Source organism: Microcoleus sp. FACHB-831 (assembly GCF_014695585.1).
In the GTDB taxonomy this organism is placed as follows: domain Bacteria; phylum Cyanobacteriota; class Cyanobacteriia; order Cyanobacteriales; family FACHB-T130; genus FACHB-831.
The window spans coordinates 1-44,256 of record NZ_JACJON010000045.1; the positions used below are offsets into that span (position 1 = coordinate 1).

Sequence of the window (44,256 nt, forward strand, 5' to 3'; positions counted from 1 at the left end):
TCTCGCTCAAAGTTCCCGTCTAAAAAGCCATTTCATAGGGGAACTGGAACTCAATGTGAACATCTTAACTTCTCCATTCTCAACACTGCTTAGAGCTTAACCGAGAAGTATTGTAAAGAATCCCTCAATTGCCCAACGGCGTTTTCCCCACCAAGTGATGGTACTGCCCTTGAGGGGACGAGTAGAGAGGACAAATCGTTTCTCCAATTTGCCATCTCGTTTGAGGTACAACCAGGAAAGCGTAACCGGGAACAACAAACCATCTAGCTGTATCTGTTGTCCCCGCTTGCATAGTTGGCGAACTTGGCGACCATCGGTTAGTTTGCGGTCACAGCGCACCCCAACAATGGCGGCATAACGACGCTTGCGTACCCCCTTGAGGAAGTCCACGCTACCGAACCCAGTATCGGCGAGGATGATCACCCGGAATGCCTTAGTTAGCTGATTGGGCAGAGTATCAATCAAGCGCAATGCGAGTTGGGCTGGGCTTGGGGTGTCTTTACCACGCCAAACTCGAAACCCCCAAGGCGTGCGAAACTCGCCGACCACTAAGTAAAGCACCACCAAATGCAATCCCCGTTTACCATTGAGTACATGAATCAAGTGTTGGAAATTTTTGAACTTCCCGCATTTGTCTAGTGTTGTCAGGTCAATAATCACCTGTAGCCAAGGTCTTCGTCCTTTTGTCGTATAGCTCAGAAGTCGCTGTAGCATCTGATGGCGTACCGTGCGAATTACCCGTCTAGTTGACCAACGATTCTCATTCAAAAAACGGCTGAGGGCACTAGGGGACTTGGCTTGGCTGTACTCAGGTAAAGGCTTACCCTCCGCTTGCAGGAATAACCCCAACATCGCTTGCAGGTTATCTCGTTGGTATGCCGTCGGCATTAAGCTCAGGAGACTGTAGACTAGCGTTTGGGCGTGTACAAGAATGGTGTTCACTGTTCTTGCTGATATCTGTATTACTTCACGCCCTTTTTTCTCATCAACTGGTACCCACCACAAGCCGAGCATTTGTACTGGTGCAAGATGTCAGTATACCAGTCGCGCGATCGCCCGTCCTATTAGAGCTGTAACTCATGTAGCTCAACGCGCAACTCAAGAATCTAACTTCGACCTGCAAGCACCTGTCAGCAGCGAAGATGAAGTTGGCGCTTTAACCGCTTCCCTCAACCTGCTTATACTCAAAGTAAGCCAGCTTTTAGAAGAACAAAAAGCCGAAGCACAAGCAACTTTAATGCAGAGCGAGAAAATGTCTAGCCTCGGACGCATGATGGCTGGAGTTGCTCATGAAATCAACAATCCCGTCAACTTCATCTATGGCAATACAATTCATGCTAGCGAGTATATTAAGGAACTTTTAGAACTGCTGGAAACTTACCAATGCCAGGTCCCTAATCCTCCCCAAGCAGTTACAGATATAGCAGAAGAGATTGATATTGAATTTCTTAAAGAAGATTTGCCTAAACTATTAGATTCGATGAAGTTTGGAGCAGAACGTGCTAAGGCAATTGTTTTAAGCTTAAAAGATTTTTCTCGCCTGGATGAGGTAACTCCTAACTTGGTGGATCTGCACGGTTGTATCGACAGTAGCCTGCTAATTCTCAACAGCCGTATTAAGAAGGGTATTAATGTCGTTCGTAGCTACGGTGACATCCCAGCCATTGAAGGATACGCAGGTTTGCTGTATCAGGTATTTATGAATTTGATGAGCAATGCAATTGATGCCATAGAGGAAACAAAAAACCCTATAAGCTCCGGATTGCTCGCTATCACGACACAACGCCTAGATCAGGATTGGGTTGTGGTGAGAATTGCCGATAGCGGTTCTGGTATTACATCGGAAAATCAGGCAAAGATATTTGATGCCTTTTTCACGACAAAGCCAAGAGGCGTTGGGACAGGCTTGGGTTTATCAATTAGCCATCAGATTATCGTAGAGAAACATGGCGGAAAGTTGAGCTGCCAATCTGAGGTTGGGGTAGGTACCAGCTTTGCGATCGCTCTTCCCATTAAACATACGCCCGTTGCACCAGTCGCCGCTTCCCAGCTAATTAGGCACTTAGCGTAAAAAATATAACTTTATGTAGTAGTCCGGGAAACCTGTGGCAGATTATGACTGAATATTCAGCATAGTTACTACGGAGTGCCAAGATTATGGGACTTTTTGACCAAATTATCAATGCCCTAGACAATCCGGCTCAGCAAGCCAATCCAGGACAGCTAGGCGGTATTCTGGACACGGTAGATCAAATGAGCGGTCGCTTTGGTGCAGATCCTACCACGATGCAATCAGCCTTGTCGGTTGTGGGTAGCGGCGTGCGCTCCGCTTTACAGCAAAAGCAAGCTACCGAGGGTAATGAGTACGCACAGGGGCTTGTCAATCAATTTGGTGGAACCAATCCAAATTCCCAAATTGTTGATATCCTCTTCTCTGGAGCTATGCAGAACCAACTTATTCAGCAAATTGTACAAAGAACGGGGATGGACCCAAGCATGATTCAAAATATGCTGCCATTCTTAGTTCCTATAGTGCTTAAGTTTCTGCAAGGTGGCGCTAATACTCAGAACCCCCAAAGTGGCAATCCTCTACTTAATAACTTTTTGGATGCTGATAACGATGGCGATGTCGATATGGGTGATGCAATGGGATTAGCCAGTCGCTTTCTAAATCGGTAGGCTAATTTACTTCTGAAGGGGTGGCTGAGAAATTAAACGTAGGGTGGGCAATGCCCACCAAAATTACTTCAACTATCACGTGTTTATTTACGCCCACCTGTTTAGACTTATCTTAATTAGTACGATGCCCTAGCAAAGCAGTAGGCGCAACAGGTTTAATAGTTGGATCAAATCCACCCAATTGATTAGTGCGAATTATCCATAAACTAGCGCCATTTCTCAGGAAAATACTGGTAATTTCATCTTGCGCCCTTCGAGGTAGCATCGTCCGCCAAGTTGTTGCAGATTTCAACAAAGTAGCCATTAATCCGTCAGGCGTGCGCGTTCCTGCCAAATTCCCAGTATTTTTCTTCCAGTCAGATCGGATAATCCCTAGCGGTGCTAGTTGTTTTTCGAGCGATCGCCCCAATTGTACCAACTTCTGAAAACGTAATTTTTGCGGATTGTTTGGATTGCGCCGAAACCACTCTTGAATACGAGGATTAGTCTGCACCGTTTCCTCTATTTTCTTGATTGTCACGTATAGCGCTTGGTTTGAGTCTTGTACGCAACTTGTAGATGGGGTAACTAATGCCGCGCCAGTACCATCACCAATCCTATACCGCGCCGTCATAATGTCCAATTGCTTTGTAAATTCGGCTATTGGCGACAACTTGATGCCATCAAAATCGTAATCTTCGCTAATAGCATCGAGTTTGACAATTACATCAGCAACAGGCCGATTTCCCAGCCAACCCCGTTGTAAATCTCCCATGTAGCTAGACCATTTAATTGCACCAGCAACAATTCCATCTGGATTGTGCGCGTAGACTTGCCGATACTCGATATCAAAGCGCAATTCATCGGTGAATTTATCGCGGACAACAGTGGCAATTCCATAGGAAAAATGCCCGGTAACTACTCCCAAGGGCGATGGTTCGGGTTTGTCTCCACCAATTCCACCGTAGCTGTGAATTACAAGGGCTTTATCTCCTTCGCGCCATTGGGATAAAGCATCGTTTCTCTGGTTGGCGTTTTGAGATAACAGAACAGTTTTAGCTGTTCCTTTTTGTTTTTCAGTATCTTTCCAAACTTCTTTATTGATGTAGTCAAGCGATTGTTTTAAACCAAAACGCACGTCATCCGGTTCGATCCTCATGATGGCGCGTGGTTCTATTGCTTGTGCAACAAAAACACCTTCAGTATCTTTTGCACCATAGATGTACCAACCATATGGATTGAGGGGAGATTTTTCTATAGCGCGATTTGTAGCACGATGAATGCCAACTCTGTCAGCCGTTACTTGGGGAATGCGAATAATTTCTTCGAGTCCATCGAAGTTTTTGGAGTTTTTATTATAGTGGCGAATTAGGAAGCGATCGCTATTACTATCTTTACTTTCTACAACCGTCACTAAGGCATAAAATCTTCCGGTTATTTGTACTGGTGTTTTGCTAATAACCAGCGAAGTACGATTTGCTTCGCCGCCTGAAACCACTACTGGTTCTGGCAGCATAACTATAACATCGTCTTCCGTTCTTGCCCCAGCCAGCGATTTTAAGGGGCCAACACTTTTAATGTTGTTCAACCTGTCGGGATGCAGATTATTTTGTTTTTTACTATCTTCCGTCTCTTTTGTAAAGCTAATATCTCGCGTTACAGCCTGGACATATTGCTGCGCTTCTGGGGTGGGACTCCACTGTAAATTTACAATTTTTCCCACTAAATTTTGATGGGCGCTATCAGCATTATGAACTTCAAATAAAACTAAATCGTCCGTTCCTAGTTGTTCTATAGGCGGTAATATCAGGCGTCCCGTCCACTGACTAACGGGTTGATAAAGACTGGATGATACAGTTTGCTTGGCTGGGTAATAACTCGGTTGATTTAATATATTTTTGATATAAAGATTATAGTTAGAATCGTTGATTATGGTATAGTTTGTACGAGTCTGAAAATAAAGCGTAATACCTATAACTAAAAGAAAAGTCAGCAGGCTAAGACTCAGAATAAAAAAAAACTTGCGTAACCATTTAAGTTTTGACAAATGCATAGAAGGTAATACTAAGTTTTACAGTTAAACTTAGAAGCAACAGGCAAAACGAATTATGAATTACGAATTTATTCGTAATTCATAATTCATAATCTTGTTACCAGCGAGCTTGCGGCCCAGCCCAGACGTTGTTTACCCGTTGACCAAAGACTGCTGGTTTATCCTCGGTTGCGGCTATTGTTTGGCCATTTATATCAACAGCCCAGAGGGGCCAATTTTCCTCACCCAGTTCGCCAGCCCGAAAGAGAACGCGACCAGGATTGGTGCGACTCCAGCCTAGCAAAACGGCGGTACTGTATTGAGAGCGGTCAGGCGCAACAGTGCTAGTGCGGTTTAGCTTGCGATCCCAAATAACCGCATAGTCAGAAGCATCTGACGTGCTAAACAAACCTTCAAATTGACGTGCGAGGATGCGATCGCCATCAGGCGACCAAGAGATAGGAATCAATATAGCAATCGTTCCTGGCATATCGGCTTCTTCGTTAGCAGCAAGAGGATTGTCAGCCAGGGGAGAAGATGCCGTAATCGTCCGCAAATCGCCAGTCTTCAGATTTTCCAGAAACATCACGCTGGTAACGCGGCTGCGGTACAGTTCTGGCTGCACATCCATCTGAATCCGGGTGTAAGCAGCATACTGACCATCTGGAGAAACTAACGACTGACTGCGATAGTAGCGCAACCCGGAAGCACCCTTGGCGGTAACTTCAGCGTGGGTTGTCATCACCCAATTCCAAGGGATGGGATGGGGGCTATCGAGGGGGTCAATCTGTACCAGTTGTTGAGTCATGTCGGGGGCAGCGGATTGCACTTCCTTTGAGGACTGGGCAAATGGCACGGTCGCTGGGCGTGCGACCCTAGACACTTTATTAGTGTCAGCTATGGCAGATAATTTGGGAGCCATCAGCAGCGGTGCCGCTAATAGGGGGAGGTATGCTCGGAGGCAAGACCATCTACTGCGGGGTTTGGGTTTGGACATTGATTCGGGGTTAGCTCGTGAAAACGGCGTTTTTTGTGTGAGGAGCAACGCCCCAAGAACAGTGCTATGTTCTTTATTCTATGTACAACAATTAACAATCCATAAATTGCATAATTTACTAAAGTTTTCATAGAGTTTACACCAAGGCTGAGCAATCCTTTGCTAAATTTTCAAGGATGTTAATGGCTCGTACCCGTCCACAGGGGATGAGCAAGTGGTAGTTTGTCTTTAAGAATTTTTTTAGGGTGGGGATGAACTTGGGGAACACAGTAATAAAATCTGCGCCAACCGTCACGAGGACGTACCGCAGGGAATCTATCAACCGCCGTCCTTGGTTGGTGATTTTGCTCTATCAATTGCTACTGCTGGGCATTGGCGGTAGTTTTGCATGGCTTTTGGGCATGATCTTGGTGAACTTCTATCCCAATCGCAACCCAGAGGTGCCTCTAGTGGTGAAAGTTTTGGAAGGGTTAAAAACTCGAACGCCAACTGATGCTTCGCCCAGTCCCAGTTCTTCGCCTGCTAGCTCAACTGCTGCTGATGTTGCTAAGGGAGGGGTACAAGGGGGGTTAGGACAGACGCAGCGGCAGCAATTACAAACCCAATTGCAACAATTGCAGGCGCAAATGAAGTTGGTGCGCGATCGCACGAGTTCCATAGAAATGGCTCTGGGCAAAAGTCGCGATAAGGAACCTGTAGAAACAAGATTGCAAGCCATTTCGGAACAACTCCAAGCCCCCCCTGCTACGCCTCAAAGTCAGGTCAACGCCAATGCCAATCAAGTATCTGCCTCATCCCCGCCGCTGTTTCAAGGTGAATCCTTAAAGGTCACTCTGCCCAGCGACGTGTTGTTTAAAGACAACTACAGTGTTATGCGTCCCCAAGCGGGCTTAATTTTAGACAAAGTAATCGCCGACTTGGACAAGTACCAGAAAGCGACAATCCGTATTGCTGTCCATACCGATGACGCTGGTGATGTCCAGGACAATCGAGAATTGTCATTTCAACGCGCCAGAGCAATCGATCAGTATATATCTCGTACTTTGAGCAAACAGCATCACTCGATACTTGTTGGCTACGGAGAAAGCCGTCCATTGGTTGAGAATATCTCCATTGTCAACCGTCAACGCAACCGCCGAGTTGAAATTGCAATTTATTCCAATTAGGCTGGTTTACATGGTTTAACGGTTCGCGGTTCATCGCCTATTTGCAAGGAACAATAAACCGTTAAACCATCTGGCAGTGAAGGCGGAGAGTCAGTGGGACTTTTTATTAGGACTTTTCAGCCCGTGCTAGTATTTTTTCCATGTCGGCTAGGCCGATAGCGCCTGTGAAAGCCTCGCCGTTCATTACAAAGAAAGGCGTACCTTCAATACCCAAAGCAGTTGCCAGTTGTACATCCTGTCCGATTGCAGCATTGGCAGCATCGCTGGCGCGATCGCTGTTAAACTGCTCCAGATCCAGAGTTAGGTTTTGGGCGATCGCAACATACAACTCTTCACCTAACTTATCTTGCTGGGTAAATAGCTCGTCGTGAAACTCCCAGAATTTGCCCTGTTTGCCCGCCGCCCAAGCAGCTTTAGCAGCAGGTAAGGCTTGAGCATGAATTGCAGCCAAGGGGTAATGTTTAAATACCAACTTGACTTCATCCTGGTGATTGGCAACGAACTGTTTTAGAGTTTTATGAGCTTGGGCACAATAGGGGCATTGAAAGTCTGAAAACTCTACCAGCACAACCTTTGACTCTGGTGCGCCAGTAGTAGCAGACTCCCCAATAACTGTTTGGGGATTGGTTTTCAACTGCTGCAAAAATGCCTGCTGTGCTTGGCTTAACTGCTGTTGTTGTTGCTGTTGGTATGCCTGGACAGACTCTAGAATCGCTTCCGGGTGTTCGCGAAGAATCTGCAAAACTTGTTCTTCCAAGCGCGGACTGATGCGGCTTGCGGCGAAGGCGGGAAGCGACCAGCCGGACAATACTAGACACAATAGCAACGCTGTTGCTATTCGCAATGGTTTCTGGGCAGCGCTTAGGAAGCGGGTAGAAGCGATCGCCCAAAATGAAAATCGACGCATAAACGATCTCACAACTTACTGACACGATCCAGTATGCTCGACATATCGAATAACTGAACACAGCTATAGGGGCGATCGCTCTTTATAAGCAGTTGCGTTTTCAAGGCTAAATTTCTTAATTTGAAAATTAGCCTTGAGGGTAATATTCTTCCTAAAGCGCACCTTATATTTACTTAAATCGTTGTGCGATCGCGAACTTTTGTTGCAGGATGGACGCTGGCACTAAATCCCGCAGAATTGAGCGCTTCTACAGCACGTTTGTGGTTTTGCACCCAAAAAGCTTTGCCTAATTTCACAAAGGCAGTTTGATTTTTACCTACCACAACTGCTATTACCGGAACTTTTGCCTTATTGCGATCGCCTGAGTATTCTTTCAAGATACTCCGCAAATTATCGAGTCCGCGTTCTTCATTTACTCGCTGCGGTGTCAGTTGTATTCTCACCTCATAATCGGCATCAATTGGTACGTTATCTTCATCATTGTTGTCCGAGTATGTTGGAAAATTAGTTTCCTGTTCTTCTACTGGGGGCGATGTTGTTTCTGCCACCAACTGTTCTACTGGAATTGGCTGAATGTCTTCAACAATTATCTGAGTTCGCTCGTCTTGCTTGTCTACTTTCCCTTTAATAATTAAAGGCGTGTCTGTCACTAGGGATGAATTTAGAGCTTCATAAGTTCTGGGAAAGACTACACCTTCGGCTTTACCACTTAAGTCTTCCATCTGCAAAATCGCCATGCGATCGCCTTTTTTAGTCGTCACTTGCTTAACTTCTATTATCAGAGCGATCGCTGTTACTTTTGACTTATCACGCTGTTCGTTTAGCTGGCTGATAGTAATAGGAGCAGGCTCCATTCCAGCAGCTACTTTTTCTATCGATTTGAGAGGGTGTTCGGAAACATAGAAGCCTAGCAATTCTTTTTCCATTTGCAGCTTTTCTGCTGTTGAAAAATCTGCTACTAAGGGCAGTTTGGGAGCCGGACTTCTTACCTCTGCCAGGTCAAAAAGCGTGGGCTGATCCGAAGCTTTTTTGCTTTTCTGCGCCCAACTTGTAACTAAAGGTAGGTGCTCAACTAATTGCTTGCGGTTTTTCTCGATACTATCGAAAGCTCCGCATTTTATAAGCGCTTCTAAGGCGCGGCTGTTGACGCTGTGGAGGTTAATGCGATCGCACAAATCCGCCAGGGATGTAAATTTGCCTTCTTTATCCCTAGACTCCAAAATACAAGCGATCGCTCCCTCTCCCACATTTCGTACCGCCGACAACCCGAACACAATCTTGCCTTCCATCGGCGTAAAATCAACAAGCGAACGATTAATATCCGGCCCTTCCACCACAATTCCTATATTTTGAGCATTGGTGATGTACTTCTGCACCTTATCCGTATCGCCACTGTTAGCCGTCAGCAGCGCCGCCATGTATTCAACTTTATAATTTGCCTTTAAAAAAGCAGTTTGATAAGTGACATAAGCATAAGCCGTTGAATGGGATTTATTAAAACAATATTCAGCAAATTGCACCATCTGCTCAAACAATGCTTCAGCTATTTTTCTTGACACTCCATTTCTCGCCGCACCATCGATAAAAGTGTCGCGCTGCTTCTGCATTTCTTCGGCTTTCTTCTTGCCCATCGCTCTACGAAGTAGATCCGCTTGACCCAAAGAATATCCAGCCAAATCTTGAGCCATCTTCATAATTTGCTCTTGGTAGCAAAGTATTCCGTATGTTTCGTTAAGAATTGGCTCTAACAGTTCATGAGGATAATCTATGTTTTCTCGTCCGTGCTTGCGATCGATAAACTTAGGAATGAGTCCTGCATCTAATGGCCCCGGTCGATATAGTGCGAGAATTGAGGAAATGTCTTCTATATTTGAAGGCTTCAAGTCGCGTACTATTTGACGCATTCCCGAAGATTCTAGCTGGAAAATTCCTTCTAAGTCGCCATTTTCTAATACTTTATAAGTTTTTGCAACTTCATTGGGTTTATTCTTTATTTCGCCCTTGGCTAATATTTTATTAGCTCTTCTTTCCTGATCGGTCACATCATCGGGATTAATAGAAACATTCTGGTGTTCTTTAATTAAATCTATGGTCTTTTGGATAATCGTTAGATTCCTCAAACCCAAAAAGTCCATTTTCAACAAACCCAGTGATTCCAAATCTTCCATGAAATACTGAGTAATTACAGCACCTTCGTTATTCACTTGCAGCGGCACAATTTCATCCAGCGGTTCTGCCGAAATTACTACACCTGCGGCGTGAACCCCATAGGTTTTGTTAGTCCCCTCAATTCGCATTGCCATCTCAATCCAGCGGCGGACTGGAATACTACTTTCTTCACCGCTAGTAGGGTCTTTAATTTTAATTTCGCTGTTTTCGTAAGCGCTTTTAAATTCCGGTGACGGCGTATCATCGGAAATCATCACCTTGAGTTTTGTTGGCTTACCTCTGACAACGGGAATCAACTTCGCCATTTTGTCGGATTCCCCGTAGGGAATGTTCAACACGCGGGCGACATCTTTTAAGACAGCTTTAGAAGTCAGCTTGTTAAACGTAATAATTTGGGCTACGCGATCGCTACCATATTTATTGGTGACGTATTCAATTACTTTGTCTCGATTGTCAATACAGAAATCCGTGTCAATATCAGGCATTGACTTCCGTTCTGGGTTCAAAAATCGCTCGAATAGCAATCCGTGATGCACCGGGTCAATGTTAGTAATTTTTAGGGCGTAAGCAACAAGAGAACCCGCCGCAGAACCACGACCTGGCCCGACTGGAATATCGTTATCTCTGGCATATTTGATATAGTCCCAAACTACTAAAAAGTAGGTGGAAAATCCCATGCGCTGGATCATTTTTAGTTCGTAGTCCAGGCGCTCCCGATATACTGGCTCAAGTTCTGAGTAAGATCTGCATTTGAAGCGTTCTCGCAGTCCTTCCCTAGCAATTTCCTCTACATAGGTGTCGGCGGTATGATCTGGAGGAACGGGATAATTGGGGAGGCGTGGCTCGCCCATAATGTCGTATGATTTTACTTTATTAGCAACTTCTAGAGTGTTAGCGATCGCCTCCTCAATTACCTCATCTGGCAAGTGATCGCGAAATAGTTGCGCCATCTCTTTTTCTGACTTAAGATACTCCGTCCCGCTGTAGCGCAGGCGCTTATCTTCTGTAATTAATTTGTTTGTATTTATACACAGCAGCGCATCGTGGGCTTCTACGTCGTAGCAAGAAATGTAGTGGGAGTCATTTGTTGCAACAATTTTAATGTCAAGTTCCCTGGCAATCTTAACAATTTCTACGTTAACAACTCTGTCTTCCCACTGACCGTGATCTTGAATTTCTAGATAGTAATCTTCGCCCAATAAATCTTTGTACCACAGCGCTACCTTCCGCGCTTCGTCTAACTTTCCTTGTAAAATATTTTGTGGTATTTCTCCAGCCATACAGCCGCTGGTGACAATTAACCCTTCATGGTATTGTTCTAATAGTTCTTTATTAATACAAGGACGGGAAAATATACCTTTCCCCTGTCTACCTTTTAAGTGGGAAATAGTAGTTAATTTGACTAAATTTTTGTAGCCTTTGGTATTTTTAGCTAGAACGATTTGGTGATATTTGCGGCGACGCTCTTGTTTATCAATTTCGCCGTTGATGATATACATTTCATTGCCGATAATCGGCTTAATATTTTTAGTACGACAGACTTTTATTAACTCGATTGCGCCGTACATAACGCCGTGATCTGTAAGAGCGATCGCGGGCATTCCTAATTCTACAGCTCGCGCCACCAACTGCGGTAGTTGACTGGCACCATCGAGCAAACTGTAATCGCTATGAATGTGCAAACCAACAAAAGACATGGCTGTTTCACTAAACTGGTAGGATTGACATTATACTAGCGTATTACACGCCTGAGCTTATTTCCTTTTTATTTTAATTAACACGCTTGCCAAACCGCAAAAGTTGCCCTAATAATAAATAAATCCACTTAAACGTAGGGTTGGTATTACCGGACTGCAACTAGAATTAATGAGTTTTATCTTACTTTGTAAGTATATTCAGTTAAATCTGTAAAGAAAAGAGAGAAATCTGACTCTAAACGCTCATAGTTAGCCCTTAAATCTTCTGTCGCATCGCCTAAACTATTTTCTCTTTTTAATCTCAACGATATTCTTTTAAGCGCGTTGCCGATTCCTTGAATATCAGCATAAGACATCAATACATTATTGCCAATTATCCTGGGAAGGATTTCTATAAGCGACGGTGGAAGTAGGTGGTGATTATCCTGTAATATAGCATACACATTTGCTGCAAATTCATTGAGCGGTATAGATGAATATGTTGACCAGTTCTTCGCTAAAAAATGATCGTAAAAAACGTCGATAATAATTCCAGCATAACGTTTATTAATATTACTAATTAATTTTTTGCTTTCACGCACAACAGCATGAGAGTCAGTATAAGCATCAACTTGTCTATGTAGTTGTATGCCTTTTTTTATTGCCATTGGATAGATGTTAAAAGCTGCTTGGCCTTTTACAAAATCCCCTAACAAATTACCAAGAATTGATTCGGGTGAATTGTCGGCTAGATATAAATGCGCCAGGTAATTCATATGTATATATAAAATCAAGTTTGATAATTGTTCATTGCTCATTGAGTAGGGCAAACATTAATGAGCAATGAACAATAAATCGCTAGTTAACCCAGTTGCGGTGCGCGTAGATGCCAGCTAGTAGATTGCTCGTAAGCATAAGCCACCTGCAAAAGCTGATCTTCTCGCAAGACATTGCCAATCAACTGCATACCAATCGGTAATCCCTTTTCATCAAACCCACAAGGCAAACTTAATGCAGGCAAACCAGCCAAATTAACTGGAATTGTCATTAAGTCGGAGAGATACATACTTAAGGGGTCATCTGTTTTTTCCCCAGCTTTGAATGCAGTTGTCGGCGCAGTAGGACACACTAAAACATCAACTTTTTCAAAAGCGTCCTCAAAGTCTTTCTTAATCAAAGTGCGGACTTTTTGCGCTTTTAGATAGTAAGCGTCATAGTAGCCAGCAGATAGCGCATAAGTCCCCAGCATGATCCGGCGCTTGACTTCTTGACCAAACCCAGTGGAGCGAGTTTGGGTGTACATGGATAGAAGATTGTCGGGATCGGGAGCGCGGAAGCCATACTTAACGCCATCGTAACGGGCGAGATTGGCCGACGCCTCAGAGGGGGCGATAATGTAGTATGTGGGCAAGCCGTAGCGGAAGCGGGGACAGGAAATGACGTGGATTTCGGCTCCCAACTGTTGCAGCAAGTCGATCGCTTTGGTGACAGCTTTTTCAACTACAGCGTCTAAGCCTGCGCCAAAGGTTTCTTTAATAACGCCTATTCTGAGGATACCTCTGGCGCGAAAGTTGGGTTTGAGTAATTTGGAGTAGTCGGGGATTTGGACGTTTAGGCTGGTGGAGTCTTTGGGGTCATAACCAGCGATCGCGCCGAGCAAAATTGCCGCATCATCTACAGTGCGACCAAATGGCCCAATTTGATCCAACGAAGAAGCATAAGCCACTAGGCCATAACGCGAAACCAGCCCGTAGGTTGGTTTCAACCCCACGATGCCGCACAAAGACGCTGGTTGGCGAATAGAGCCTCCCGTGTCGGAACCGATAGCTACAACACACTCCCTCGCCGCCACAGCCGCCGCTGAGCCGCCAGAGGAACCACCAGGGACTCGCTCCAAATCCCAAGGATTTGCCGTAACTTGATAGGCAGAAGTTTCCGTAGAACTGCCCATCGCGAACTCATCCATGTTGGTTTTGCCCACCATCACCGCACCAGACTGGGCGAGTTTTTGCGTAACGGTTGATTCGTAGGGTGGGATGAAATTTTCCAAAATCCGGGAGCCGCAAGTCGTGCGAATCCCCTCAGTACACATATTGTCCTTGATGGCGATGGGAATGCCAGCCAGCAGCCCAATTTCTTCACCAGCGGCGATTTTGGCATCCACCGCTTTTGCCTGTTCTAAGGCTTTATCGGCTGTTACGCACAAAAAGCTGTGCAATTTAGGCTCTAGGTTTTGGATGCGCTCTAAAGCTTCTTTGGTGATTTCTACAGCCGAGCGATCTTTGCGGATGAGTTGTCTGTGCAACTCGCGGATGGATGCCATACAGCGCTACCTTTTCGTCTCACATTCCAGCCTTACATTATATGTTATGGGTTAAATACGGTGTCTTTAAAAGACTATTGGGCTATGCAACAATACGATTTTGGATTTTAAATTTTAGATTTTAGATTTTGCAAGCCGCGCCAGTAGCTCGTTTCAGAACTTAAAGCCTAGAATTTTAACCTAAATGGTGTAAAGCATTCTAGCTCTTGTCAGTAAGCGCCCGTTACCTATGCAGCGCCCATGCCCTTACCCAGAACATAAATCGCAATTTTGTCAAGCTTAATATTGTCGATGCTTGAGAGATGGCGATCGCTTGTCCCTATTTTGTAAACAACGCCAAAACTTTCATATTTCCGCAAACTGTTATGAACAATTAAGCAGAATAAAGTTAATATTCGCCTAAATCATAACAAAGTTATGATTTAGGCGGTGGATTAAACTGAGATTTCAATTCTTCCAATTCCAGCTCAATTTGGCTTTTGGCTTTTGAATTACTAGCAGAAGAACCTTGTGGCGAACTCGATTTCTGATTTCCACTTTTGGGTGGGGGGGGACTAAGAAACTGAGACGAAACCTCCGCTAACTCCGCATCAATTTCGGTTTTAGATTTAGCACCAGGTACTTTGATGTCTGGTGGATTTGGCGCTAATATAACAGTAGGTTTTGTTGGTGTTACTGGTGTTTGGCCGATGAATGTTGCTGTTTCATTCTGCACCCCATTCAATTCTTTTATAACTTCATCTGCGGATTGATAGCGTCTAATCGGGGCGCTTTGCAGCATTTTGTCTAGAATTCTGCCAAGCAAATCGCTAATGGGATTTTTCAAGAATTGCCGCCACACCCAGGCATCTTCGTTAAGATCGTAGAGATCTAAGGGTGACATCTGTGTTAATAAATGAATGCAGGTTACGCCTAAACTATAGATATCGCTGGCAAAAAGAGCTTTGCCTCTAACTTGCTCTGGTGCAACATATTCCGGGCTACCAATGCTCGTTCCCGTCTGGTTCATGGCGTTTCCGCTAGCAAATTTAGCAGCCCCAAAATCCACTAAAACAAGCTTGCGATCGCTCTCTCTCCTAATAATATTCTCAGGTTTAATATCCCGGTGAATCACCTGATGGCTGTGGACAAATTGCAGCACCAACAACATATCATTCAGCAGCGATTTTATCCGATCTTCGCTAAACGCACCATACTGCGACAATTCTTGTGCTAAATTTTGCCCATCGATAAATTCTTGCACCAAATATTGTCGATCGTCTTGCGTAAAATACGCTAGCAATTCCGGTATCTGGGGATGTGCGCCCAACTCATCCAGCCGCACAGCTTCTTGGTTAAATAGCTCAATTGCTTTCTGTACCGTGCTAGTCCCCTGCGCTTGCGGATAAAACTGTTTAATTACGCAGCGCGGTTTTGAGGGTTTATCTTCATCCACAGCCAGAAAAGTTCTGCCAAAACCACCCTGTCCGATGGGTTTGATAGCTTTGTAGCGCTCTCTAAGCACCAATTTTGTACCGCAAGTTAGGCAAAACTTCGTCCCATCAGGATTAACAGGATTTGGGCAATTAGGATTTAGGCAATAGCTCATAGGAAGTAATCAAGTATTAAGTACGAACTATGAAATATGAAATGTAATTTTTGAAATTTTTGCTGACACTCTTGCGGATAGTACCTTTTATCCAACTCGCACCAAATATTCTTTATTCTTTATAGTTGATCTCAAATCCGGATGATTAGCGATCGCCACACCCACGCCATCACGTTTTTGAGCTAACCCACTTCATTTCGCCGCCTGCTTGCTCTGAATTACACCCTGTCTGAAACCCAGCACTATCAAAATATTAGAAAGCGTCAAAAAAAATTCCGCTCCCCCGTGTAGCCAGTCTATATTTGCTAAAGACTCACCATAACTAACTTTGGCGTAAATTCCTGCTGGAATAGTGACGCCAACAAATACCAACGTCATATAAAATCCAATCAGCGCTAAACGCGGCATCTGTCCAGAGCGACTGATAAACCACAAAAAACCCAAGTAGGGAAATAGGGATAGGGCGAAGAGGGCTTCTTTAGATATCATTGTTGTGGTTCTGAATAAGTAGAGATACTCGGCTTGCTATCAGTAGTAGTGGTTTTTGTTCGCCAAATCCACCAAGCAGCTGCCCAAAGTGTAAAGTTACCAACTAAAGTCATCCCAGCTTGCAAGTTGACAAGCCATTCTAAAGATTCGGGGTTATCAAAATAGTGCCAAGTACAGGCACACATAGCACTGACTAAGGCTGGTAGCATCGCCAAAGATAAAGCTCGCCAAGCCCGGTTGCGGCTAACTTCACCGTAAGTCCAGATCAACCAAATGGCAACAATCCACTCGATGACGCTGGAGATGTGAATAATCCAAGTGGGAATAGATAAAGCGTGCATTAATCAATTTTAGATTTTAGATTTCGCCCCGTTGGAGTTTCTCAACCCCTAGTGCAAGATACCAGGATGATGGTCTTACCTGCTACAGCGGTTCTCATTCCTATAGAGTAATTTTGATCGAGGCTGGTGTGTATTAGTCCGTCTGAGGAATTTAAATAGACTGAGAGCTGGCTGATTTTGGTATCCTACCAAAATCCCAATCTAAAATCTAAAATCCCAAATGACGAGGGCGGTATTGTGCGGTTATTACGGTCAAGGCAATGCAGGCGATGAGGCATTGCTGGCATCGCTGTTACAAATGTTACCAAATCATATAAAGCCGCTGGTACTTTCTGGCAATCCAGATTGGACGCACAAGCGCTATGGTGTCGAAAGCTGCGATCGCAAGTCTTTCTTCCAAGTCCTAAGCGCACTCCGCAAGTCAGATTCATTTATCTGGGGTGGCGGTAGTCTCATACAAGACGCCACCAGTGCTGCCAGTCCCATATACTATGCCGGATTGATGGGCTTGGCACAGCAGCAAGGCTTAAAAACTATTGCCTGGGCGCAGGGTATTGGCCCGCTGAAACGCCCGTTGACTCGCTCTTTAGCAAAAAGAACCTTCACGGGTTGCGAGGCCATCAGCGTCCGCGATCGCGCTTCTGCGGCGTTGCTCCAAGAGTGGCACCTTTCTTGTACCTTAGCCCCCGACCCCGTTTGGGCATTGGACGCATCACCAGTTAAAGGATTGTGGGATTTACCCGCCCCTAGAGTAGCCGTTACCTTACGCGAACATCCGCAACTAACCCCAGAACGGCTAGAAACCCTGACCCAGGCTCTAGTTGACTTTCAAAAAGCTACCAATACTTGCATATTACTCGTCCCCTTCCAAGCATCCAAAGATTTGGCGATCGCTCAGTCAATTCAACCCCGCCTACCCGGTTCCAGTCATATTTTCTCTCTAGAAGATCCTAGAGAATTAAAAGGCTTGTTTCAGGGCGTCGAAATGGCTATCGGGATGCGCTTCCACAGCCTGATTATGGCAGCTTCACAAGAATGCCGATGCTTTGCCCTAAGTTACGACCCCAAGGTTAACGCCCTCATGCAGGAATTGAATATGCCTGGATGGGATTTAAGCCAATTGCCAGACGATTGCAATACTATCAGCCAGACTTGGTTGGAACACTACGCCAATGGCGACCCACTTAATCCTCACCAAATTCAGTCATTAGCAGACAGGGCGCTGATGCATCGAGATGTACTGGTGCAAGTATTATCTTAATAGTCAGCGGCATTTTATATTTTAGTCAGCGATCGCTACCCTTCCCGCCATGCGGCGAACCTGACCGTCAATGCATTCTACGACCTAACCAAAATTACATCCTGTTGATGGTTTAATTCTGGTACATTCTGTATAACTCAAAATTTGTTGTAAGCTGTTAAACATTTAATTTGCCCCCGCACTGCCCAAAAGTCTTGAAATGCATAGCTTTTATTTCTTTTGTATGAGTGCCTGTCTTGCCCCAAGATCCGGGGAAGCAAAGCTACACCCGGATTTGGGGCGCTTTTAACTTTTGACTTGCTTATGACGAGTTTTGTAGATGATTTTAAATTAGGTGATGTTGGGCAAGGTGGGTGGTCAAAACTGCTGTAAAAACTTGAGATTTAGCACAAATCCTAGAACCACACCGACCATTAACCCGCGCAAAGTTAAGAATAAACCGAGGATTCCTAAATCTCTGAGATTGAGCAATGAGTGAAGCTGATAGCACCCAAGAAAATAACCAGTCCCAGCCTCTACCTGACGCATCTGATTTGATTGAGTCCATACTCGCTGCGGCTATGGATGCGACAGAACAGGATTTGATTGATGCGGCGATCGCATCAGAAAACTTACAAGTGTCAGATCCCACAGAACCGAAAACTATTGAAACCATTGTCGTTGATTTCACAAAGGCAACGGAAAACAACACCAGCGATGCGATCGCCGCAGACAACTTAAAAGTTTCAGATGAAACAGTTGCAGATCCTAATACCGAAGAAATTAGATCTGAAGCTAGGCAGATAGTCAACGATGTTGGGCCACCTGACTTAGAGGATACAGGCCAAAATTGGGAGCCAGATCGGACAAGAGAATTTGCAGGAGCTATTTCTGCGGATGTCGCAGATAGCGCCAGTTCAGCCGCAGACAGTAACAACTTAGTTGCAACAAATGAAGCGACAGTTCATCTTCCAGCATCAGAGGCGGATTGGTTAGCACTGATACAAAAGTTGCGATCGCGCAATCGCGGCTTGCTTAACCGAGTGAATCAACTGGAGAAAGGATTAGAAGAGTGCCAAGAAGTAATAGAGTCGCACAGACAGAGAGCGCGATCGCAAGAAACAATAATCCTTGAACAAACTTCGGAACTCGATACCGCTCAAGAGCAATTGTCTAGGACGTTCCGCGAGTTGGAACTGTCCCATCAAGTCGCCCAGCGCCAGCAAATTTTGATCGAAACTTTAACAGAGCAGCTCGAAAGCAGCCAAGAACGCATAGCTCAAATGGAACGGGAATGCGCTTACACGGCTCAGCGCTGCAACGACCAAACCCACGCTTTGCTGCAAAGCGAAACGACAGTACGCGAGTTGCGCGATCGCTTGCAACGCCAACAACGCCACACCCTGCAATTTAAAACAGCGCTAGAAAAATGTCTGGAAATGCCTGCGATAAACTCTGACGGCAATCCTGAGATAGCTGGTTCTCCTGGTCAAAGCTTATCGCAGCGCCGCTATATACAAAATATGCTGGCAGCCAAGGCTCTAATACCTAAAGCGCAGCCAATTCGACCTTGGTCAGCACAACCGTCAGCTTCTTCGGAAGATAACGATCTTGAAGATTCCACCTGGACTAACTCACAGGAACCAGAACCTGATTATGGGGATAGCTCTGGCGAATTGGATTGGATAGACGCAGTATTAGATGCTGAAGATCGGCCAACAGACCAAAAAGCAGAAGAAGTAGATAGTGAGTTGCTTGCCGAACAGCCAGAGCTAGCGACTATATTTCAAATGATTGACGACTTGAACGAGGATTTGCCTCTCACACCAGCCACAGAGAGGAGCAATGCCTTCTCAATAAGTAGCGATAGTGAAACTATACCAAGCAGCGATCGCACTTTTGAGTCGTATGTGAATCAGGCTGAAGATGTTCCCCTGACAGTTAGCACCCAGCCGGAGGGCGTAGGTTCAGCGCAAGATTTAGACGCAGATTCAGAAAGCGATCGCGAACCTAGCTCTTATACTCAAGAAATCCTCTCCCAACCCAACTGGCCTTCACCAGTACTTTATCCGCAGCGCCCCTCTAAAGGTCTGAAGTCGCTAGCTGCTGTAGAATTACCCACCTTTCCTAAAAAGAACGGCGGGTAATAAGTACAACAACTGAATTAAATCGTGTCATTTTGTAGGGTGGATTGACTAAGAAACCTACATGGACAAGGGTTTGATGGGGTCGGCTCGCGCTCTACCCATCCTCCAAATCATTAGGTCTTTACCCTTTTACCGACAAGTAGGGGTGGAATGTTAACCTCGCCCCCTGCCCCTATCCTGCAAGGATAGGGGTTGGGGCTGAGGTTCCATCGCAGGGATGGGGGGTGGGGTGTTTAGGTCGGTTTTATCCAAACCGTATTGGCCTAACTCCTGACGATTAAATGCTTTAGATCGATTTTTACTCTTGCCCGCTGTGAGAGCATAACTTACAGTCAGCAGCCAAAGCCATAGGGCTGGATACTTCTGCAACCCAGCCTCCAATCGGCCAATTACTCCAGGCAGCCAACCCCCCAGCACCCAGCGAGCCAAAGAAAAGCGCGTGAAGTTGAAGTAGCTGCCCAGCCAGCGCAGAATATCCTTCGCACCTGCCATCTCCCAGATCCAGAGTATTAAGGCAGGGTTTAGCCAAGCTGCCTTGAGCGCCAGTCTGTTGAATGTCAGCCATTCGATTCTGTCCTTGATAAAGGCGTCTGCCACTGGCAGGGGTTCCATCGCCAAGATACCAAAGAAGGTATTGAGCATGGCGTTAATCCGCTGAGGCGGTAAGTGGCGCCAAGTGGTAACCATCATGCCTTTGGAAAACAACCACGTAACTGAAACGTTGCTTTGATAGGCGCGAATTTGGTTTAAGTGGCGGGCAGCGAGGAGATTATGCTTGAGGGCGGTATCGAGGAGGTTAGTCAAGCGCGAGAGATTGCGAACTAGAGAACCAAATCCGGTGAAGACTAGGGGAGATTGGAGCGAGGCGGCATCGCCAATGGAGATAAGTCGGTCGAAAGCAACGGCGCGATCGCTATTTCCCACACTAAAATGACCTGGAATATATCCAAATGTTGGCTTTTTCCAAACCAGCTTTTCCATATCGCATCGGCGATACTCCGGCAGAATTGTGAAAAAGTCTTCGTACATCTCTAATAAAGAGCCGGGATTGTCTGGGTGTACCTGATGATAGTGGAACAAATAAATGGTGACTTCCTCGCCAGCGGCGGGGAATAACTCCCAAATCAGCTGGCGTCCCCGCGAAATATCCCCGTGACTGTTGAGAACGTCGCCGTAACGAGAATCCCACACCCCAGGCTCAAATCCGCTGGCAATTACAGCGCCCACTGTTGGGCAGACGCTATCGAAGGTGCGACCTCCATTCATCTGCCACGCAATGGGTGAAGCTGTTCCCATCGCATCCACTAACAAGCGCCCGCTTGCTTGTTTCTCAGATTTCGTTGGCAGGTGCTGCGTCTGAACGACTACTTGCTCTGGTTGAATATCAGCCCGGATAAACTCTGTCTCGTCCCAAATTTCTCCCCCAGCTGCCCGCAGTTTTTCCCCACACACTTGCAGGAGTTTTTCGGCATCTAACCCCACGTTGAGTACTGTTGGCGTGTGTAAAACTTTAGCTCTCAGGTTCGGTGGGTTGTTACCATCGAAGAATTTATGGAATCCGTCGATATATTCAGCGGCAATCAGGCTTTCAAATTCAGCGGGGGTAAATAAGCCCAAGTCAATTAAACTTTGAAACTCATCGCGGGAAATGTTCCACTCGCGATTCATTCGGCCAAAGGGCAACCGCTCTAATAGCAATACTCGATAGCCCATTTGCGCCATTACTGCGGCGTGGATGACGCCTAATGCTCCACCCACATAAATTAGGTCATACTCGGATTCTGGATTTGGCTCGTTCCCAGGGCTGCTGCTTTGATAATGGGATTTTGGATTACAAAATATTACCTGTTTGGGTTGCTGCGGATTGCGGACGCTTTCGCGCCAACGCTGCTCCCACCAATAGACTCGGTTAAGGTCGTATTCCCCGTTGGGCATTTTCTGGAAGAACCGCACTGTTTCCGGGTAATGGGGAGCTAGAGCCTCAAATATAGACTGCTCGGACAAATTAACTGCTGGTGGTGCTGGATATTGCAAAGGGAAGCGGTTTCTCAGGAGGTCGCTAAGCTGTTGCAGTATTTGTTTTTCATCAGGAACTGGCTTGTGGCTATAGCGGAAAACCTTGAGATATGTTGTTCGTTGCACCGACCAGACAAAGGCAGAAATTTCCGCATCCTCGTTATTGGCGATTTCCGGAATTGTCGCGGTAGGCGATGTAGCGGTGTGATTACTGTTGCTAGTGCCGCTAAATTGCAATTTGATGCCGTCTGGTGTTACAGTCTTCTCCCCTTGCTTTGGCAAAAATTCCTGTTGTAACCAGGTACGCACGGCTTCTATGTCGGGGGTTGGAACTTCTAAGTAAAGGATTTCTCTCATATTAATGATCTCGCTGCGGAATCTATTACCAAGGAAGACAGAGTAATTAAGGGTCAAAGTACGCTAAACTGCCGGATACTGATTGATTAAAATTCATTACACAACTTTACAAAAATCTCATTTTCTTTAAGGTAGGGGGTGCGGGGTTAACTAGCCATGAATTATCCCATTCCAGCAAGTTCTCAAGAAATTGTGGCGCTGCGCCAAAGACAAATCGATGAAGAGTTGGTCGCCGCAGCGATCGCAGGTGTAGTTCAGATTACTCGCTCCGAAGGTCGTTCTTTAGACGAGTTAACCGCTGAAGTGTTAGCAGATGATAGCCTGCTAGATCAGTCGCAAAGACGCTGGCTCAGCGACATCGTGGCTGAAGCTTGGAAAAGCCTGTCTTAGACACGGACGATAAGATAATGCCTTACAGCCGCCAGCGAATTATCTCAACTTTGCTGGAGTCTATGCGAGTAGCTTTCCGACACGCCCTCTCCAAGCGGTTGTTGGCGGTGCTGTTGACAATTCGCGCGGGCGGATTGTTGGTAGCGGGGCTAGCGTTATGGGGATTTGCTCAAATTGCCGACGAAGTATTAGAAAAAGAAAGTCAAGCATTTGACAGGGCAATTTTACTCGATCTTAGGCGGCTTCATACGCCTGTTCTAGATCGAGTAATGCCCTCAGTCACAGTGTTAGGGGAGCCAGTCATATTGCTAGGGGTAGGATTGAGCTTGGGAATTTGGCTGTTAATGCAGCGGCGGCGCGAACAAGCACTTACGCTGGCGATCGCAGCCGCAGGCGCAGGCGGCTTAAACTATTTACTCAAAGAACTATTCCGTAGATCGCGACCAGCCTTGTGGGAACGTATCGTTGATGTCAACCATTACAGCTTCCCCAGCGGTCATGCAATGGTTTCCCTAGTCGTCTACGGCGCGATTGGCTATCTGTTGGCAATTCACTTTCGTCGTTGGCGGCTATTAATTATTGCCAGCACTATTTTATTAGTTACAGCTATCGGCCTGAGTCGGCTTTATCTGGGCGTCCACTGGCCAACAGATGTCATAGCTGGCTATGCTGCTGGAATAGTGTGGCTGATGGCCTGTATTCTCAGCCTGGAAATTTGGCAGGAACATCGCCGTGCCCATCACACCAGAACGTATGCATCTGAAGAAGCGCGTCAAGAAACAAACCTACATAATTAGGTATGAGGCTCAAATTTTTTAACCACGCGCAGAACAAACAAACATAACAAAGCCCCGCTTAATCCAAGCTGCCACAACCCACAGCCAGCAGCAATCCCCAAAGCAGCAGAAACCCAAATAGCGGCAGCAGACGTGAGTCCGTGAATTTCTTCGGTACTGCGGTTCTGGGGGGGCGATCGCATAATTTCCCCAGCACCCAAAAACCCAACGCCAGCGGCAATCCCCTGCACCACTCGGCTGATAGTATCAGCAGTCTCAGCACTTTGATGGGTTGCCCCTAATTCGATAGGCACGAGAACAAATAGCGCAGCACCAAAGCTGACCAGCATATGAGTTCTTAAGCCAGCGGGTTTGTGCTTAAGTTGTCGTTCAAGCCCGACAATTGCCCCAAACAGCAACGCTAGGCAGAGTCTGAATATTAGGGATAACCAATCGTAAGCAGGCGGGGAATAAGGGAAGGGCAAGGAAGTTAATAAGAATGAAGGCTAAATTTAGTCTAGATTTGTAAGGATGGCGTAAGGTGGGCAGTGCCCACCCTACTGAATAACTAGGAGTTATTCGATGGGAGAAAACAGCTTTCTCTTTGCCGAGTATTTCCAGGCGATTCCCTCTGGATCTCGGCTGCGGCTCCATTCGGCGAAGTATGGCTCAAATCTGCGTTTGTGAATGGTGCTGGAATGAACTTCAAGCCGTCTGGCAAGTTCCGATTGAATGAGGAATTTTTTATCTGGCTTTTGGGTTGTTGCTAGTTTTGTTTGCTGGGACTGCTCGTTTTGTTGCTCATCCGAAGCGATCTCATCTTCTCCTTCTTCTGTCTCATCATCGGTAGAGTATTCCATCTCATCTACTCTGGCTGGTTCGCTCTCGTAAAATAAGCGACCTAGAGTGCTAGATGGTTCTTTTTGTTCTGTGCTTGGTGGTGTACTTTGTTCAAGCGTGCGAGCTGGCGTGCTATATGTTTTGCTCTCTTGTACGCTCGGCGATGTATTTTGTTCAAGCGTGCGAACTTGATTGCTAGATGCTTCGCTCTCCTCTAAACTGGGCGGCGTGCTTTCGTCAAATATGCTACCCAGAGTGCTAGAGGTTATAAAGTAATACGCTGAGGCTTGGTCTTCATAGTCTCGACGTTGAGCGCCAAATTCTTCAGCTTTAGTAGCCAAATAGCGCTGCGCCGCCAAGCCAGATATATTTGCCTTCATTGCCAAGTCAAGTGCTGTAACGCATCCCTGGTTTTCCTGAAGCAGCTTGTGGAAAAAAGGGTTAACTTGCTGGCTCCACTGTTGCCATTGATAGTGCTGCCAAACTCTCAAAATAGCGCCTACCAGGATCAGTGCCAAAAGCACAGGCCATGCTACAAAAAGAATACCGAACGCAAACGCTATTGGGAAAATCAGAACCAGACCAGCGCTGGCATTACTATCTATTGCTTTTCCAGCCATGTTGCTCAAGAGTGACTTTACTTAGGATCTTGATAACCCAAGATCGACTGCCATCATTGTTGTGACAGACACTCTTATATTTTCAAAGATTGCGATCGCATTTCATGTCAAAGATTCCAACGTCCGGGAAAATAACACGTACTTGGGGTGTTGAGATTGTTATACTGGCGTCTGAGAGCCGCTATTTGACAAAGATATATTTTTAGGAAATGCAGCCCACCGACCCTTCTAAATTTACTGATAAAGCTTGGGAAGCGATCGCTCAATCCCAAGATGTAGCACGTCGATTCAAAAATCAAATGTTAGAGGTAGAGCATTTAGCGATCGCTCTACTAGAACAACAAGATGGGCTGTTCTTACGCATTCTGGTTCGCGTTGGCCTTGACTCCGCTCGATTGCTCCAACAACTCGAAGGCTTCATTCGCAGCCAACCCAAGGTCTTTGCCCAACGTGGCGCTAAACCCTCTGATTCTTCCCAGCTTTTCCTGGGTCAAAGTTTAGAGGTCATGTTAGATGTGGCAGAATCAGCACGCACGGCATGGCAAGATGAGTTTATTGCCGTCGAACATCTCTTACTCGGTTTCACCGAAGATGAGCGCATCGGTCGCCGTTTGTTCAAAAGCTTCAACATCGACCGCCCCAAGCTAGAAGCAGCTATCAAGGAAGTCCGGGGTAAACAAAAAGTTACAGACCAAAATCCAGAAGCACGTTACGAAGCTCTGGAAAAATACGGTCGTGACTTAACAGAACAGGCAAAAGGTGGAAAGCTTGACCCCGTTATCGGACGCGATGAAGAAATACGCCGCGTGGTGCAGGTGCTATCGCGTCGCAGCAAAAACAACCCCGTACTGATTGGGGAGCCTGGAGTAGGAAAGACAGCGATCGCAGAAGGTCTTGCCCAGCGCATCATCAAGGGAGACGTGCCCGAATCGCTTAAAAACCGCCGCTTGATTAGCTTAGATATGGGCAGCCTCATCGCCGGGGCAAAATACCGGGGAGAATTTGAAGACCGACTCAGAGCTGTGATGAAGGAAGTCACCCAATCTGAAGGTCAGATTGTCCTGTTCATCGACGAATTGCACACGGTCGTCGGTGCTGGTGCTACCCAAGGCGCAATGGATGCGAGTAACTTGCTCAAACCCATGCTCGCACGGGGCGAACTGCGCTGCATTGGCGCAAGTACGCTCGACGAGTACCGCAAGCACATCGAAAAAGATGCCGCACTAGACCGCCGCTTTCAGCAGGTCTATGTAAATCAGCCCACTGTTGAAGATACGATTTCTATTTTAAGGGGGCTGAAAGAACGCTACGAAGTCCATCACGGCGTCACAATTACAGATGCCGCCCTAGTTGCAGCCGCGACACTTTCCAACCGCTACATCGCCGACAGGTTCCTGCCAGATAAAGCCATCGATTTGGTGGATGAGGCAGCGGCAATGTTGAAAATGGAGATAACTTCTAAACCTGCGGAATTAGAGACTATTGACAGGCGGCTGATGCAGCTAGAGATGGAAAAGTTATCCCTAGCAGCAGAAACCAATCGCGGATCGCGCGGTGGCGAGGCGGTATCGCCTTTGGCGAATCGCCTAGAACGCATCGAACAAGAAATTGCTGACTTGGGCGAAAAACAGCGCAGTTTAAGTTCTCAGTGGCAATCGGAAAAACAACTTCTGCAAGATATCAACACCGTCAAGGAAGAAGAAGACCAGATAAAGTTGCAGATCGAACAGGCTGAGAGGGCGTATGACCTGAATAAGGCGGCGCAGTTGAAGTACGGACGCTTAGAGACATTGCAGCGCGATCGCGAAGCTAAGGAAGCTAAGCTGTTAGAAATTCAAGCACGCGGTTCGGCTTTGTTGCGTGAAGAAGTACGAGAAGACGACATTGCCCAAATTGTCGCTAAGTGGACTGGTATCCCCGTCGATAGGCTGATGGAGTCGGAACGCCAGAAACTGCTACAGCTAGAATCTCACCTGCATCAACGGGTAATCGGTCAATCAGAAGCTGTTTCTGCTGTTTCTGCGGCCATTCGCCGCGCCAGGGCGGGGATGAAAGACCCCGGGCGCCCTATAGGTTCTTTCCTGTTTATGGGGCCAACTGGTGTAGGAAAAACCGAACTTGCCCGCGCCTTAGCCCAGTTTTTATTTGACAGCGATGACGCTTTAGTGCGGATCGATATGTCGGAATACATGGAAAAACACGCTGTATCCCGTCTAGTCGGTGCGCCTCCGGGGTATGTGGGTTACGAAGAAGGGGGCCAACTTTCCGAGGCAATTCGCCGCCGTCCTTACTCGGTAGTATTGCTCGACGAAGTGGAGAAGGCCCATAGGGATGTGTTTAATATTTTGCTGCAAGTACTGGATGATGGGCGGATTACAGATTCTCAGGGGAGGACTGTTGATTTCCGTAACACAGTTATTGTAATGACGAGTAATATTGGCAGCGATCATATTTTAGGTGTTGCTGGTGATGATTCGCAGTACGAATTGATGACGAAGCGGGTGACAGATGCGCTGCGATCGCATTTCCGTCCAGAATTTCTCAACCGCGTGGATGATAATATTATCTTCCACACTCTTAGTAAGTCTGAATTGAGATCGATTGTCGGCATTCAAATCAAGCGCATACAACAACTGTTAGGTGACCAAAAAATTAGTTTAGAACTCACTCCAGCCGCTCAAGATCACCTGGCGCAAGCAGGGTACGATCCTGTTTATGGGGCGCGTCCGTTGAAGCGGGCAATTCAGAGGGAAGTGGAAAACCCAATGGCCACAAAACTGTTGGAAAATACTTTTGTGGAGGGGGATGTAGTAGTAGTTGATTGCGCGAACCATGCCCTGACATTTACAAAAAAAACGCCGCTGAAACTGCCAGAAGCTCAAGCTGTTCTGTAAGGAGCGATCGCTTGTAGCTATGCCGACAATCTCTACGATTATTCCTGCTTACAATAGTGAAAAAACTATTCGGGAAACAATTGAGTCAGTCATAAATCAAAGTTTCTCAGACTTGGAAATAATCGTCATTAATGATGGTTCGCAAGACTCAACTCTAGAGATTGTATCGTGCATTTCAGAACCCCGGTTGAAAGTCTTTTCCTATGCCAATGCTGGCGTATCGGCGAGTCGCAACCGGGGGTTTTCTCATGCTACTGGCGAATATATTTCGTTTCTGGATGCAGACGATATCTGGACACCGGATAAATTAGAAGCGCAGTTAAAAGCTTTGCAAGAAAATCCTCAAGCAGGTGTCGCTTATAGCTGGACTAATTGGATTGACGAATCCGGGCGATTTTTACGTCCAGGTCTTCATATTGCGAGGACAGGGGATGTTTATAAAAATTTATTAGTAAAAGATTTTATAGAAAGTGGTTCTAATCCTTTAATTCGGCGACAAGCTTTAGTCGAAGTTGGTGGCTTTGATGAGTCGCTGATGAATACTGCCGATTGGGATATGTGGCTGCGGTTGGCAGCCCGTTATAATTTTGTAGCGGTGCCATCACCACAAATTCTATATAGGGTTGCTCCTAGTTCGATGTCTTCTAATGTTTGGCGTATTGAGGATGAAAGTTTAAAAATAATTGAAAAAGCTTTTGCTTCTGGGAATGAATCTTTACAGCCTCTTAAAAGAGAGATTTTGGCAAATCGTTATAAGTATCTTACCTTTAAAACTCTTGATGGAATTCCAGAAAGGCGTAGAGGCTTAGTAGCCGCTAGATTTCTTGGGAATGCGGTTAGAAACGATCCAGCTATGCTCCAAAACCCAGTAATTTTATTGATAGCTTTATTTAAAATTGCAGCAGTAACTCTACTACCATCTAAACAAGCTGAGGCATTGCTAAGGAAGGTTAAAAGTTTATCTAAAAAGTAAGAAAATTAACCCTAACTGCTTCTCTACAAGCTAAATATTGCTTGTCTCTGTACTGCGAGTAGGAGTGAGCGAGAAGTCAAATTTCTACTTACTTGATGTCCGCACGGATGTAGTTGAGCAAACCATTAATATCGGCAAAATTCTTAAATTTAGTTAACAAAGGCTCTGACTGCTGAGGAGGTAGTAGAGCCACTGTGGAAATTTTCAACAAAGATTTAAACATCACTCGTGCGTGTCGAGCCAAAGACGGATCGTTTTTTATAGCATTCCAGAAAAAGCGGGCAGCGATCGCGCCTCTTTGTTGTTTAGGAGAACCTTCTAAGGCTTTAAACGTAAGATACTTGTAAAGGTTAGCCAGACTGTATCTTTTTAAGTGCTGTAAGGTTTCCGGAGCGCTACTATAGGCTTTTTCAAATACTTGCAAAGTTGCAGCTTCCAGCCTGAAAACATTAGCAGACATTGAACTAGCAGATACTCTATATAAAATTTGTGGCGATCGCACGGCGATAAAATGATAACGAGCTGCCAACCGCAACCACATATCCCAATCTTGAGCCGCCGGAAGCGACTCGTCAAAGTTACCTACAGAGTTAAAAGCTTCCCTGCGTATCAAGGGGTTTGAGCCATTTTCTAAGAAATTCACTAACAACAGCTTCTCTAAAACATCGCCATTGGCACTTATATGACTGCCCCGACGCAAAAACTGGCTAGAGTCATCTATATAGTCTGTCCAACTATAAGCAACTCCCGCTTGAGGATTGTCGATCAGCGCATTTAGCTGCGCCTCCAGCTTATCTTGCGTCCAGAGGTCATCTGCATCTATAAATGAAATATATTCCCCCGAAGCCTGGGCTAATCCCCGGTTGCGGCTGGCAGCTAGCCCAGCATTAGAATACGAAAAGACCTTAATTCGGGAATCGGGGATTTGGGAAATAATATCCAGGCTGGAGTCTTGCGAGCCATCATCTATCGTTATTAATTCAAAATCTGAGAAACTTTGGTTTAAAACCGATTCAATAGTGTCTCGAATGGTAATTTCACCATTAAAAACGGGAACAATAACAGATATCAGGGGCATAGTTCTTATAGCGATTTAGCTTGTGGTAGTTTTCTAGGAAACGAGCGCAATCGAATAAAATTAGGAGTCACATATTTTGGTAATGAATCCACAGTCAACTCGGCGGCTTATCGTAAGCGGCTGGCAGAACATCAAAAGTAAGCTTCCACCTCAAACCAGCAGAAGAGTTGGAACGCTGATCGGAAAATTAGCAAAAACCCCTATAGGGCGCAAGCTTGGCGTCTGGTATGACGATCGTTCTGCTGACGCTTTTTTAATTTCCTTCCCCAAATGCGGACGAACTTGGCTGAGGTTGATGATCGGGCGATCGCTCGAACGTTACTTTGATTTATCTCATCCCGATATTCTGATGAGAACGCTGGAGTTGAGCCAGCTATCAAGTCTACATCCTGACGTACCTAAAATTGTAGTTAGTCACGATGACGATCCTCAATGGAAAAAGCCCCAGGAATTAGAGCAATCTAAGGAAAAATACAAGCACGCCAAAGTTATATTGTTGGTACGCGATCCAAGAGATGTCATTGTATCCAACTACTTTGAACATAGCAAACGCATTAGCGCCGACCATGTTAAAGTTTTAAGCAAGCTAGAACATTTAAAACCTTACGTCGATCGTATAAAACTCTACGAAGGTGACTTGCCTACCTACATACATGAAGAAATAGGCGGCTTTAATAGCTTGTTAAGATTTTACAACATTTGGGTAGAAAATCAGCACGTTCCAACAGGTCTTTTGCTTGTAAGGTATGAAGATATTCATGCCAATCCCCACCAGGAAGTAAGGAGAGTTTTAAACTTTGTGGGGCTAGAGCAAATAAGCGATGAAATTATCTCTGAAGCGGTTGAATACGCATCTTTTGACAATATGAGAAAGATGGAAGAGGCGGATAAGTTTAACTCGCTGATATTAAGACCGGGTAACAAAAAAGATGAAGAATCTTTCAAAACCCGCAAGGGAAAAGTGGGAGGATTTACCGAGTATCTAGATGAAAAAGAAATAGAGTATGTGAATCGCCAAATGAACGAAATTCTATCAGATTTTTATGGGTATAAACCGTGAATATAGAACAGCGTGGCTTGACAGTTTGGTTGACGGGGTTGAGCGGTGCAGGCAAAACTACTATCAGCCAAGCCTTAGAGAAAGAACTGCGATCGCGCGGATGTAAAGTTGAAGTCCTAGATGGAGACATAGTGCGCCAGCACTTAGCAAAAGGACTCGGCTTTAGCAAAGAAGACCGCGACGAAAACATCCGGCGCATTGGTTTTGTAGCCAACCTCTTGACACGTAATGGCGTGATAGTAATAGTTTCCGCTATCTCTCCTTACCGAGAAATTCGAGAAGAATTAAGGGAAAAAATTGGTAACTTTATGGAAGTGTTTGTAAACGCTCCATTAGAGGTTTGCGAACAACGCGACGTGAAGGGACTATATAAAAAAGCAAGAGCTGGAGAAATCAAAGGGTTTACTGGAATTGATGACCCCTACGAGCAACCCCTCAACCCTGACATTGAATGCAGGACTGCTAAAGAAAAAGTGACCGAAAGCGTGTCCAAAGTTATGGCAAAGATAGAAGAATTAAGTTACCTTTGAACTATAAGTTATAAAGTGACTTGCCAAGGTAATTATAGAGACGCGATCGCACTGCGTCTCTTATTTTCATTATTTTTACTAAAATAAATTATTATTAAACTTCCCCTACCGTAAATATCATCTATAAATTACATAAACTCCTACAACAAAGGCTCAATAAAAATGTTTAAATCGCTGTTAAGCAATCTTAAAGCACTGTTCCCCCAACCTCTCAAAAAACGCCTGAAGCGCAGCGTGCATCATTGGCTTAATGTTATCTCAACCGAATATAATTTCCGCTTTAGACGCCAAGCAGTCAAAGAACAATTGAACGCCATCCGCAACTTACCCAGAAATCTCCACATTGAAGGGACTAACATTTGTAATGCCAAGTGTACCTTTTGCGCCTATCCCCAGATGGAAAGAGCAAAGGAAACAATGCCGATGGAGGATTTTAAACGCATCATCAATGAGTATGTGGCGATGGGCGGCAATTATGTCTCGCTCACACCAATTGTCGGAGATCCTTTCGTAGATCGCAACATTTTTGAGAGGCTAGACTACCTCTACTCGCTTCCTGAAATAAAAGGGTTTTACTTCTACACAAACGCAATTTTAATGAAGCCGCAAGTCAGCCAACGGCTTCTTGCTTACGGAGAAAAGTTAGAAATTCACGTTTCATTTGGTGGGTTCGATAGAGAAACGTACAAAGAGATTATGGGCATCGATATGTTCGATGTCGTGCGCCATAATATTGAAGCGTTTATTGACCAGAAAGTTCGATCGGGTTCCGCTACTGGGTTCCAAATTGCGCTGCGCTGTCCTCTCTCAAAGTGTACGGGAGATTTGTGGAAGAAGTTTCGCCAATTGGAACGCGAGGGAGTATTGAAGATCCAGTCTATCCCCGCCTATGATTCTTGGGCAGGAAAAGTAAAGGAAGAAAATCTTAAAAAGGTGGGATTGGAACCAACAGAAAAACCATACAAGCGGGGTGCTTGCGAACTTTTGTATATGAAACCTATTGTGTTGGCAAATGGTAAAGTAAATGCCTGCGCTTGTCGGGATGTTGAAGCTGAGTTAATAGTAGGCGATCTTAAGGAATCTACTCTATCAGAAGTTTGGACGGGTAAGGGTATTGAAGAATTGATTGAGCGCCACGAAAGCGGCGATTTTCCCGATGTGTGCAAGCGTTGTACTTGGTACGTTAGTGTTTATAACCGCCATAGTGCTAATAGCCGGATAAACCAAGCCGCATTGCACTGGAGCGAACAATGATTTTGAGGTATTTTGTAATGGGGAACAATGCCTGAGCGCGAGCGAAGTAGGGAAATCCGAAACGACATCGGTGGGGTATCCTATTTCACGAGTGGGGAGCGATCGCGCAAAATCATTCACATAAATCCTATACACAACTGCACAACACAGCCATGACCGTACTGGAACAGGGCAATATCACTATTCACACCGAGAATATCTTCCCCATTATCAAGAAGTCTCTCTATACAGATCACGAAATCTTCTTGCGGGAATTGATATCCAACGCCGTCGATGCCATCCAAAAACTCAAGATGGTCTCTTTCGCTGGCGAAGTTACGGGGGAAATCGGCGAACCGGAAATTCAGATTGCTATTGATAAAGACAAAAAAACTCTCTCTGTCACCGATAACGGTATCGGTATGACAGCAGATGAGGTAAAGAAATACATCAACCAAGTTGCTTTTTCTAGCGCCGAAGAATTTATCGAAAAGTATAAAAACAACGGCGAACAGGCGATTATCGGCCACTTCGGTCTGGGATTCTACTCATCCTTCATGGTGGCGAAGCAAGTAGAGATTGATACTCTCTCTTACCGGGAAGGAGCGCAAGCCGTACACTGGTCTTGCGACGGTTCGCCAGCGTTCCAGTTAGAAGAGTCCACCAGAACCGAGCGAGGCACTACTGTCACCCTGACGCTTCAAGATGAAGAACAGGAGTACCTTGAACCGATTCGCATTCGCCAGTTGATAAAAACATACTGCGACTTCATGCCAGTTGCGATTAAACTCGATGGCGAGGTCGTTAACAAGCAAAAGGCTCCTTGGAAGGAATCTCCCCAAAACCTGACTAAGGAAGACTATCTAGAGTTTTATCGCTACCTCTACCCCTTCCAGGAAGAACCGTTGTTGTGGGTGCATCTGAATACAGATTATCCCTTCATCCTCAACGGGATTCTATATTTCCCGAAGCTTAAGCCGGATGTAGATATTACTAAAGGCCAGATTAAGCTGTTCTGCAATCAAGTCTATGTAAGCGATCGCTGCGAGGAAGTAATTCCTAAGTTTCTGCTACCGCTGCGGGGAGTCATTGACAGTACCGATATTCCCCTGAACGTTTCTCGTAGCGCTCTGACCAACGATCGCACTGTTCGTAGAATTGCGGATTACATTGCTAAGAAAGTAGGCGATCGCCTAAAAGAACTTTACCGCGACAACCGCGAAGAATACATCCGTTGCTGGCAAGATATTGGCACTTTTGTCAAATTCGGTTCGCTCAACGACGACAAATTCAAAAAACAAGTTGAAGACATCATCATCTATCGCACTACAGTTAATCTGAGTGCTGCTAGCAGCGATACCCCAGCAGTCCAGGTACAAACTGAAGGGGAAGATGCTTGGCAAGACGTAACTCCCAAACCCTCTGACAATAAGGATTCTGAGGGTAAATCTTACACCACCCTTAAGGAATACCTGGAGCGTAACAAAGACCGCCACGAAAATCGCGTCTATTATTGCACCGACGAATCCTCCCAAGCCACCTACGTGGAATTACATAAAAAGCAGGGTCTGGAAGTCCTGTTTATGGATTCCTTTATTGACCCTCACTTCATTTCGTTCTTAGAGCGGGAGTATTCTGAGGTTAAGTTCTCTCGTGTAGACTCCGACTTAGACAAAACGCTGATTGACGAAGATAAAGCTAGCGAAATTGTTGACCCCAAAACCAACAAAACCCGCAGCGAAACGGTTAAGGAATTGTTCGAGAATGCTCTCAACAAGCCGAAAGTGAATATCCGAACCGAAGCGCTGAAGTCGGATGATCCGCAAGGAACGCCGCCAGCGATGGTACTTTTACCAGAAGCTTTGCGACGCTTGAGGGAGATGAACGCCTTAATCTCGCAGCAAAATGTCGAGTTCCCTGAAGAACATATTTTGGTAGTTAATACAGCGCACCCACTGATTCAACAGTTGGTCGAGATGAGCCAAGGTAGTATCGTCCAAGCTGAGGGTAAATCTCCTTCCGGTGAACTGGCTAATATGATTTGCCAGCACGTCTACGATTTGGCGCTGATGGCTCAGAAGGGATTTAACGCCGACGCGATGAAATCCTTTGTTGAGCGGTCGAATCAGGTACTCACTCGTTTGACGCAACGCTAGTAAAAACCCCTCCCCCTTGCGGGGACTGAGGAATTTTCTCGTTCCCTGGCTGGAGCTTGGGAACCCACAACTAGAGGCTCTGCCTCTTTTTTTGTCTATGTTCTCTTAATTGGGACTAGAGGCTGGAGCCTCTATGCACCGCATTTCCTCGCGGAGCCAGGGAACGAGAGAATAACAGTTTTTATTCAGGTCGAGCAAACCTCAATCGGGAATGTAGTATTGTAAGTATGCTGGCAGAAGCTGTTTTTGTATAAATCCCTATCAGGGATTGAAATACAATAGAAGGCTGTACCTAAATTTAACGAACTCAAGATACGAGGTTTTTTATGTCGCGCAGATGCCAGTTAACCGGGAAAAAGGCTAATAATGCCTTTGCAATTTCTCACTCGCACCGCCGTACCAAAAAGCTACAGGAAGCTAACCTACAGTGGAAGCGGATTTGGTGGTCGCAAGGAAACCGTTGGGTGAGGTTGCGGCTCTCCACTAAAGCAATCAAGACTTTGGGACACAAAGGTTTGGACGCGATGGCAAAGGAAGCTGGGATTGATCTGAATCGTTTCTAAGACGATTAAGCCCTGGCGATCGCTACATTATTATCCCCCTAACCGCGTTCAGGCTCCCGCCTGCATATGTAATGCGGTTAGGGGGATATTTTTTTTGCTGCTGCTTGCATTGCACAAGCCAAACAACTATCGTGACGCAATTTCTTTTAAATTAGCTAGGAGTCTCTCACAGCTTTAGTTTTAAGCGTTAAACCCCACCCAAAATCTAAAATCTAGAATCTAATATGGGTAAGGGTGATAGGTTTTACCAAACACCTGGGTACGATAAGTGTAGTTACCCTAGCCCTAACTCTAACTTTTGTTAAGCTATGGTAAATTTTTCGGGGTAGTCTATGAATTTTCGTAAATCTCTCTCGTGAGAGAAGCGCGATCGCGGCCTTAATTTCAAAATACGAAGTGGGGTTCGCATATCCGGACATCTAATCAAAAAATTAACCAGAGCTTCAGCAAATCTGCCTGCGTATTTTCTCGGTTGATAGCAATGGTTATTGTTGTTATGACAGAAGAGAACCGCAAGTTAATGAAGTTTCGATGAATTCTACCACAAAGCGGGATTGTTGGAACTCGCAGCAAGGTCTACCTTAGCAAATCTACCAACAACTCCGATAAATTACATTAAATTTTCACAATCAGCCAGCAGTATCTAAATGTTTGACAGGAAATTGGCCATGTCACTCAGCAACAAGCTAATCAAGGGTGTCAAAAAGTTCAGCCGCCAGCTTTGGCAGGTATCTAGAACCATTACCAAAAGCCTAATGACGTGGCTTTTGCGCGGGATGATGCTTAGGGGACGGAGGAACCGCGCAACAAACGCCGGATTCGTGTTGCCAACGGTGACAATGGTACTCCTGGTAGTAGTGTTGCTGACAACAGCGATCGTCTTCCGGTCTTTTGACAGGGCAAAAAATGCCAGCAATATCAGGGTGAGCGAGACAGTATTGGCAGCTGCCACTCCTGGAATTGACCGCGCTAAGGCAAAAATAGCCCAAGTATTTAAAGATCCCGATGTGAACAAAAACAAACCATCGGAAGAACAATTATATGACGTAATGTCTAGGCGGAAATTTACCTTTGGTGATGAAATACAGCTGACGCTGGCTTATGACATTAATAACAGCGGCGGAATCGAAAGCACCACCATAGCTAATCTGGCAAGTGATGAAACCCTAAAGACCGCATGGAAGTTTCCAGTTGATACAAATAATGACGGTAAGTTTGATAGCTTCACACTTTACGGTATATATTTCCGTACTCCTGATGCGCGTACGACTAACTCAAACAGAACTCCTGTAGAGGCTAGAACAACGCCGATGGATGAGACTTTGGCAGGGGGAGCATGTGCCCAGGCTGCCGGTACAGCTGCTAGTAAGGCAGATGGTGCAGGTTGGTATACTATCGGTAACAGAGCCAAGAAAAGCTTCCTTGTATACACGGCAACAGTGCCAATTACTCAGGCGGATATAGATAGTCTAGACCCTGATGTATATAAAAATAAAGAAGAGCAATTCCAGACTTATAAGGGGAACCAAGGCTTTTCTGCTGTAGAGTACCAACAAGATTGGGCACAGATACCGTTAGACAACAATGCCGTAGTTTATGAAGATGACTTGGTAATTACGCCTGGTTCTGGTATCAACCTGAACGGTCGAATTATGACCAACAGTAATCTTATTACCGGCAGGGAATCAGCACAAACAGGCGAGATAAATTATTACCTAGTAAGCAGCCCGAATTCTTGCTTTTACAAAGAGGAAAATAGCAAGATAATAGTTGGTGGAAATGTAGTTGTTGGTAGACCTGGTGCGACCACACCGTTTCTACCGGTTGACGTTCATCTGTTCAACCAAAGCAATAGAACTGCGACCCCCAACAGAGTTCAACTAACAACGACAAATGACTCAGTAATTGATACGGCCAGCCAGATAGCGTATAACAGTCGTACTTATGCTGAACGAATAAACTCCCTAGTAAATACATGGGTAACTACAAACCCTGGTTCTTTACAAGGGGATGGTGCATTTTATAACGCTGCCGATCCAGATGATGTAATAAAGGCAATTAAGAACAACATCAACCCCAGAGATCCGCAGGTACGCCTGAAAGAATTAGAAGCTCACTTCAAAGACACCACGCGCCGCGTAGCTTTTAAAGAAGATCCTTTTATAAGTACGGCCCCGCAACAAGCAAACATACAAGGAACCAAGGATACCGTGCGACCCCAGGATCTTTGGATGTTCCCAACCGATCCTAACAACGGCTTTGAGAGCAGCAGCTATAGTAAGGTTCTTCTAAGTAATTCAGGTAACACAATAAATCCACCAGCTACAGACCCAGAAAAACAGAAAGTGATGAAGAGGGAGCCATTGCTGGGCGATCGCGTTGTGGTGGGCAATGGCTTACCTGCCAAATGGGATGTTGTAGCTGGAAGAATCTTGGGCGAGGAGCGCAAACAACTCATCAAACCCTCTGGCGATGCAGTATGGAATGGTTCTACGCAGAAGCGTTATCGCATTACCCAGACAAGACCTCTTTCAGATCTGGGGGATACAGATAGAAATGGCTTCTGGGAAGAAAGTGCGGCTAGATCCCCACAGCAGTTGCTAGATGGCTTCGGAGGTATGCGGGTAGTTACTGGGGCTGGCATTTACGTGGATGATGATGGCGATATTGCGAAGGGGCCTCCAACATACAAACGCCAGGACACAGATTCTAGTAACAAAGGTAAAACATCTTTTCTACCCCCTCCGCAATGGGATTTGAAATACGATCCCCAAGGGACTGCTCCAACCAAAGTCAACCTGGAAAAACTAAAGCTTGCAGGTGAAGACCCAATACTGGTGTGGCCTGACAGCATGCCTATGAGGGGTGGGTACGAGGAAATTAATGGGAACGAAGAAAACCCCATTCCATTAGATAGAAAAGGCGATCTCTTAATGAGAGCGACGGCAGTTTATCACTACGCCACAGATGCAGTTACCAATGTGAACCGTAGCGATATGAAACCGATCGCCTGTGTGAGTAGCTACTACAATCCTACAGATGAAAGGACAGCTAGAAATGAGGCAGGCTTAAAGGATGTGAGCGGCGTGATTGATACCAATGGTGATGGCACGCCCGACACCTTAGCCAATGGTAAGGCAATACTGCCAGCACTAGGAGCTAATGATGGCAAGTCAAACAATGGTATCGTTTACCAACCAGTTGATAGAGGCTCTTTTGCAGGATCTTTAACCCAGCTCAGGCGCCAAGCCAGACTTGTATATCCAAACGGGCGCTTTGCCAACGAACCCTTGAGAAATGCGATCGAGAAATATACTGCTGGTGCTTTTGCAAATTTCACGATGGCTGACTATTCAGCAGTAGATACGGCCCTTTGTGCTCTCAGTATCTTGGATAAAACGGCAACCCCCGCAACTGTAGTACCTGATGGAGCAATCTACGAAACTGCATTTCTAGATACTCGCGAAGTTAAGGAAATTGACAAAGTTAGGCCGACTCCTGGAACGGAAGCAAGCTATGACGTTTTCGTGGAAGATCGTCAGCCACTGGAAGTTAAAGCAACAGTATTGGATTTAAACTTGCTACGGCAAAAACAAATTGCAATTCAAGGCAGCCGTCCAGCTAAACCAGAGCCAGAGTACTTGCTGCCAAACAGCGGGATCATTTATGCAACGCGAGATGACGCTGCGCTAGATCTGAGCAACAACAGTATAGATACTGCAACTCAAAAACGGCTGAGTTCGACTGACTTGGTGCTAGATCCTACGCGCAGGATTAGTGGAATCATGCTGGTTAACGGTACGCGCCTAGATCGGCCAAACACCACATATCAAGATATTGAGAAGGGTTTGATCTTAGCCACTAACTTACCAGCTTATGTCAAGGCCTCGGTAAACCCCATTTCAAGTGATGCTTACACCAAGACTGGCTTCAACCTGCATCAAACCCCAAGTGGGAGACTGCTAGAAGAGTTCAGCGATATCAAGCTAGCAACAAAAGCCGGTACGTGGACATCCGCAGACTTCTATGGTCGTAAAGATACAGCTCTAGATCCAAACTTTGCTTGTCGTAAAGGCGACCCCAAGCTGCCAAATTGTACGGAGGGAGACTTATGGCGACAGGCAAGGGTGCTGGCAGATAGTGTAACTTTACTTTCTAGTAATTTCCAGTTTGGTTTCCGGGCGGATGGGGACTATGACTTGAGAAATAACGCTGGGATTGCCACCGTTGATTACACTCAAGGCGATAGCGAGAATAAGTTTGAGATTCCACAAAGCGTCGATGAAACAAAGAATGGTGCTTTGCTGGGTATTGACCTAGATGGTAATGGAAAGGAAGAAGGTAGCGTCCCCGTTGACCAAAAGAAAGTCCCTGTCTCCTTGCTGCGTAGGTTTAATGGGTTTTTCGATAATGACTTCGTAACGAGCGCTCCTTGGTTTGATGTTAACGGATTTCCCGCTGATAAAAATGCCGCTACTTCCGGATTCCAGGGCAGCTCTTATGCCAATAACTTAGTAACGCCGATTCAGCGGCGGGCGCTTTTCCCAGAGTTCTTGATGGAAATTTGCCGGAAGATCCCTGTTTCCGAATGTGGCCCCAAGGACTGGTTTGTGGGCGTGGCTGGTGATACTCCTGGTGACGACGAACGTGAGGTGACAGCGCGTGAAATAGTCGCAAACGGAAAATACAAGAATAAAGTTAAGGTTAGCGAGCTTTTAGCGGGTACCACAGCTAGACCAGCTTTAAGAGAAGCAGATCAACGCTATCCTCGTCGAGTCGCATTCTATCGCGACAGAAATAATCAACTGCTAGATTTGGAGGTGCTGGGAATCGGTAATAGCAATGACGCTTTTAACGATGACGAAGCAAAAGTCAAAAGATATAACCTAGATAGTTACGACAACACAAGGCGCCCTCGGTTGCATCCCACAGCTTTGTGGTACAGGACAACAGCCGGTAGCAACTTTACCTACAACCCTGGCAACCCCCTGTATGTAAAACCTCCAGAAACACTGCTGGGCGAGCCGCTTTTAGTGCCAGTCCTGCAAATTCAGACGCCTTTTGGTGCGGCTACCGCTAATGCCCCCTTAGACGTTGAGCGCTCGATGGGAACAACAGACCCGAGCGCATCACCGACGATACAAACCCGACCAGGCACAACCGTACCGCGCAACACCATACACTGGATTCAGCCAGCTCATTATCCAGGTAATGCCACAGGCTCTACTAACAGCGAAACCTTCAATATGGTAATAGCTGGAGGCGATACTCCGGCCACTGATACTGCACCTAACGGTGGTCTGCCTAACTTTGTGCGGTTGCTAGAAAACTGGCAGAAGAGCATTCCCAGGATCAGCGGGGGTCTGATACAGTTCAAGCGCAGTATCTATGCCACAGCTCCTTACGAGGTGGTAAGAGCAGGTGCAGCAAATACGAATAGGGCAAGAGATCTAAGCCGGTTTGGCTACGAGATCGAGAACAGTGGTATGGCTGATAACAATAGACCGTACAGGGTAAATAACAGTGCGGGCAGATCCCCATTCTTCCTCGCACCTGACAAGCGCGAGTGGGGGTTTGATGTAGCTTTGCTGTCTCAGTTACCAGACTTGTTCTCCCAACGCTTCACAAGCCCATCTTTAGACCCAAATGAGTTTTACAGGGAAGTCGGTCGGGATGACAATTGGGTAAAAACGCTATTGTGCGCGAAGCAGGCCACGGGGACTCCAGGCAATTTACAACCTGCTATCAATTCCCCGCAATATCGTCCTACTCAGTTTTGTAACGCAAAAAGTGGTGGCTGATCGTGATGAAACGCAAACAAAAGCAGCATATTCCTCACTCTAGTCAGGCTGGTTTCACTCTCATCGAGTCGTTGGTGGCAATTATAGTGGTAGCCGTTCTGCTGACAGCAATGGCACCTGTTATGGTTCTATCTACAGCGACAAGGATGCAGTCAAAGCGGGTGGAACGGGGAGTCGAAGCCTCCAAAGCCTACATCAATGCTCTCCAGTCAAGAGCGATTCCGGCTCCCGCCCACACAGTTCAGGTAGTGGGGGAGTACAAGCCCCCCACCACCGTTGGCGGAAAAGGAGAATTCACATCCAAAAGGGGTACTTTCACTGATGCGCCTGCTCCAAGTGCAGCAGATTTTACCTGTACCACACCAGGCGCAAATGGATACTGCAAAAACACTCCGGGAGCGACCTTGTACTGTTTCGATATTGACGGTATTGCTGGCTGCGATAGTACCAGTCAGAGGGATTTGATAGTTCAGGCTGTTAGGAGTACAACAGTTGCTAATGGTAGCGATGATTCCGATAAGGGCTACCTGATGATGGTTAGGGTTTATAGGGCAGATGCCTTAAGGAACGGCGGTTTGCTTAAGACACAGAAGCTACAAGGTCAAAAACAAGCAACTTCTACAGCAGGAATGGGCGCTCGCCTATTGCCCCTGGTAGAAATGACTACAGAAATACGCCCTGCGAGACCCGACTATCAGGATTTCTGCGATCGCATTAGTTGTAAAAACTAGCACAGTCTAATGGGTAAAGCTAATTCAGCTGTTGCCCGTTTCATATTTGAGGATTTGATAGATGTCAGGGGAGAAAATGGCACCATGCTCGGACTAATCAAATTTATACTACTCGGCCAGTTGAAACGGCCTAAGCTAGCTGGGAAAAATAGCGGCTTTACCCTAATAGAAGTGTTGGTGGCTATGATATTAGCGGTCATAGTCCTCGTCCCTCTGATGGGGTTTGCTATCAACATGGTGGACTCAGACCGCAAAGAACAAGCAAAGTCAACATCAGACCAAGAAATTCAGTCAGCACTGAACTATATTGCTCAAGACCTGCAACAAGCAGTATATATCTACGATGGCGCAGGCATAACCGCCATTAAATCTCAACTGCCCCACGCTACTAATACTTCTCAAGTTCCCGTACTTGTATTTTGGAAGCGCGATATACAGCCGAACGTCATACCTATTGGGAGTGGGACAAAGTGTAGTAGCACTCCTAGCAAGTGCGATGACGCTTTTGTGTACTCGCTGGTGGTTTACTACCTCATGGATAATGGTAGTACGCAGAATGTATGGTCTAAGAATGCATACAGTATTGGCCGAGTTCAAATAAATGGTAGTCTAACAGATGCAGCCGGTAAGGATCTCGTAAAGGCATCTCCAGGATATAAGATATTTAGCCTTGATGGTTTGGGTACGCTGTCAGACAAAATGAATAAGTGGCAAAAAAGTACTGATACCAATATAGACACCAACCCTACTGCAAGACTGATTGATTATGTCGATAAAACTACTGCTGGAGTACCGGAACTGACTGACTGCACGAAATTATTTCTTCCCGACTCCGATCCTATAGTTGCAGCCACCTATACTCAACAAAAATTACAAACTCCAAGTTATACCGGTACTGACGCAGTCGATGCCAAGTTTCAAACACGTAGCTTCTACGCTTGTGTAGATTCAAATAGAAATACAGCGCGAGTGTTTATCAGAGGAAATGCTCTCGTTCGCTTTAGAGACTCCCCAGCCTCTAAATATAATCCGAATGCGGCGGCTTATTTCCCCATAGCAAGTGTCCAGGTTCAAGGACGCGGTGCTTTAGCTAACAACCAATAAAAAGGAGAAAACACTATGCACAACCTGGCATCGTGGAAAATTATACAGCAATTATTGTTAGAAAAAGAAAGCAATAAGCGATCGCAACCTGGAGCGAAGTTGGTGCGTAGTGGATCTAACTCTGGATTCACGATGATCGAGTTGTTAGTAGTGATTATAATCGTAGGGGTTCTAGCCGCGATCGCAGGCCCTAATTGGTTAGCCTTTACTAATCGGCAACGTATAAGTACAGTTAACGATGCCGCCTTTAGAACCTTACAGCGAGCGCAGTCAGAGGCTAAAAGAACAAAACTAGGCTACACCGTTAATTTTAGACAGCCTGCAAATGCACTTCCAGAGGTTGCTGTTTATGAAACTGGTAGTACGCCGGAATGGAAACCATTAAGCGAAAATTTAGAGTTAAAACCGAGACAAATTAAAATTATCGCACCTACAACCCCCATTTCGTTTGACTACCAGGGTAATGTAGATAAAAGATCCCCCACTACCCTTCCCGCTAAGGTTATAGTATCTGTACCCAATAGTGGCAGGAAGCAGTGTGTAATTGTGGACACTCTTCTAGGAGGAATGAGAACAGCTTCCGGGTCGGGTTGTTAATAGCAAGACTTTAGTTAGTAGGGGATAGATAATAAAAAAAATACATTTATCCAAACCTTCTGCTGAATAATCAGTAAGAATACAGAAGATAAAAAGCGCACTTATAGAGAAACTAAAGAATAAGGTGCGTCTTTTTGTATATAACCAATGTTGACCCGAAAGCCTGTTCGCGATCGCCTTGGATTCACGCTCATAGAAATGGTAGTAGTTGTTTTAATTGTCAGCATTTTGGGCGCGATCGCCGCCGCTAGCTGGACAGCTTTCCTTAATCTTCAGCAGCTTAACACCTCCCAAGACCAAGTTCTCCGAGCCATGCGCGAAGCCCAAAGTAACGCCAAACGCGACAAACTTACTTGGCAAGTCAGCTTTCAACAAGTCAAAGGCGTCGCTCAGTGGGCAGTTAACCGTTCTGAATCCAACGAATTCATCCCCGCAGGCATTAGTTGGAATCAACTCGGCCAAAATATTCAAGTAAACAAAGACGCAACAACTTTATATCGAGAAACTCAAGCAGGTAGGTGGCGAATACAATTCAACTATAAGGGTCATCCGCAAGATGAACTAGCTGGAACAAAATTAGGAAAGATAACGCTATCTATTCAAAATGGCGGTCAACGCAAACGTTGCGTAATTGCTTCTACCCTAATAGGAACGTTACGAACAGATAAAGATAAAGACTGCTCAAAATAACTATAGCCTTTCTCAAGTGAATGAGGTATAAAAGGGTGAATATTTGATGAGTTAAAAATGAAAGCGTACTCCATTGATTTACGGCAAAAGATTATAGATGCGTACCACAGCCAG

General features: G+C 45.7%; 31 protein-coding genes and 2 pseudogenes. 19 read left to right on the plus strand and 14 right to left on the minus strand.

What is annotated here, in order from left to right; translation table 11 throughout:
- Nucleotides 1–114 precede the first annotated feature (114 nt).
- Nucleotides 115–963, minus strand: a pseudogene (locus H6F77_RS12035) (transposase); the annotation flags it as partial.
- Between H6F77_RS12035 and H6F77_RS12040 the strand changes: the two are divergent.
- Both H6F77_RS12040 and H6F77_RS12045 read left to right on the plus strand, forming a co-directional pair.
- A complete protein-coding gene (locus H6F77_RS12040; protein ID WP_190488750.1) occupies nucleotides 932–2,071 on the plus strand; it encodes a sensor histidine kinase in 1,140 nt (379 codons plus the stop codon). The pseudogene H6F77_RS12035 and the gene H6F77_RS12040 sit on opposite strands and share 32 nt — an antisense overlap.
- 86 nt (nucleotides 2,072–2,157) lie before the next feature.
- Nucleotides 2,158–2,679 carry a DUF937 domain-containing protein gene (locus H6F77_RS12045; protein ID WP_190488752.1) on the plus strand — a complete coding sequence of 174 codons (522 nt, stop codon included), beginning with the start codon at nucleotides 2,158–2,160 and terminating at the stop codon, nucleotides 2,677–2,679.
- A gap of 112 nt (nucleotides 2,680–2,791) precedes the next feature.
- On the opposite strand, the gene H6F77_RS12050 is transcribed toward H6F77_RS12045, so the two are convergent.
- Both H6F77_RS12050 and H6F77_RS12055 read right to left on the minus strand, forming a co-directional pair.
- Nucleotides 2,792–4,711, minus strand: coding sequence for an abortive infection protein (locus H6F77_RS12050; protein ID WP_190488754.1), 1,920 nt, complete (start codon nucleotides 4,709–4,711; stop codon nucleotides 2,792–2,794).
- A 97-nt stretch (nucleotides 4,712–4,808) separates the two neighbouring features.
- Nucleotides 4,809–5,687, minus strand: coding sequence for a hypothetical protein (locus tag H6F77_RS12055; RefSeq protein ID WP_242022104.1), 879 nt, complete (start codon nucleotides 5,685–5,687; stop codon nucleotides 4,809–4,811).
- Nucleotides 5,688–5,938: 251 nt separating this feature from the next.
- Between H6F77_RS12055 and H6F77_RS12060 the strand changes: the two genes are divergently transcribed.
- Nucleotides 5,939–6,853 (plus strand): OmpA family protein, encoded by a 915-nt coding sequence (locus H6F77_RS12060; RefSeq protein ID WP_190488756.1) that lies wholly within the window; start codon nucleotides 5,939–5,941, stop codon nucleotides 6,851–6,853.
- Nucleotides 6,854–6,959: 106 nt separating this feature from the next.
- Here the strand turns inward: H6F77_RS12060 and H6F77_RS12065 are convergent, their stop codons facing one another.
- The 7 genes and pseudogenes from H6F77_RS12065 to H6F77_RS12095 all read right to left on the minus strand — a co-directional run bounded on the left by H6F77_RS12065 (nucleotide 6,960) and on the right by H6F77_RS12095 (nucleotide 16,346).
- Nucleotides 6,960–7,760, minus strand: coding sequence for a DsbA family protein (locus H6F77_RS12065; RefSeq protein ID WP_190488758.1), 801 nt, complete (start codon nucleotides 7,758–7,760; stop codon nucleotides 6,960–6,962).
- Nucleotides 7,761–7,933: 173 nt separating this feature from the next.
- A complete protein-coding gene (locus H6F77_RS12070) occupies nucleotides 7,934–11,626 on the minus strand; it encodes a DNA polymerase III subunit alpha (protein WP_190488760.1) in 3,693 nt (1,230 codons plus the stop codon).
- Nucleotides 11,627–11,802: 176 nt separating this feature from the next.
- Nucleotides 11,803–12,423, minus strand: a complete 621-nt coding sequence (locus tag H6F77_RS12075; protein WP_242022105.1) for an acyl carrier protein phosphodiesterase — start codon at nucleotides 12,421–12,423, stop codon at nucleotides 11,803–11,805.
- Between the two features lie 44 nt (nucleotides 12,424–12,467).
- Nucleotides 12,468–13,928: an Asp-tRNA(Asn)/Glu-tRNA(Gln) amidotransferase subunit GatA gene (gatA, locus tag H6F77_RS12080; RefSeq protein ID WP_190488761.1), complete on the minus strand. Its 1,461-nt coding sequence runs from the start codon at nucleotides 13,926–13,928 to the stop codon at nucleotides 12,468–12,470.
- A 622-nt stretch (nucleotides 13,929–14,550) separates the two neighbouring features.
- Nucleotides 14,551–15,516, minus strand: a pseudogene (locus H6F77_RS12085) (protein kinase domain-containing protein); the annotation flags it as partial.
- A 192-nt stretch (nucleotides 15,517–15,708) separates the two neighbouring features.
- A complete protein-coding gene (locus H6F77_RS12090) occupies nucleotides 15,709–16,005 on the minus strand; it encodes a DUF3593 domain-containing protein (protein WP_190488765.1) in 297 nt (98 codons plus the stop codon).
- Nucleotides 16,002–16,346 (minus strand): DUF2499 domain-containing protein, encoded by a 345-nt coding sequence (locus tag H6F77_RS12095; protein WP_190488766.1) that lies wholly within the window; start codon nucleotides 16,344–16,346, stop codon nucleotides 16,002–16,004. Before H6F77_RS12095 ends, H6F77_RS12090 begins: the two co-directional genes overlap by 4 nt.
- A 220-nt stretch (nucleotides 16,347–16,566) precedes the next feature.
- On the opposite strand from H6F77_RS12095, the gene csaB reads away from it, so the two are divergent.
- Together csaB and H6F77_RS12105 are read left to right on the plus strand one after the other, a co-directional pair.
- On the plus strand, nucleotides 16,567–17,607 hold the full coding sequence (csaB, locus tag H6F77_RS12100) for a polysaccharide pyruvyl transferase CsaB (protein ID WP_190488768.1): 1,041 nt from the start codon (nucleotides 16,567–16,569) through the stop codon (nucleotides 17,605–17,607).
- A 470-nt stretch (nucleotides 17,608–18,077) separates the two neighbouring features.
- Nucleotides 18,078–19,733 carry a hypothetical protein gene (locus tag H6F77_RS12105; protein ID WP_190488770.1) on the plus strand — a complete coding sequence of 552 codons (1,656 nt, stop codon included), beginning with the start codon at nucleotides 18,078–18,080 and terminating at the stop codon, nucleotides 19,731–19,733.
- Nucleotides 19,734–19,886: 153 nt separating this feature from the next.
- On the opposite strand, the gene H6F77_RS12110 is transcribed toward H6F77_RS12105, so the two are convergent.
- A complete protein-coding gene (locus H6F77_RS12110; RefSeq protein WP_242022106.1) occupies nucleotides 19,887–22,106 on the minus strand; it encodes an NAD(P)/FAD-dependent oxidoreductase in 2,220 nt (739 codons plus the stop codon).
- A 156-nt stretch (nucleotides 22,107–22,262) separates the two neighbouring features.
- On the opposite strand from H6F77_RS12110, the gene H6F77_RS12115 reads away from it, so the two are divergent.
- Nucleotides 22,263–22,496, plus strand: a complete 234-nt coding sequence (locus H6F77_RS12115) for a hypothetical protein (protein ID WP_190488772.1) — start codon at nucleotides 22,263–22,265, stop codon at nucleotides 22,494–22,496.
- A complete protein-coding gene (locus H6F77_RS12120) occupies nucleotides 22,478–23,293 on the plus strand; it encodes a phosphatase PAP2 family protein (protein ID WP_242022108.1) in 816 nt (271 codons plus the stop codon). The genes H6F77_RS12115 and H6F77_RS12120 overlap by 19 nt, the downstream gene beginning before the upstream one ends.
- Here H6F77_RS12120 and H6F77_RS12125 read toward each other — a convergent pair.
- A complete protein-coding gene (locus tag H6F77_RS12125; RefSeq protein ID WP_190488774.1) occupies nucleotides 23,290–23,757 on the minus strand; it encodes an MgtC/SapB family protein in 468 nt (155 codons plus the stop codon). The genes H6F77_RS12120 and H6F77_RS12125 overlap by 4 nt on opposite strands.
- 90 nt (nucleotides 23,758–23,847) lie before the next feature.
- Nucleotides 23,848–24,732 carry a hypothetical protein gene (locus tag H6F77_RS12130; RefSeq protein ID WP_190488777.1) on the minus strand — a complete coding sequence of 295 codons (885 nt, stop codon included), beginning with the start codon at nucleotides 24,730–24,732 and terminating at the stop codon, nucleotides 23,848–23,850.
- A gap of 209 nt (nucleotides 24,733–24,941) precedes the next feature.
- On the opposite strand from H6F77_RS12130, the gene clpB reads away from it, so the two are divergent.
- Together clpB and H6F77_RS12140 are read left to right on the plus strand one after the other, a co-directional pair.
- The gene (gene clpB, locus H6F77_RS12135; protein ID WP_190488779.1) at nucleotides 24,942–27,626 is read left to right on the plus strand and encodes an ATP-dependent chaperone ClpB; all 2,685 of its coding nucleotides are present in this window, start codon (nucleotides 24,942–24,944) and stop codon (nucleotides 27,624–27,626) included.
- A gap of 19 nt (nucleotides 27,627–27,645) precedes the next feature.
- Nucleotides 27,646–28,599, plus strand: a complete 954-nt coding sequence (locus tag H6F77_RS12140; RefSeq protein WP_190488781.1) for a glycosyltransferase — start codon at nucleotides 27,646–27,648, stop codon at nucleotides 28,597–28,599.
- Nucleotides 28,600–28,687: 88 nt separating this feature from the next.
- On the opposite strand, the gene H6F77_RS12145 is transcribed toward H6F77_RS12140, so the two are convergent.
- Complete coding sequence (locus H6F77_RS12145; RefSeq protein ID WP_190488783.1) at nucleotides 28,688–29,677, minus strand: glycosyltransferase; 990 nt, start codon at nucleotides 29,675–29,677, stop codon at nucleotides 28,688–28,690.
- A gap of 82 nt (nucleotides 29,678–29,759) precedes the next feature.
- On the opposite strand from H6F77_RS12145, the gene H6F77_RS12150 reads away from it, so the two are divergent.
- From H6F77_RS12150 to H6F77_RS12195, 10 genes are all read left to right on the plus strand, one after another.
- Nucleotides 29,760–30,737, plus strand: a complete 978-nt coding sequence (locus H6F77_RS12150) for a sulfotransferase domain-containing protein (protein ID WP_190488785.1) — start codon at nucleotides 29,760–29,762, stop codon at nucleotides 30,735–30,737.
- A 2-nt stretch (nucleotides 30,738–30,739) separates the two neighbouring features.
- The gene (gene cysC / locus H6F77_RS12155) at nucleotides 30,740–31,267 is read left to right on the plus strand and encodes an adenylyl-sulfate kinase (protein WP_190488806.1); all 528 of its coding nucleotides are present in this window, start codon (nucleotides 30,740–30,742) and stop codon (nucleotides 31,265–31,267) included.
- A 162-nt stretch (nucleotides 31,268–31,429) separates the two neighbouring features.
- A complete protein-coding gene (locus H6F77_RS12160) occupies nucleotides 31,430–32,521 on the plus strand; it encodes a radical SAM/SPASM domain-containing protein (RefSeq protein ID WP_190488787.1) in 1,092 nt (363 codons plus the stop codon).
- A gap of 152 nt (nucleotides 32,522–32,673) precedes the next feature.
- Nucleotides 32,674–34,656, plus strand: a complete 1,983-nt coding sequence (htpG, locus tag H6F77_RS12165) for a molecular chaperone HtpG (protein WP_190488789.1) — start codon at nucleotides 32,674–32,676, stop codon at nucleotides 34,654–34,656.
- Nucleotides 34,657–34,982: 326 nt separating this feature from the next.
- A complete protein-coding gene (gene rpmB, locus H6F77_RS12170) occupies nucleotides 34,983–35,219 on the plus strand; it encodes a 50S ribosomal protein L28 (RefSeq protein WP_190488791.1) in 237 nt (78 codons plus the stop codon).
- A 668-nt stretch (nucleotides 35,220–35,887) separates the two neighbouring features.
- Complete coding sequence (hpsA, locus tag H6F77_RS12175) at nucleotides 35,888–41,020, plus strand: hormogonium polysaccharide biosynthesis protein HpsA (RefSeq protein ID WP_190488793.1); 5,133 nt, start codon at nucleotides 35,888–35,890, stop codon at nucleotides 41,018–41,020.
- 5 nt (nucleotides 41,021–41,025) lie between these two features.
- Nucleotides 41,026–41,751: a hormogonium polysaccharide secretion pseudopilin HpsB gene (hpsB, locus tag H6F77_RS12180; RefSeq protein ID WP_199321301.1), complete on the plus strand. Its 726-nt coding sequence runs from the start codon at nucleotides 41,026–41,028 to the stop codon at nucleotides 41,749–41,751.
- Nucleotides 41,752–41,760: 9 nt separating this feature from the next.
- The gene (gene hpsC / locus H6F77_RS12185; RefSeq protein ID WP_199321302.1) at nucleotides 41,761–42,855 is read left to right on the plus strand and encodes a hormogonium polysaccharide secretion pseudopilin HpsC; all 1,095 of its coding nucleotides are present in this window, start codon (nucleotides 41,761–41,763) and stop codon (nucleotides 42,853–42,855) included.
- A gap of 15 nt (nucleotides 42,856–42,870) precedes the next feature.
- A complete protein-coding gene (locus H6F77_RS12190; RefSeq protein ID WP_190488796.1) occupies nucleotides 42,871–43,452 on the plus strand; it encodes a type II secretion system protein in 582 nt (193 codons plus the stop codon).
- Between the two features lie 147 nt (nucleotides 43,453–43,599).
- Nucleotides 43,600–44,142, plus strand: a complete 543-nt coding sequence (locus H6F77_RS12195) for a pilus assembly FimT family protein (protein ID WP_190488798.1) — start codon at nucleotides 43,600–43,602, stop codon at nucleotides 44,140–44,142.
- Nucleotides 44,143–44,256 lie beyond the last annotated feature (114 nt).

What these genes read in the sequence shown, in the direction of transcription:
- H6F77_RS12040 (WP_190488750.1), top strand. Translation starts at nt 932, where the DNA reads ATGGTGTTCACTGTTCTTGCTGATATCTGTATTACTTCACGCCCTTTT.
- H6F77_RS12045 (WP_190488752.1), top strand. Translation starts at nt 2,158, where the DNA reads ATGGGACTTTTTGACCAAATTATCAATGCCCTAGACAATCCGGCTCAG.
- H6F77_RS12050 (WP_190488754.1), bottom strand. Translation starts at nt 4,711, where the DNA reads ATGCATTTGTCAAAACTTAAATGGTTACGCAAGTTTTTTTTTATTCTG.
- H6F77_RS12055 (WP_242022104.1), bottom strand. Translation starts at nt 5,687, where the DNA reads ATGTCCAAACCCAAACCCCGCAGTAGATGGTCTTGCCTCCGAGCATAC.
- H6F77_RS12060 (WP_190488756.1), top strand. Translation starts at nt 5,939, where the DNA reads ATGAACTTGGGGAACACAGTAATAAAATCTGCGCCAACCGTCACGAGG.
- H6F77_RS12065 (WP_190488758.1), bottom strand. Translation starts at nt 7,760, where the DNA reads ATGCGTCGATTTTCATTTTGGGCGATCGCTTCTACCCGCTTCCTAAGC.
- H6F77_RS12070 (WP_190488760.1), bottom strand. Translation starts at nt 11,626, where the DNA reads ATGTCTTTTGTTGGTTTGCACATTCATAGCGATTACAGTTTGCTCGAT.
- H6F77_RS12075 (WP_242022105.1), bottom strand. Translation starts at nt 12,423, where the DNA reads ATGAGCAATGAACAATTATCAAACTTGATTTTATATATACATATGAAT.
- gatA (WP_190488761.1), bottom strand. Translation starts at nt 13,928, where the DNA reads ATGGCATCCATCCGCGAGTTGCACAGACAACTCATCCGCAAAGATCGC.
- H6F77_RS12090 (WP_190488765.1), bottom strand. Translation starts at nt 16,005, where the DNA reads ATGATATCTAAAGAAGCCCTCTTCGCCCTATCCCTATTTCCCTACTTG.
- H6F77_RS12095 (WP_190488766.1), bottom strand. Translation starts at nt 16,346, where the DNA reads ATGCACGCTTTATCTATTCCCACTTGGATTATTCACATCTCCAGCGTC.
- csaB (WP_190488768.1), top strand. Translation starts at nt 16,567, where the DNA reads ATGACGAGGGCGGTATTGTGCGGTTATTACGGTCAAGGCAATGCAGGC.
- H6F77_RS12105 (WP_190488770.1), top strand. Translation starts at nt 18,078, where the DNA reads ATGAGTGAAGCTGATAGCACCCAAGAAAATAACCAGTCCCAGCCTCTA.
- H6F77_RS12110 (WP_242022106.1), bottom strand. Translation starts at nt 22,106, where the DNA reads ATGAGAGAAATCCTTTACTTAGAAGTTCCAACCCCCGACATAGAAGCC.
- H6F77_RS12115 (WP_190488772.1), top strand. Translation starts at nt 22,263, where the DNA reads ATGAATTATCCCATTCCAGCAAGTTCTCAAGAAATTGTGGCGCTGCGC.
- H6F77_RS12130 (WP_190488777.1), bottom strand. Translation starts at nt 24,732, where the DNA reads ATGGCTGGAAAAGCAATAGATAGTAATGCCAGCGCTGGTCTGGTTCTG.
- clpB (WP_190488779.1), top strand. Translation starts at nt 24,942, where the DNA reads ATGCAGCCCACCGACCCTTCTAAATTTACTGATAAAGCTTGGGAAGCG.
- H6F77_RS12140 (WP_190488781.1), top strand. Translation starts at nt 27,646, where the DNA reads ATGCCGACAATCTCTACGATTATTCCTGCTTACAATAGTGAAAAAACT.
- H6F77_RS12145 (WP_190488783.1), bottom strand. Translation starts at nt 29,677, where the DNA reads ATGCCCCTGATATCTGTTATTGTTCCCGTTTTTAATGGTGAAATTACC.
- H6F77_RS12150 (WP_190488785.1), top strand. Translation starts at nt 29,760, where the DNA reads ATGAATCCACAGTCAACTCGGCGGCTTATCGTAAGCGGCTGGCAGAAC.
- H6F77_RS12160 (WP_190488787.1), top strand. Translation starts at nt 31,430, where the DNA reads ATGTTTAAATCGCTGTTAAGCAATCTTAAAGCACTGTTCCCCCAACCT.
- htpG (WP_190488789.1), top strand. Translation starts at nt 32,674, where the DNA reads ATGACCGTACTGGAACAGGGCAATATCACTATTCACACCGAGAATATC.
- rpmB (WP_190488791.1), top strand. Translation starts at nt 34,983, where the DNA reads ATGTCGCGCAGATGCCAGTTAACCGGGAAAAAGGCTAATAATGCCTTT.
- hpsA (WP_190488793.1), top strand. Translation starts at nt 35,888, where the DNA reads ATGTCACTCAGCAACAAGCTAATCAAGGGTGTCAAAAAGTTCAGCCGC.
- hpsB (WP_199321301.1), top strand. Translation starts at nt 41,026, where the DNA reads ATGAAACGCAAACAAAAGCAGCATATTCCTCACTCTAGTCAGGCTGGT.
- hpsC (WP_199321302.1), top strand. Translation starts at nt 41,761, where the DNA reads ATGGGTAAAGCTAATTCAGCTGTTGCCCGTTTCATATTTGAGGATTTG.
- H6F77_RS12190 (WP_190488796.1), top strand. Translation starts at nt 42,871, where the DNA reads ATGCACAACCTGGCATCGTGGAAAATTATACAGCAATTATTGTTAGAA.
- H6F77_RS12195 (WP_190488798.1), top strand. Translation starts at nt 43,600, where the DNA reads ATGTTGACCCGAAAGCCTGTTCGCGATCGCCTTGGATTCACGCTCATA.